Source organism: Clostridium sp. NSJ-145, from assembly GCF_021044725.1.
In the GTDB taxonomy this organism is placed as follows: domain Bacteria; phylum Bacillota; class Clostridia; order Clostridiales; family Clostridiaceae; genus Clostridium; species Clostridium disporicum_B.
Map to the genome: position 1 here is coordinate 57,672 of NZ_JAJNOS010000006.1, position 57,671 is coordinate 115,342.

The 57,671-nt window shown below is 28.7% G+C and carries 51 protein-coding genes, 8 tRNA genes and 2 riboswitches (1 of these 61 only partly in view); of the genes, 50 read left to right on the plus strand and 9 right to left on the minus strand.

Annotated elements, in window-relative coordinates:
• Positions 1-64: 64 nt before the first annotated feature.
• The 6 genes from LQE93_RS06840 (at position 65) to LQE93_RS06865 (ending at position 5,579) form a co-directional block, all read left to right on the plus strand.
• Positions 65-700 (plus strand): hypothetical protein, encoded by a 636-nt coding sequence (locus LQE93_RS06840; RefSeq protein ID WP_231072762.1) that lies wholly within the window; start codon positions 65-67, stop codon positions 698-700.
• A gap of 20 nt (positions 701-720) precedes the next feature.
• The gene (gene murA, locus LQE93_RS06845) at positions 721-1,983 is read left to right on the plus strand and encodes a UDP-N-acetylglucosamine 1-carboxyvinyltransferase (RefSeq protein ID WP_055265621.1); all 1,263 of its coding nucleotides are present in this window, start codon (positions 721-723) and stop codon (positions 1,981-1,983) included.
• A 136-nt stretch (positions 1,984-2,119) separates the two neighbouring features.
• Positions 2,120-3,190: a stage II sporulation protein D gene (gene spoIID / locus LQE93_RS06850; protein ID WP_231072764.1), complete on the plus strand. Its 1,071-nt coding sequence runs from the start codon at positions 2,120-2,122 to the stop codon at positions 3,188-3,190.
• A gap of 137 nt (positions 3,191-3,327) precedes the next feature.
• A complete protein-coding gene (locus LQE93_RS06855; protein WP_055265617.1) occupies positions 3,328-4,110 on the plus strand; it encodes a M23 family metallopeptidase in 783 nt (260 codons plus the stop codon).
• 91 nt (positions 4,111-4,201) lie between these two features.
• Positions 4,202-4,453, plus strand: a complete 252-nt coding sequence (gene spoIIID / locus LQE93_RS06860) for a sporulation transcriptional regulator SpoIIID (RefSeq protein ID WP_055265615.1) — start codon at positions 4,202-4,204, stop codon at positions 4,451-4,453.
• 91 nt (positions 4,454-4,544) lie between these two features.
• Positions 4,545-5,579, plus strand: coding sequence for a rod shape-determining protein (locus tag LQE93_RS06865; RefSeq protein ID WP_231072766.1), 1,035 nt, complete (start codon positions 4,545-4,547; stop codon positions 5,577-5,579).
• Between the two features lie 46 nt (positions 5,580-5,625).
• On the opposite strand, the gene yyaC is transcribed toward LQE93_RS06865, so the two are convergent.
• Positions 5,626-6,156: a spore protease YyaC gene (yyaC, locus tag LQE93_RS06870; protein ID WP_055265611.1), complete on the minus strand. Its 531-nt coding sequence runs from the start codon at positions 6,154-6,156 to the stop codon at positions 5,626-5,628.
• 111 nt (positions 6,157-6,267) lie between these two features.
• Between yyaC and LQE93_RS06875 the strand changes: the two genes are divergently transcribed.
• The 8 genes from LQE93_RS06875 (at position 6,268) to metK (ending at position 8,988) form a co-directional block, all read left to right on the plus strand.
• Entirely contained in the window at positions 6,268-6,699 is a 432-nt protein-coding gene (locus tag LQE93_RS06875) for a hypothetical protein (RefSeq protein WP_055265609.1), read from the plus strand.
• A gap of 187 nt (positions 6,700-6,886) precedes the next feature.
• A tRNA-Tyr gene (locus tag LQE93_RS06880) sits at positions 6,887-6,971 on the plus strand.
• A gap of 20 nt (positions 6,972-6,991) precedes the next feature.
• Positions 6,992-7,066 (plus strand) — tRNA-Thr (locus tag LQE93_RS06885).
• A gap of 5 nt (positions 7,067-7,071) precedes the next feature.
• Positions 7,072-7,156: transfer RNA gene (locus tag LQE93_RS06890), tRNA-Tyr, on the plus strand.
• A gap of 27 nt (positions 7,157-7,183) precedes the next feature.
• A tRNA-Val gene (locus LQE93_RS06895) sits at positions 7,184-7,259 on the plus strand.
• A 5-nt stretch (positions 7,260-7,264) separates the two neighbouring features.
• Positions 7,265-7,339 (plus strand) — tRNA-Thr (locus tag LQE93_RS06900).
• A 5-nt stretch (positions 7,340-7,344) separates the two neighbouring features.
• Positions 7,345-7,429 (plus strand) — tRNA-Tyr (locus LQE93_RS06905).
• Positions 7,430-7,551: 122 nt separating this feature from the next.
• Positions 7,552-7,716: riboswitch (SAM riboswitch) on the plus strand.
• Between the two features lie 96 nt (positions 7,717-7,812).
• Entirely contained in the window at positions 7,813-8,988 is a 1,176-nt protein-coding gene (metK, locus tag LQE93_RS06910) for a methionine adenosyltransferase (RefSeq protein ID WP_231072774.1), read from the plus strand.
• Positions 8,989-9,396: 408 nt separating this feature from the next.
• On the opposite strand, the gene nagA is transcribed toward metK, so the two are convergent.
• The gene (nagA, locus tag LQE93_RS06915) at positions 9,397-10,539 is read right to left on the minus strand and encodes an N-acetylglucosamine-6-phosphate deacetylase (protein WP_231072775.1); all 1,143 of its coding nucleotides are present in this window, start codon (positions 10,537-10,539) and stop codon (positions 9,397-9,399) included.
• Between the two features lie 109 nt (positions 10,540-10,648).
• Between nagA and recD2 the strand changes: the two genes are divergently transcribed.
• From recD2 to prfB, 6 genes are all read left to right on the plus strand, one after another.
• On the plus strand, positions 10,649-12,880 hold the full coding sequence (gene recD2 / locus LQE93_RS06920) for an SF1B family DNA helicase RecD2 (RefSeq protein WP_055265603.1): 2,232 nt from the start codon (positions 10,649-10,651) through the stop codon (positions 12,878-12,880).
• 21 nt (positions 12,881-12,901) lie between these two features.
• Positions 12,902-13,894, plus strand: a complete 993-nt coding sequence (locus LQE93_RS06925) for a hypothetical protein (RefSeq protein ID WP_231072778.1) — start codon at positions 12,902-12,904, stop codon at positions 13,892-13,894.
• The gene (locus tag LQE93_RS06930) at positions 13,867-14,511 is read left to right on the plus strand and encodes a ComF family protein (RefSeq protein WP_055265599.1); all 645 of its coding nucleotides are present in this window, start codon (positions 13,867-13,869) and stop codon (positions 14,509-14,511) included. Before LQE93_RS06925 ends, LQE93_RS06930 begins: the two co-directional genes overlap by 28 nt.
• A 438-nt stretch (positions 14,512-14,949) precedes the next feature.
• Entirely contained in the window at positions 14,950-15,480 is a 531-nt protein-coding gene (gene hpf / locus LQE93_RS06935) for a ribosome hibernation-promoting factor, HPF/YfiA family (RefSeq protein WP_055265597.1), read from the plus strand.
• A 144-nt stretch (positions 15,481-15,624) separates the two neighbouring features.
• Complete coding sequence (secA, locus tag LQE93_RS06940; RefSeq protein ID WP_055265595.1) at positions 15,625-18,138, plus strand: preprotein translocase subunit SecA; 2,514 nt, start codon at positions 15,625-15,627, stop codon at positions 18,136-18,138.
• A gap of 187 nt (positions 18,139-18,325) precedes the next feature.
• Positions 18,326-19,427, plus strand: a protein-coding gene (gene prfB / locus LQE93_RS06945; protein WP_187361737.1) for a peptide chain release factor 2 whose coding sequence is annotated in 2 segments (ribosomal slippage) — positions 18,326-18,403 and positions 18,405-19,427 — 1,101 coding nt in all. Because the reading frame shifts where the segments join, the coding sequence is not laid out codon by codon here.
• 117 nt (positions 19,428-19,544) lie between these two features.
• Here prfB and LQE93_RS06950 read toward each other — a convergent pair.
• On the minus strand, positions 19,545-20,888 hold the full coding sequence (locus LQE93_RS06950) for a M28 family metallopeptidase (RefSeq protein WP_231072779.1): 1,344 nt from the start codon (positions 20,886-20,888) through the stop codon (positions 19,545-19,547).
• A gap of 75 nt (positions 20,889-20,963) precedes the next feature.
• Positions 20,964-21,296, minus strand: a complete 333-nt coding sequence (locus tag LQE93_RS06955; protein WP_186839403.1) for a hypothetical protein — start codon at positions 21,294-21,296, stop codon at positions 20,964-20,966.
• Between the two features lie 162 nt (positions 21,297-21,458).
• On the opposite strand from LQE93_RS06955, the gene LQE93_RS06960 reads away from it, so the two are divergent.
• Both LQE93_RS06960 and LQE93_RS06965 read left to right on the plus strand, forming a co-directional pair.
• On the plus strand, positions 21,459-23,624 hold the full coding sequence (locus LQE93_RS06960) for a Tex family protein (protein WP_231072781.1): 2,166 nt from the start codon (positions 21,459-21,461) through the stop codon (positions 23,622-23,624).
• Between the two features lie 72 nt (positions 23,625-23,696).
• Positions 23,697-23,813, plus strand: a riboswitch (FMN riboswitch).
• Between the two features lie 181 nt (positions 23,814-23,994).
• Positions 23,995-24,582: an ECF transporter S component gene (locus LQE93_RS06965; RefSeq protein ID WP_055265585.1), complete on the plus strand. Its 588-nt coding sequence runs from the start codon at positions 23,995-23,997 to the stop codon at positions 24,580-24,582.
• Between the two features lie 95 nt (positions 24,583-24,677).
• Here LQE93_RS06965 and rimI read toward each other — a convergent pair whose 3' ends face one another.
• From rimI to tsaE, 3 genes are read right to left on the minus strand one after another with little or no spacing between them, the layout of a single operon-like run.
• Positions 24,678-25,127, minus strand: coding sequence for a ribosomal protein S18-alanine N-acetyltransferase (gene rimI, locus LQE93_RS06970; protein ID WP_055265583.1), 450 nt, complete (start codon positions 25,125-25,127; stop codon positions 24,678-24,680).
• Positions 25,111-25,827, minus strand: coding sequence for a tRNA (adenosine(37)-N6)-threonylcarbamoyltransferase complex dimerization subunit type 1 TsaB (tsaB, locus tag LQE93_RS06975; protein ID WP_055265581.1), 717 nt, complete (start codon positions 25,825-25,827; stop codon positions 25,111-25,113). The genes rimI and tsaB overlap by 17 nt, the downstream gene beginning before the upstream one ends.
• Positions 25,824-26,285, minus strand: coding sequence for a tRNA (adenosine(37)-N6)-threonylcarbamoyltransferase complex ATPase subunit type 1 TsaE (tsaE, locus tag LQE93_RS06980; RefSeq protein ID WP_055265579.1), 462 nt, complete (start codon positions 26,283-26,285; stop codon positions 25,824-25,826). The genes tsaB and tsaE overlap by 4 nt, the downstream gene beginning before the upstream one ends.
• Before the next feature lie 200 nt (positions 26,286-26,485).
• Here tsaE and LQE93_RS06985 point away from each other — a divergent pair.
• From LQE93_RS06985 to licT, 11 genes are all read left to right on the plus strand, one after another.
• Positions 26,486-26,560 (plus strand) — tRNA-Trp (locus LQE93_RS06985).
• Between the two features lie 196 nt (positions 26,561-26,756).
• Positions 26,757-28,913, plus strand: a complete 2,157-nt coding sequence (gene recQ, locus LQE93_RS06990) for a DNA helicase RecQ (RefSeq protein WP_055265577.1) — start codon at positions 26,757-26,759, stop codon at positions 28,911-28,913.
• A gap of 201 nt (positions 28,914-29,114) precedes the next feature.
• Positions 29,115-29,351 carry a hypothetical protein gene (locus LQE93_RS06995; RefSeq protein WP_055265575.1) on the plus strand — a complete coding sequence of 79 codons (237 nt, stop codon included), beginning with the start codon at positions 29,115-29,117 and terminating at the stop codon, positions 29,349-29,351.
• Between the two features lie 91 nt (positions 29,352-29,442).
• Positions 29,443-30,849: a GH1 family beta-glucosidase gene (locus LQE93_RS07000; protein WP_055265573.1), complete on the plus strand. Its 1,407-nt coding sequence runs from the start codon at positions 29,443-29,445 to the stop codon at positions 30,847-30,849.
• A 200-nt stretch (positions 30,850-31,049) separates the two neighbouring features.
• Complete coding sequence (locus LQE93_RS07005; RefSeq protein ID WP_186837844.1) at positions 31,050-31,790, plus strand: MurR/RpiR family transcriptional regulator; 741 nt, start codon at positions 31,050-31,052, stop codon at positions 31,788-31,790.
• 265 nt (positions 31,791-32,055) lie between these two features.
• The gene (locus LQE93_RS07010) at positions 32,056-33,492 is read left to right on the plus strand and encodes a glycoside hydrolase family 1 protein (RefSeq protein ID WP_186837845.1); all 1,437 of its coding nucleotides are present in this window, start codon (positions 32,056-32,058) and stop codon (positions 33,490-33,492) included.
• A 68-nt stretch (positions 33,493-33,560) separates the two neighbouring features.
• The gene (locus LQE93_RS07015; RefSeq protein ID WP_055265564.1) at positions 33,561-33,866 is read left to right on the plus strand and encodes a PTS sugar transporter subunit IIB; all 306 of its coding nucleotides are present in this window, start codon (positions 33,561-33,563) and stop codon (positions 33,864-33,866) included.
• A gap of 43 nt (positions 33,867-33,909) precedes the next feature.
• Positions 33,910-35,241, plus strand: a complete 1,332-nt coding sequence (locus tag LQE93_RS07020; RefSeq protein WP_055265562.1) for a PTS sugar transporter subunit IIC — start codon at positions 33,910-33,912, stop codon at positions 35,239-35,241.
• A gap of 94 nt (positions 35,242-35,335) precedes the next feature.
• On the plus strand, positions 35,336-35,650 hold the full coding sequence (locus LQE93_RS07025) for a PTS lactose/cellobiose transporter subunit IIA (RefSeq protein ID WP_032117287.1): 315 nt from the start codon (positions 35,336-35,338) through the stop codon (positions 35,648-35,650).
• 173 nt (positions 35,651-35,823) lie between these two features.
• Positions 35,824-35,898: transfer RNA gene (locus LQE93_RS07030), tRNA-Trp, on the plus strand.
• A 246-nt stretch (positions 35,899-36,144) separates the two neighbouring features.
• The gene (licT, locus tag LQE93_RS07035) at positions 36,145-36,993 is read left to right on the plus strand and encodes a BglG family transcription antiterminator LicT (RefSeq protein ID WP_186837846.1); all 849 of its coding nucleotides are present in this window, start codon (positions 36,145-36,147) and stop codon (positions 36,991-36,993) included.
• Positions 36,994-37,019: 26 nt separating this feature from the next.
• Here licT and LQE93_RS07040 read toward each other — a convergent pair whose 3' ends face one another.
• Positions 37,020-37,886, minus strand: coding sequence for a phosphatase domain-containing putative toxin (locus LQE93_RS07040; protein ID WP_231072782.1), 867 nt, complete (start codon positions 37,884-37,886; stop codon positions 37,020-37,022).
• Positions 37,887-38,035: 149 nt separating this feature from the next.
• Here LQE93_RS07040 and LQE93_RS07045 point away from each other — a divergent pair, with 149 nt between their 5' ends.
• The 9 genes from LQE93_RS07045 to rpsA all read left to right on the plus strand — a co-directional run bounded on the left by LQE93_RS07045 (position 38,036) and on the right by rpsA (position 47,545).
• On the plus strand, positions 38,036-38,281 hold the full coding sequence (locus LQE93_RS07045) for a hypothetical protein (RefSeq protein ID WP_055265556.1): 246 nt from the start codon (positions 38,036-38,038) through the stop codon (positions 38,279-38,281).
• 138 nt (positions 38,282-38,419) lie between these two features.
• Positions 38,420-38,602, plus strand: coding sequence for an alpha/beta-type small acid-soluble spore protein (locus tag LQE93_RS07050; protein WP_032117290.1), 183 nt, complete (start codon positions 38,420-38,422; stop codon positions 38,600-38,602).
• Between the two features lie 191 nt (positions 38,603-38,793).
• A complete protein-coding gene (locus LQE93_RS07055; RefSeq protein ID WP_231072784.1) occupies positions 38,794-39,924 on the plus strand; it encodes a metallophosphoesterase family protein in 1,131 nt (376 codons plus the stop codon).
• Positions 39,914-42,619: an AAA family ATPase gene (locus tag LQE93_RS07060; protein ID WP_231072785.1), complete on the plus strand. Its 2,706-nt coding sequence runs from the start codon at positions 39,914-39,916 to the stop codon at positions 42,617-42,619. Before LQE93_RS07055 ends, LQE93_RS07060 begins: the two co-directional genes overlap by 11 nt.
• Positions 42,620-42,664: 45 nt before the next feature.
• A complete protein-coding gene (locus LQE93_RS07065; protein ID WP_156334261.1) occupies positions 42,665-42,814 on the plus strand; it encodes a hypothetical protein in 150 nt (49 codons plus the stop codon).
• 53 nt (positions 42,815-42,867) lie between these two features.
• Complete coding sequence (locus LQE93_RS07070) at positions 42,868-44,664, plus strand: MutS family DNA mismatch repair protein (protein ID WP_055265550.1); 1,797 nt, start codon at positions 42,868-42,870, stop codon at positions 44,662-44,664.
• 12 nt (positions 44,665-44,676) lie between these two features.
• Entirely contained in the window at positions 44,677-45,576 is a 900-nt protein-coding gene (locus LQE93_RS07075) for a 3'-5' exonuclease (protein WP_055265548.1), read from the plus strand.
• Positions 45,577-45,680: 104 nt separating this feature from the next.
• Entirely contained in the window at positions 45,681-46,100 is a 420-nt protein-coding gene (locus LQE93_RS07080; RefSeq protein ID WP_055265546.1) for a CBS domain-containing protein, read from the plus strand.
• 296 nt (positions 46,101-46,396) lie between these two features.
• On the plus strand, positions 46,397-47,545 hold the full coding sequence (rpsA, locus tag LQE93_RS07085) for a 30S ribosomal protein S1 (RefSeq protein ID WP_186837852.1): 1,149 nt from the start codon (positions 46,397-46,399) through the stop codon (positions 47,543-47,545).
• Positions 47,546-47,580: 35 nt separating this feature from the next.
• On the opposite strand, the gene pyk is transcribed toward rpsA, so the two are convergent.
• Positions 47,581-48,999: a pyruvate kinase gene (pyk, locus tag LQE93_RS07090; protein ID WP_231072787.1), complete on the minus strand. Its 1,419-nt coding sequence runs from the start codon at positions 48,997-48,999 to the stop codon at positions 47,581-47,583.
• A 126-nt stretch (positions 49,000-49,125) separates the two neighbouring features.
• On the opposite strand from pyk, the gene LQE93_RS07095 reads away from it, so the two are divergent.
• The 8 genes from LQE93_RS07095 to LQE93_RS07130 all read left to right on the plus strand — a co-directional run.
• Positions 49,126-50,577, plus strand: a complete 1,452-nt coding sequence (locus tag LQE93_RS07095; RefSeq protein ID WP_231072789.1) for an aminoacyl-histidine dipeptidase — start codon at positions 49,126-49,128, stop codon at positions 50,575-50,577.
• Positions 50,578-50,879: 302 nt separating this feature from the next.
• The gene (locus LQE93_RS07100; RefSeq protein ID WP_231072791.1) at positions 50,880-51,620 is read left to right on the plus strand and encodes an SPOR domain-containing protein; all 741 of its coding nucleotides are present in this window, start codon (positions 50,880-50,882) and stop codon (positions 51,618-51,620) included.
• A gap of 223 nt (positions 51,621-51,843) precedes the next feature.
• Positions 51,844-52,410: a Maf-like protein gene (locus tag LQE93_RS07105; RefSeq protein WP_055265536.1), complete on the plus strand. Its 567-nt coding sequence runs from the start codon at positions 51,844-51,846 to the stop codon at positions 52,408-52,410.
• Between the two features lie 36 nt (positions 52,411-52,446).
• Positions 52,447-53,136: a RadC family protein gene (gene radC / locus LQE93_RS07110; RefSeq protein WP_231072793.1), complete on the plus strand. Its 690-nt coding sequence runs from the start codon at positions 52,447-52,449 to the stop codon at positions 53,134-53,136.
• Positions 53,137-53,154: 18 nt separating this feature from the next.
• Positions 53,155-54,174: a rod shape-determining protein gene (locus LQE93_RS07115; protein WP_055265532.1), complete on the plus strand. Its 1,020-nt coding sequence runs from the start codon at positions 53,155-53,157 to the stop codon at positions 54,172-54,174.
• A complete protein-coding gene (gene mreC / locus LQE93_RS07120) occupies positions 54,174-55,019 on the plus strand; it encodes a rod shape-determining protein MreC (RefSeq protein WP_055265530.1) in 846 nt (281 codons plus the stop codon). Before LQE93_RS07115 ends, mreC begins: the two co-directional genes overlap by 1 nt.
• 10 nt (positions 55,020-55,029) lie before the next feature.
• The gene (gene mreD, locus LQE93_RS07125) at positions 55,030-55,521 is read left to right on the plus strand and encodes a rod shape-determining protein MreD (RefSeq protein WP_055265528.1); all 492 of its coding nucleotides are present in this window, start codon (positions 55,030-55,032) and stop codon (positions 55,519-55,521) included.
• On the plus strand, positions 55,518-57,671 hold the 5' portion of the coding sequence (locus LQE93_RS07130) for a penicillin-binding transpeptidase domain-containing protein (protein WP_186837856.1). 798 nt of this gene lie beyond the right edge of the window; only the first 2,154 of its 2,952 coding nucleotides appear in the window; it begins with the start codon at positions 55,518-55,520; its stop codon lies off the right edge, out of view. Before mreD ends, LQE93_RS07130 begins: the two co-directional genes overlap by 4 nt.

Consider the following 57,671-nt stretch of genomic DNA (forward strand, 5'->3'; position numbering starts at 1 on the left):
ATATCGAATAGTATAAAAACTTAATAAATGGACAATAATTTTAGAGGAAAGGCGGGATAATAATATGAAGAAGATAGGACTAATATTTATTATACTCTTTTCTCTATTAATTATTAATGGAGTAGAATATGAATGTTATGAAAGTGAAAAATACTATAGAGATATGGAAAAATTTTTAATAGAAAACTATGATTTTGTTCAGAATGGAGTTAAGTTAGAATACATTACTAATACAAGCATTATTGAAGAGAAGAATAGAATTATAGAAATTTTAACAAATGAATTAATAAGTGATATAGATATATTTAACAATAGAATAGTTTGTATAGATGAAATGCTAACTTACAATATTAATTTAATCGATGGAGAGAAAACAAAGATCGAAATAGTAATAATGAATACTTCGAGTAATTTTAATAGCTCTGATTTAAGACAAGCTGTAGAAAATTTAAAAAATAGTAAGTGTATAGATGAGAGAATTTATTACTTTTCAAAGGTTAGAATAGATGAAGAAAAAAATATATTACCATTTATATTAGATGGAATAAATGAAGATACTATAGAGGAAGCGGAAATAAGTAACGGAAAAGTATCAAAGGCAGAATTTATTGATGGAAGTAAGATTAACATGGGACAAATTAATTATGATACTGGAAAGTATATAATTATAGGAACACCAATAATTTTTGTAACATACTAACAATTAATATGGAGGGTAATATGGAAAAAATTATAGTTAAAGGCGGGAATAAACTTCAAGGAGAAGTTGATATAAGTATAGCTAAAAATTCAGTTTTGCCTATAATTGTAGCAACTATCTTAAATCCAAGAAAAATAACAATAAAAAAAGTGCCTTTACTTGAAGATGTTCTAGTGTTAGTAAATGTGTTAAGAGAGTTAGAATGTTCTGTTGAGTTTTCTGATATAACAGGAGATTTAATAATAGATACTTCAAATTTAAAGGAGATTGAGCCAAGTAATGACTTGATAAAGCGTATGAGAGCATCGTTTTTGATTGTTGGACCTATGCTTGCTAGGTTTGGCAGATGCAAAATATCATTGCCAGGAGGATGTAATATAGGAAGTAGACCAGTTGATCTTCACCTAAAGGGATTAAAAAAACTAGGTGTAGATATTGAAAATGGTCATGGTTATATTAATACAAAAACTGAAGGATTAAAAGGAAATAGAATATACTTAGACTTTCCTTCTGTTGGAGCAACAGAAAATTTAATGATGGCTGCTGTTTTGGCTGAAGGTGTTACTATAATAGAAAATGCAGCTGAAGAACCAGAAATATGGGATTTAGCGAGATTTCTTAATAGTATGGGAGCTAATGTAGAAGGGGCAGGTTATGGAAGAATAACTATAACTGGAGTTAAGGAATTAAAAGAAACAAAACCATTTACACCTATATATGATAGAATTGAAGCTGGAACATTTATTGTGGCAGCTGCAATAACTAAGAGTAAAATAACTATAAATGGAGTGAATGAAGAACATCTAATGCCTACTATAGAAAAATTAACAGAGGTAGGAATAAAATTCGAAATCAACGGAGAAAAAATGTTAGTTGATGGAACTAAAGAGAGAGTACCGGTAGATATTAAGACATTACCATATCCAGGTTTTCCAACTGACATGCAACCACAAATGATGGCATTATTATCAGTTACTAAAGGGGTAAGTATTATAACAGAAACTGTATTTGAAAATAGATTTATGCATGTTGGTGAATTAGTTAGAATGGGAGCAAATATAAAGATTGATGGTAGAATTGCTATAGTTGAAGGCGTTAAACAATTGACTGGATGTGAAGTTAAAGCTACAGATTTAAGAGCAGGAGCCGCTATGATTTTATCAGGATTAGTTGCTAATGGAGAAACTATAATAAGTGAAATTCATCATATAGATAGAGGTTATACAAGAATTGAAGAGAAATTTAATAATCTAGGAGCTAATGTTCAGAGAATTAAAATATAAATATTAGATATTTAAAATAAAGACATGCTAATTTTGAGCATGTCTTATTTTTTTTTATTTTTAATAAATAAATAGAATTATTTTACAGATTAAAACATATATATAGCTTGTGGATAAATATAGTGGGAGGTTAGTTATGAATAGGAGATATAGATTAAACTTAAATGAAGGTATTAAATTTTTATTATTTACGACTATATGTATAGTAGTATTTATGATAATTATGCCTAGTATATTAATAAAATCAGAAGGCATTAATTTAGATGAATTGTCAGAAGTGACTAAAGAAATAGAGGCAGAGATAACTCAACCTACAACTATAGAAGTTAAAGATATAATTTTAAATGATAGTGAAATGGTAAGTGTATATATAACTTCTCAAAATAAAATTGTAGATGTTCCGTTAGAAGAGTATATATGTGGGGTAATATCAAATGAAATGCCTGCTACATTCGAATTGGAAGCATTAAAGGCACAAGCTGTAGCAGCTAGAACATATTTAGCTAGTAAAAAAATTAAAAATTGTGTGAAAGCAAATGGAGCAGATATATGTGATTCAGTACATTGTCAAGTTTATACATCCAAAGAAGTTAGACTAGAGCTTTGGCAAGAGAGTGATAGAGAAAAAAATTGGAATAAAATAGTTGAGGCAGTAGAATCGACTAAAGGACAAGTTATGAGCTATCAAAATGAGCTAGTGCTTTATCCACAGTTTTTTTCTACTAGTTCAGGAATGACAGAAAATTCTGTTGATTTATATTGGGCAGATATACCATATTTAAAATCAGTAGAGAGTACTGGAGAGGAAATAGCGCCGAAGTTTGAGAGCGAAGTATCTATGACTATTAATGAGTTTATTAATAAGTTCGAAGAGTCATATCCACAATCTTCTTTAAATGCGAGTAATATTGAAAGTAGTATAAATGTTATATCTAGAAGTGAGGCCGGTGGAGTAAAAGAGATTCAAGTAGCTGGAGAAACAATTAGAGGTCAAGATTTTAGGTTTTTATATGGTTTGAATTCTAGTAATTTTACTTATGAAATAAATGATGGCAATATAATATTTAAATGTAAAGGATATGGGCATGGAGTTGGAATGAGTCAATGGGGAGCTAATGTCATGGCTAAAGAAGGAAAGACTTATAATGAAATTATTAAACATTATTATACTGGAGTAGAAATTACAAATTTGAGATTTTCTGAATAAAATTATAATTTATTGAGACTTTTGTTGAAAAACAAAGGTCTTTTTGTTTTTTATTGAGGAAATTTGTAGTACGGAAATTGGTTATTAATTGAATTAAATTTGTATATAGGGCAAGACTACAGAAAGGAGGTGTTGATATGAATTCAAACAACAAAGATAAGGTAAAAGACTTTTTTAGAAAGGAGGGCTTTTACTTTGTTCTATTCATTTGCTTATGTATAGTCGCTGTTGTTGCAGCTTTTACAATTAAGAAAAATAACGAGTTAAAGCAAAGCAATAATCAGAATAATGAATTTACTTTAAATGTTGAGGAGTCAGTAAATGATTCTACAGAAGCCTCAAGAAACGAAATGCCAAATGCAGATAGAGTTGAAATTGGTGATAATGTGGCAGAGGAATCAGAGGAATTAGATGAAGTTGCTGATAACGAAGAAGTAGACAATTATACAGAGGTAGCAGATAACACAGAAGATGTTCCAGTTTCTACTACAGTAACAGAGGTAGTTTTCCAATTACCTTTAGAAGGTACTGTATCTAGAGAATATAAAGAGATGATTAGATTACAAGATAATGAAAATGGAACAGTAGATAGAACTAGAAGAGGTATTGATTTAAATGCTTCTGTAGGAACAGCTGTTACGGCTGCAGCAGAAGGTAAGGTTATTGAAGTATCAAAGAGCACAGAAGATGGAAACTTTATAGTTATAGAACATACAAACGGATTAAAAACTAAGTATGCAAATTTAGATGCAGAAGTTTCAGTTGCTGTTGGAGATATAGTTTCAGCAGGAGATGAAATTGGAACAGTTGGAAATAGTTCAATGATTTTTACTTCAGAAGTTTGTGGAGATGTATTAAATCTACAAGTTGAAGACTCTGAAGGTAATCAATTAAATCCATCTGATTACTTTAGTTTCTAAGAAATATTAATCAGCCATTTGGATTTCAAATGGCTGATTAACTAAAAAGAATTATATTTTAATTAAATCTATTTATAAGGAGGTTACATTTTTGAAAGACTACATTGAAGAGAGAGTACTAGAAGTTGCAAAATATATTATTGATTCAAAGGCTACTATAAGAAAAACTGCTAAAGTATTTGGAGTAAGTAAAAGTACAATTCATAAAGATATGACAGAAAGGTTGCCTAAGATTAATCCAAGCATTGCAGAGCAGACTCAAAATATACTTGAGTTAAATAAGGCAGAAAGACATATTAGAGGTGGAAAAGCTACTAAATTAAAATACAAAGCTATTGAATGATAATACCTTTACATATATAATATTTTTAAAGAATAATTTGTCTGAAAAAGAATTATTTTGAAATATTATATATCTGGTAGGAGTGAATAAGATGTGGTTTTGGAGAAGTGGGAACGACCTTGGAATAGATTTAGGGACTGCTACAGTACTTGTTTATGTAAAAGGTAAAGGGATATTATTAAAAGAACCTTCAGTAGTAGCCATCAATAAAAATAATAATAAGGTACTAGCAGTAGGTGAAGAAGCAAGAAAAATGATCGGGAGAACTCCAGGAAATATAGTTGCAGTACGTCCGCTAAGAGATGGAGTTATTTCTGATTATGATATTACTGAAAGAATGCTAAAAGAATTTATTAAAAAGGCTTGCGGAAAAGGAAGAATAGTAGCTCCAAGAGTAATGGTTTGTGTTCCATCTCAAGCTACTGAAGTAGAAAAAAGAGCCGTAATGGATGCTGCTAAAAATTCAGGGGCTAAAAAAGTTCATATAATCGAAGAACCACTAGCAGCTGCAATAGGTGCTGGATTAGATATAACCAAGCCTAATGGAGCAATGATAGTAGATATTGGTGGTGGAACTACCGATATAGCTGTAATATCATTAGGTGGAGTAGTTGTTAGAAAATCAATCAAAATTGCTGGAGACAAATTTGATGAATCAATAATAAAATATGTTAGAAATAAATATAAAATAATGATTGGTGAAAAAACTGCAGAAGATGTTAAGATAAAAATAGGATCTGCATTTAAGGATTCAAGAAAGTTAACTACTACTATGAAAGGTAGAAATTTAATAACAGGTTTACCAGATGAAGTTGAAATAAGTACTGAAGAGGTAAGAGAAGCTTTAGCAGAACCTGTATCAGTAATAGTTGAAGGAGTTAAGAGTATACTAGAAAAGACACCACCTGAATTAGCTGCCGATATAATAGAAAAAGGGATATTAATGACTGGTGGAGGATCTTTATTATATGGGCTTAATAAGCTTATAGAAGAAAATACTGGTGTTACAGTAGAAATAGCTCACAATTCTGTAGAAGCTGTTGCAGAAGGGACAGGTCAGGTTTTAAGCTACATAGATAAATTAGATTCAGATATTTTTGGAAGTGAAATAAATTTAATAGATTAATTATATATAAATAGGTAAATAGCACTATAAGGTAATTCTTATAGTGCTATTTATTATATGAAGAATTAAGATAATATGCATGATTTAGGCCATGACAAATAACTCGTGCCATTTCAAAAACTAGGCTAAGCCTAATACCTCTAGATGTAAAAAATTCAGCGTTATCACTAGAATCTACTATTCCTATTATTGAAGCAACACCAACTTCAGGTAATGATTTACCAACACCTTTACCAGGATGGATAGGGTAATCTCTTACGTGAATTTCACCTATAGAATTAGTATCACCTAAGCAAGCATCAATTCCTATAATTGTAGCCTGAGGATGAGTTTTTTTAATTTCATCAATTTTCTTGTCTATATTTAAAGCATGAATAGGAGATTGTAATGTTCCGTATACAGGAACAGGAAAAGAAGACTCTTCTAAAAAAGTACCTACTAAAGGACCTAAACAGTCACCTATACATTTATCTGTGCCAATGCAAACTATAACTGTTTCAGATGTTATATACTTTCTTATAAATTCTGCGATTTCATAATAAGATAAGTTGGATTTATAATTAACTTTCCTTTTCAATTTATACCCACCACCTCTCAACAATAATATATATGAAAAAAAAACTAATAATATAATAAGTATAAAAAAAGAAAAAATGGAAATTATTTTTAGATAAGGTGGTGATAATAAATGAAACTGAATATAATAATGAGAACTATGTCAATTTTAGTAGCTGTAAGTATTATATTTATAATAGTTTTGTATGAACCGAACGCTAAAAAGGAAAATGAATTTGATGAGATTAGTAGTAGCGTTATAGAGGAAACTATAGAGGAAAAATCCGTATCTAGTGATCAAGAGGTTATACAAGGATATACATCAGATATTTTAACTATAAGTTTAGATAATATAATTAATGAACTAACTTTAGATGAAAGAAGTGTTGTTAAAAGTATATTGGATAAACTTTCAGTAATTGATTGTGCAAAAGTTAATTCTATTTTAAATAGTGGTAGCATAGATTCAAAAGAAGAAGCTTTATCATATATAAAAAAACGATTGATAGAAGAAGACTATAATAGGCTTGAAGGAATCTTAAATCAGTATATAGAGTTAGTTTAATTAATAGACATATTAAATAATATATAAATAAGTAATATTAAGATAAATTAAGAAAAAGAGAGAAAAATAAAAATAAATTCTTAAAATGGCTAAATTTAAAGGTTGAAATATTATTGCTATGAATATATACTAGTCATTGTCAGTTCGGCAGTGATGCACGAAATGATGAAAGTTATTAATAAGACATGGGGGAGTTCCCGAGTGGCCAAAGGGGGCAGACTGTAAATCTGTTGCGATTCGCTTCGATGGTTCGAATCCGTCCTCCCCCACCATTAATAACTTAATTAAATATGCTGGTGTGGCTCAATGGCAGAGCAGCTGACTTGTAATCAGCAGGTTGTTGGTTCGACTCCGATCACCAGCTCCATTTATGGGGGAGTTCCCGAGTGGCCAAAGGGGGCAGACTGTAAATCTGTTGCGATTCGCTTCGATGGTTCGAATCCGTCCTCCCCCACCATTTAAATTTTAAAAATATATAAAACGTGGAAGCATAGCTCAGCTGGGAGAGCATCTGCCTTACAAGCAGAGGGTCACAGGTTCGATCCCTGTTGTTTCCACCAAATACGCTGGTGTGGCTCAATGGCAGAGCAGCTGACTTGTAATCAGCAGGTTGTTGGTTCGACTCCGATCACCAGCTCCATTTATGGGGGAGTTCCCGAGTGGCCAAAGGGGGCAGACTGTAAATCTGTTGCGATTCGCTTCGATGGTTCGAATCCGTCCTCCCCCACCATTTAAAGCATAGGTTATCTATGCTTTTTTTATTTTTTATATAAAAATATTACAATTTAAATTTATTGACATTAGTTATAATAGTTGTTAATATATATTACAGTAAATAAAATTTGATATTAGTTCTTATCAAGAGAGGTAGAGGGAGAGGGCCCTGTGAAACCCGGCAACCTGCTTCATTAATTAATAATTAAGAATTAAAAATGAATAAGTTATCATTTTTAATTATAATCTATTAATTGTATAAGCGTGGTGCCAATTCCTGCAATTAATTTTGCAAGATAAGAAAGACATGGTTGAATAGTAGGTCTCTTCTTTATCTTAAGAAGAGACTTTTTTTATCTTTAGAATTAATATCATCTTAATTAAGAGAGGAGATATATAATGAAAAGATTATTTACTTCAGAATCAGTAACAGAAGGACATCCAGATAAAATATGTGATCAAATATCAGATGGGATATTAGATAGTATACTAGCTAAAGATCCTATGGCAAGAGTAGCTTGTGAAACAGCTGTAACTACTGGAATGGTTATGGTAATGGGAGAAATATCAACATCATGTTATGTGGATATTCCAAAGGTAGTTAGAGAAACAATAAAAGAAATTGGTTATGATAGAGCTAAGTATGGATTCGACTGTGATACATGTGCAGTATTAACATCTATTGATGAACAATCATCAGATATAGCGATGGGTGTTGATGAAGCATTAGAATCAAAAACTGGTAATAAAGATGATGTTGAGGCTGTTGGTGCAGGAGACCAAGGAATGATGTTTGGTTTTGCAACAAATGAAACACTAGAATTTATGCCATTACCGATAGCTATGGCACATAGATTATCTAGAAGACTTAGTGAAGTTAGAAAAAATGGTACATTACCTTATTTAAGACCAGATGGAAAAACTCAAGTAACAGTGGAATATGATGATAATAAGGTTGTAAGAATAGATACAATAGTAATATCAACTCAACATGGACCAGAAGTTAGTCAAGAGCAAATAAGAGAAGATTTAATGGAACATGTAATTAAAGCGGTTGTTCCTGCAGAACTTTTAGATGATAATACTAAGTATTATATAAATCCAACTGGAAGATTTGTTGTTGGTGGACCACAAGGTGATAGTGGATTAACAGGAAGAAAGATAATAGTTGATACTTATGGTGGATATGGTAGACATGGAGGAGGAGCTTTCTCAGGAAAAGATCCAACAAAGGTTGATAGATCAGCAGCATATGCAGCAAGATGGGTAGCTAAAAACTTAGTAGCAGCAGGAATTGCAGATAAGTTAGAAATTCAATTAGCTTATGCTATTGGAGTTGCTAAACCTGTATCAATTGAAATTGAAACTTTTGGAACAGGAAAGATTTCAGAAGAAGAAATAGTAAAAGTTGTAGAAAATACTTTTGATTTAAGACCAGGAGCTATAATAAGAGATTTAGGATTAAGAAGCCCTATATACAAACAAACTGCAGCATATGGACACTTTGGTAGAAATGATTTAGATCTTCCATGGGAAAGATTAAATAAAGTTGAAGAAATAAAAAAATACTTATAATAAAAAAGGAACTCACAGAAATTGATGTGAGTTCCTTTTTAAATAAAGTGAGAAATAACTAATAGTAAGATTGATGATTAAATTTTTAGGAATTTGCACGATTTCACCAAAAATTTATATCGGTAGTTCAATTCATTAATCTTACTTTATGTAGTTCTTTAGTAATTTAAGAAGTGATTATGACATATGAGAAAATGATAAAATTAATAGTGTAAGAAACATAGAATGAGCTTTAGAACTTTAGCCAATATCGTTGTGAAAATGCGTTAAGAAATTTAAATGTTTGAGCGTGCGAGTTTTTAAATTTTAGCATTTTAACATAAGATAGTGGCTAAAAGTTCTTAGCGAGTGGGTTAGTTTCTGTAGCTGTTAATTTTATTATTTTCTACGTCATATTAATTCGCACTTCTATTCAAGTGTGCTATATACCACGTTTCCGTTAACAATAGTCATTTTTACATTTATATCTTCATCAAAAAGAACTAAGTCAGCATCATAGCCTTCTTTTATTAATCCTTTTCTGTCTTCTACTTTACAATGCTTAGCACCATTATATGAAGCCATTTTAACAACCTCATTAAGTGGGTAGCTAGAATTATTATAAACATTTTTAATTGCTTTATCTAAAGTAAGAACTGAACCAGCAAGTGAACCACTTAATAATCTAGCAGCTCCATCTTTAACTTCTACATCTTGGCCACCTAAAGAATACATACCATCTTGCATTCCGCATGCCATCATTGCATCAGTAACTAGAAGAACTTTGTCAGTTCCTTTTTGTTTATATGCAGTTCTTAATGATGGATAAGATATGTGAATACCATCAGATATAGTTTCAGTAGTTATTTCTGAATCAAATATTGCACCTACAACACCAGGTTCTCTATGTGTAAATGGAGTCATAGCGTTGAAAAGGTGTGTTGAGTGACAGAAGCCGCATTTTATACCATTCATAGCTTCATCATAAGTAGCCTTAGTATGTCCCATTGAACAAACTATACCTTTATCAGTTAAATAACTAGCTAATTCTTTAGCTCCATCTACTTCAGGAGCCATTGTTATTGAAACTACTGCATCTTCATCTTCGCCAACCATTTCATTAAAATTTTCTATAGTTGGTTCTATTAAAAAGTTTGGATTTTGAGCTCCAATTGCTTTAGGACTTATAAATGGACCTTCTAAGTGAGCTCCTAAAACATTAGCACCATCTGTTCCTTTGATTTTTGCTTCTTTAATTGCAGATATAGCTTTTCTTATGTCTTTCTTAGCGACAGTCATAGTAGTTGGAGTAAAAGAAGTAGTACCATGTTTAGCAATAGTTTTTGCTATTGTGTTTATAACATCGTACGTTCCATCCATAGTATCAACACCACCAGCGCCATGTATATGAACATCTATAAAACCAGGACTTAAATATAATCCTTTACCATCTATAACGTTATCACAATTTTCAAAGCTAGGATTTATTTCTTTGATTTTACCATCTTCGATTAAAACAGAACCTTCTTCTATTTTGTCTAGGTAAATTAATTTACAATTTTTAATTAGCATAAAATATACCTCCTAGATAACCCAAATTTAAAGCGGTATGAGTTAAATTTATATAATATGATATAATTATATAATATAGAAGATAAGATTTAAAGGTGTGAAAATTAAAATGGAAGTACTAGAAGGATTAGTTGAAGGGATTATATTTAAAAGTGAAGATACGGGATATATAGTTAGTAAAGTTACAGCTAACAAGGAGTTAATTACAGTTGTTGGAATAATGCCATTGCTTAAAGAGGGACAGCAAATAAATTTTAAAGGGTCCTGGATTAATCATAAGCAATTTGGGCGACAATTTAATGTAGAGGAGTATCATGAATTATTACCTTCATCAGCGAAAGAGATTGAAAAATATTTATCTACTGGAATAATTCATGGTATAGGGCCGGTAACTGCAAAAAAAATAGTAAATAAATTTGGAGATAAGACTTTAGAAATTCTAGATAATAATATTGAAAGACTTAAAGAAGTTGATGGTATAGGTGAAAAAAAGTTTAACATAATATATGATTCTTATTTAGAGAGTAAAGATTTAAAAGATATAATAATGTTTTTTCAGAAACATGGAATGACTATAAATCAATGCTTGAAGATATATAAAAAGTTTGGTCCAGATTCAATAGATATAGTTTCTAAAAATCCATATGTACTAAATGATGAAATATCAGGAATAGGTTTCTTAACTGCAGATAGAATTGCTAGAAGTTTAGGAATTGAAATAGTATCGCCATTTAGAATACAGAGTGGGATTAGATATGTTCTTAATAATTTCTCTGGATTAGGAAATACATATATGCCACAGAATATGCTGATAGATGAATGTAAGAAGGTTCTTATGGTTGATGAAGAGCTTGTGGTAGAAAATATATATAATAGCGTCTTAGAAGGAAAATTAAAGGTAGAAAAAATTAATGGAATAGATGCAGTATATACTTTGCCATATTATTACTGTGAGCTAGGAGTAACTAATAAGATAATTACTTTAAGTATAGAAAACTTCCAAACAATTAATACTGATGTTTTATTTGAAATAGAATCTTTCGAAAAAAGATATAATATAAAATTTGCACCTGCTCAAAAAGAAGCTATTATTGGTGCATTTAACAATGGAATAGAGATAATAACAGGCGGTCCAGGTACAGGTAAAACGACAATTATAAAATGTATAATTGAGATATATGAAAATAGTGGTATGAAAGTGCTTTTAGCAGCACCAACAGGTAGAGCAGCTAAAAGAATGAGTGAGTCTACAGGGAGAGAGGCTAAAACTATACATAGACTTTTAGAGATGGGCGTAAGTGATGATGAAAACTCATTCTTTGGGAAAGGAGAAGGTGAGCCTTTAGAAGGGGATGTAATTATTATAGATGAGGCATCTATGATAGATATTATGCTTATGAATAGTCTTTTAAAGGCTATTAGATTAGGAACTAGGGTAATAATAGTTGGAGATGTTGATCAGTTGCCTTCTGTAGGGCCTGGAAATGTTCTGAGAGATTTAATAAATAGTAACTTTATAAATGTTGTAAGATTAAATGAAATCTTTAGACAGGGTAAAGAAAGTATGATTATAGTTAATGCTCATAAAATTAATAATGGTGAGCTACCATATCTAAATAAAAAAGATGGTGATTTTTTCTTTGACTCAAGGGAAAATATAGATGATATTTTAAAGACTATAATTGATTTGATAAATAGAAGATTACCTAATTTTAATTCAAAATGGAATAAGGTAAAAGATATACAAATTTTATCACCAACGAGAAAAGGGGTATTAGGAGTAGAAAATTTAAATAATGAGCTTCAAAAAATACTTAACCCTCCATCAAATCACAAAAAAGAAAAGAATGTTAGGGAAATGGTTTTTAGAGAAGGAGATAAAGTTATGCAAATAAAAAATAACTACTCTCTTAAATGGACTAGGATTAATGGCATTGGTGATGAAGAAGGAGTTGGAGTATTTAATGGTGATATGGGCTTTATTGAGTCTATAAATGAGGATAAGAGTACTTTAACAGTAATATTTGATGATGAACGAAGAGTTGTATATGAATTTGCTTTTTTAGATGAATTGGAACTTGCATATGCAATAACTGTACATAAAAGCCAGGGAAGTGAATTTAAAGTTGTAATAACTCCAGTCTTTATGGGGTCAGCATTTTTAATGAATAGGAATATACTATATACTGGGATAACAAGAGCTAAAGAATTAGTAGTTGTTGTTGGAAGTCAGAAAGCTCTTAAATATATGGTTACTAATACTAATAATGTAGAGAGATATTCTTCGTTAAAGGAAAGAATTATAGATATTACAGCAGATGAGAAGATAGTTAGGGATTAGAATTTAGAGAGGTTATGAAAGATGAATTATAAAGAGCTTAACAGTGCATTCAAAAAAATAAATAACTGGTATGAAAAGAAGAGTAAGGTACTTACTGTTAAAACTAGACCTTTTAATACATCTATTGTTTTTTCGAATTTAATAAATAAAGTTTTATATGACAATGGTAAGATACTGTATGTATGGTGTTGTAATGATAAAGAACAAGTGAAAAAGAGAAAAAGAGAATATTATAATATTTTAATAGGTGAACAAGAGAAGAACCACATAGGGGATAACATACACTTTATAACTATTGATTCGTTATCTGAAGTATATGATGAATTTGATCTTGTTGTATTCGATGATATAACGGTTTTTTCAACAGTATTAAAGGATGAGCTTAGAGATGCTGTAGAAGAAATATATTGGAGATCTGGAAAGATAATTATTTATTCTTCTGAGTATGTTTTTCCTATAGGAAACAAAATGGAATTGGCTTATTTATTAGATAATATTCCTATTGTAGAGCCAAGATTTATTCTAACTAGAATAAAGTTAGAAAATGATATACCATTAGCGCTATATGAATATTTTAAATGGTTTAAGAAAAACAAAAAGAGAGCTTTGATTATTGTTCCATCAGAATATATGTTAAATAAGATTTATAATAATTATTATAATACCTTAAAAAATGATGATATAAGAGTGGTTAAATACGTAAAAGAACAAAGTTTTGGATTTGTTGAAGATATATTGGATGGATATAATGATTCCGTTTTTATAGTTACTAACAGTATAGGGAATTATATAAATCATATAAATGACTTAAATATAGTAATGTTGTTTTCAGATGATGAATTATATACTTATAAGGATATAATTTATTTATGTGGATCTCTCAAGGTAAGTAATGAATTTTTGCCAGAAATACTGCTAGTGTCTAAAGAAATATCAGAAGATATGGATAAATCTAAAAATATAACAAGAGAATTTAATCAAAGGTTATGGGAAAGAAAAGTATTAAAGAAATAAGAGCAGTAATTTCAGCAATACTTGATTTGATTTATCCACCATTAAACAAATGTATAGTGTGTAGTAGTGAAGGTTTCATAGGGATATGTCCACTTTGTGAAAGTAAAATAAAGAGAGTAGAAAAACAAGACCATATATTATCTTATGGATATTATGGAGGAATTTTAAAAGAGTTAATACTAGCGTTTAAATATGAGAAAAATTTTACAGCAGCAAAGATTATTTCAGAATTATTGTTAGATTTAATATATGAAAGAAAAATAGAATGTGATGTGATTTGCTATGTGCCAATGAGTAAAAACTCTATTAAAAAGAGAGGTTTTAATCAATGTGAAGTAATCGCCAAACATTTAAGCGAAGAATTAAATATTCCAGTAAGTAAATCTCTTATTAAAATTAAAGATACTAAAGAACAAAAAAGTTTATCAAAAGAAGAAAGATATAAAAATATTAAAGATGCATTTGAAATAAGAGATAAAAAGATTTTAAATAAGAGAATTCTACTTATTGATGATGTAGTTACTACAGGGGCAACGTTGTTAGAATGTGAAAAAATATTTAAAAAATATAATGTAGAAGAAATTACTGTATTGACAATTGCAAAAAGCCATATATAATAGTAATGTAAAGTTAGGTCTGTGGATGAAAGTCGATGCCAGTCGCAGGCGAAACGATCCACGTAAGTTAAACAAAGTTTTAATGAGCATGGTGCGGTATAGAAGTAAGTCCTACCAGCAGCAATGCTGAGAGTGTTAGTAGTGAGAGGTTAATTCCGGGTAGCAAAAGCTCCAGTAGGCGAGTGTGGGGTCAAAATCCAGGTCAGCTAACTTTTACAAAAAAGCCACTAATTTTTTTGGAAATTAGTGGCTTTTTTGCGTAAATCTATAATAATAAAAGAAAAGTTAAGTAAAGTTTAAAGAGAAAGAGAATATTCAGAAAATTCAAACTCAACGAATCTTGCTTCATAAAAATCTAAAGAGTAGAATATATATATATAAAAGAATTTGAAATCTTAAAAGACACACAACAACAACGAATAGAGAGGGGTTGACCTTATGAGAGTAACAGTAATAGGTAAAAATATTAACGTGACACCAGCACTAAAGGAAATGATTGAGAAAAAGATTTCAAAACTAGATAGGTATTTTACTCCTGGAGTAGAAGCTAGAGCTACATTAAGTGTACAAAAGAATAGACAAATATTTGAAGTGACAATACCATTTAATGGCGTTGTACTAAGATGTGAAGAAGCAACAGATGATATGTATAAATCAATAGATTTAGTTGAAAACAAATTAGAAAGACAAATAAGAAAACAAAGAACTAAGTTATCAAGAAGAAACAACAATTCTTTAAAATTTGTTAACATAGAAGAAGTGGCATTAGAAGATGAAGGAACAACTGGAGAAATAGTAAAAACTAAAAAATTTAATATAAAACCAATGTCTGCAGAAGAAGCTATTTTACAAATGGAATTAGTACAACATGATTTCTTTGTATTTAAAGATGCAGATACAAATAATATTAATGTAATATATAAGAGAAAAGATGGAAACTATGGTGTATTAGAACCTGATTATGCGTAAATTATAAAGGAGCTCCTGATTTATGGAGCTCCTTTTAGATTTTGTGTAAACTTTATTTTTGTTGAATTATTAACATAATAAATGGTATAATTTATAAAAGGTACTTTAAGATAGAATAATGGTTTAAATTGAAAGGAAATACTTATGGGATTTTTAGAAAAACTATTTGGAACATATAGTGAAAGAGAAGTAAAAAAACTTCAAAGTATAGCTGATAAAATAGAAGCTTTAGAGCCATCTATGCAAGCTTTAACTGATGAAGAATTACAAAATAAAACAGTTGAATTTAAAGAAAGAATAGCTAAAGGAGAGTCTTTAGATAGTATATTACCAGAAGCTTTTGCTGTTTGTAGAGAAGCTTCTTGGAGAGTATTAGGAATGAAGCATTTCAGAGTTCAATTACTTGGTGGGATGGTACTTCATCAAGGAAGAATAGCTGAAATGAAAACAGGGGAAGGAAAAACACTTGTAGCTACATTGCCAGCATATCTTAATGGATTAACAGGCAAAGGTGTTCACGTTGTAACAGTTAATGACTATCTTGCAAAAACTCAAATGGAAGAGATGGGACATTTATATAATTTCTTAGGTTTAACAACTGGAGTTATAGTACACGGAATAACTAATGAAGAAAGAAGAGCTGCATATAACTGTGATATCACATACGGTACAAATAATGAATATGGATTTGATTATTTAAGAGATAATATGGTTATATATAAAGAAGAAATGGTTCAAAGAGAACTAAACTTTGCAATAGTGGATGAGGTTGACTCTATATTAATAGATGAAGCTAGAACTCCTCTTATAATTTCAGGAATGGGTGATAAATCAACTCAATTTTATAGTGTAGCTGATTATTTTGTTAAGACATTAATAAAGGATGTAGATTTTACTGTTGATGAAAAGGCAAATGCAGTTTTATTAACTGATGAAGGTATAGTTAAAGCAGAAAAATATTTTAGAATACCTAACTATGCTGATGCAGAGCATTTAAGTTTACAACACTATGTAACTCAAGCGCTTAAAGCTAACTATACGATGAAAATAGATAAAGACTATATGGTGAAAGATGATCAAATAGTTATAATAGATGAGTTTACAGGAAGACTTATGGAAGGTAGAAGATACTCAGATGGTCTTCACCAAGCTATAGAAGCTAAGGAAGGTGTTAAGATTCAAAGAGAATCTAAAACTTTAGCAACAATAACATTCCAAAATTACTTCAGAATGTATGATAAATTATCAGGTATGACAGGTACAGCTTTAACTGAGGAAAATGAATTTAGAGAAATCTATAACTTAGACGTTATTGTTATACCAACAAATAAGCCAGTTGCAAGAATAGATAGTTCAGATGTTGTTTACAAAAATGAAGCTGGTAAGTATAAGGCTATAATAAATGAAATAGTTGCTTCACACGAAAAGGGTCAACCAGTTTTAGTTGGTACTGCTAGTGTTGATAAATCTGAATATATTTCATCTTTATTAAAGAAGAGAGGAATAAAACATCAAGTACTTAATGCTAAATACCATGCTCAAGAAGCTGAAATAATATCTCATGCTGGTGAATATGGAGCTGTTACAATAGCTACTAATATGGCTGGTAGAGGTACAGATATTAAGCTTGGCGAAGGTGTTAGAGAAGCTGGTGGATTAAAGGTAATTGGTACTGAAAGACACGAATCAAGAAGAATAGATAACCAATTAAGAGGTAGATCTGGACGTCAAGGTGACCCAGGAGCATCATTATTCTTCATATCATTAGAAGATGATTTAATGAGAATTTTCGGATCAGAAAAGATTCAAGGTGTTATAGATAAGCTAGGACTTGAAGAAGATGAAGCAATAGAAAGTAAAATGGTTACTAAAGCTATAGAAAATGCTCAAAAGAAGGTTGAAGGTAACAACTTTGATATAAGAAAGAACTTACTTGGATATGATGACGTAATGAATCTTCAAAGAGAAGTTATTTATAGACAAAGAAGAGAAGTTTTAGAAGGTAAAAACTTAAAAGATCAAATAGAATCTATGATAGAAGAAGTAGTTACAGATGCTGTAAATTCTCACTTAATGGGTGAAGTTGAAAACTTAGAAGAGGAATTAGGAAAGTTACTACAATACTTAGGAGATATATGTTTACCTAATGGAGTTGTAACTGTAGAAGAATTAGCAAATCTTTCTAATGATGAAATAAAAGATAAATTATTATCAGTAATATTAGAAGCATACAGAGGTAAAGAGTTAGAATTTGGTGAAGAACAAATGAGAGAAATTGAAAGAGTAGTTCTTTTAAGAGTTGTTGACCAAAAATGGATGGCTCATATAGATAACATGGATCACTTAAAACAAGGAATGGGATTGAGAGCATATAAACAACAAGACCCAATTCAAGCATACCAAATGGAAGGTAGTGCAATGTTTGAGGAAATGATCGAAGGCATTAAGAATGAAACAGTTAAGTACTTATTCCACGTAAGAGTTGAAAGACCAGTGGAAAGAGAAAAGGTTGCAGAAGAAACTTCAGCTAGTCATGGAGCTGATGATAAAAGCTTAAAGAAAGAACCTGCAAGAAATGATAACAAAGTTGGAAGAAATGATGTTTGTCCTTGTGGAAGTGGAAAAAAATATAAAAACTGCTGCGGTAGAGGATTATAAAAAGGTGCCCTAATGGGCACTTTTTTAATTAATAATTTAAAATTTATAAAAAACTCATATAGAGTTTCAGTGTTAAAAATATATTATTATTTGAAATAGATAACTAAGATGATAAAATATAATAAATGAAATTAATAATAATTAATTGTTATATATTAATTATTAATTAACTAAAGGGGTTGATATAGTGTTAATTAAATTAGAGCAAGAACTTGCTAAACTTAATAGTTTAAAGGTTACATTAGATGAAATGAGGGCTTCTCTTTGACAAGGATAGTCTAGAAAAGAGATTTCAAGAACTTGAGCTTCAAATGCAAGAAAAAGGTTTTTGGGATGATATAAAAAGAGCTGAAGAAGTTACAAAGGAAAGCAAGAGTATCAAGGATAAAATAGATAGATTTGAAAGTTTAGTTAATAGAATAGATGATGTTGAAGTATTAGCAGAAATTGTAGAAGATGATGAAGAAACTGTAAATGAAATTATCTATGAAATTAGAGATATAGAAAAGCTGATTGAAGAGTATAGAATAGAGTTACTTTTATCTGGAGAATATGATAAAAATGATGCTATATTAAATCTTCATGCCGGTGTTGGCGGATCTGATGCTAATGATTGGACTGATATGTTACTTAGAATGTACACTAGATGGTGTGAAAAGAAAGGATATAAAGTTCAAGTAGTAGATTTATTAGAAGGTGATGAAGCGGGAATAAAGAGTGTTACTTTAAAAGTTAAAGGTGAATTTGCTTATGGATATTTAAAGGCTGAAAAAGGAATTCATAGATTAGTAAGAATATCACCTTTTAATGCTAATGGTAAAAGACAAACATCCTTTGCATCAGTAGAAGTATTGCCTGAGCTTACTAAAGATCAAGATATTGATATTAGACCAGAAGATTTAAAGATAGACACTTATAGAGCTAGTGGAGCAGGTGGGCAACACGTAAATAAAACTGAATCAGCTATAAGAATAACACATATACCTACTGGGATAGTTGTACAATGTCAGAATGAGAGAAGTCAATTTGCCAATAAGGATACAGCTATGGCTATGCTTAAATCAAAGCTTATTGAACTTAAGGATAGAGCTCATAAGGAAAAGATTGAAGACCTAACTGGAGAACTTAAGGATATGGGATGGGGAAGCCAAATAAGGTCATATGTATTCCATCCATATAATATGGTTAAAGATCATAGAACGAATGAGGAAACATCAAACTTAAGTGCTGTTATGGATGGTGGAATAGATCAATTTATAACTGCTTACTTAAAGCAAAACAATAAGTAAAATCTTTGAATATTAGATAAATTAAGAAAAGTAATATTTTTAAGACAGAAAAATATGCCTTCGTCAGATATAACATTTATGACGAAGGCATTTATTTATATTTGCGTAGTGGACAATTTACTGCTTTTTCTTAAGAAGAGGATATCCAATTAAAATACCTAAAATTATTGATAAAATAAGAATTAACAACTTATTGTAAAGAAATAAAGTAAACTTACTATAACAACTATCCATTATTTTTTGATTAACTATTTCATAAACAGAATCTATAGCATCCAAATTTATATAGGTTAAACTATCATATGGAGTATGAATTTTACTTAAATCACTATGGCAAAAGCTAACAGCATCTATACCTAATTTATTGAAGCTAGCATGGTCACTGGAGTCTTGATATAGTACCTCATAAGAAGTATTATTTTTTTTACATATATCCTCTAATGAGTTTAGCAATTCTGAATCTTTATCTTTGAAATCAACACCTTGCATAAATGTTATTGGAAAGCCAGTAATTCCAACCATATCAAAATTCATAACTTCTGAATTCTTTATATTAAATATATTTTCTTCAGCAAATTGTTTTGAGCCTAATAATCCAAATTCCTCTGCATTAAGTGCAACAAAAATTATATCACGATTAGGCTTTGCAAATGTGGAAAGGCTTCTTTGTAGTTCAAGGATAAAGCTTGTTCCAGATGCATTATCTAATGCACCACCATAGATATTACCTAAGCCATCTTGTCCAAGATGGTCAAAGTGTGCTGTAATAACTAAAGGAGCGGCTTCTTTATCAGTTCCTTCAATAACACCAACAACATTAGATATTGTTTTTGTTTCACTTTCAAAAGGAATATGAATAGAAATTTCTTTTCCTTCATTTAAGCTAGTAATTATCTTGTTTTTTGTATTTTCTGTTATCATAATAACTGCATCGTAAGGAAAATCACTCATAAATGAGCTTCTAAAATAAAGTTCTTCTTCTTTAGGAACAAAAAATAAAAATTTATTTTCGGAAGTAGTTACTTCAATTGAAAGAAAGAATGAAGAAATTTTATCTTTATTAGAGAAGGTAAAAGTATTTCCTCTAAAGTTAATCATATCTTCTTTAAAGTCAACTCCATATTGAAGTTCTTCTTCTACCTCACCGTTAGATAGTATTTTAAGATAAGGTGTTGTGTTTGTATAAACTGGACAGATAGTATCGAAATCTTTCTTATAACTATCATCACCATATGGTTTTAAATTGCTTTCTCTAAATTTATTTTCTATAAAATCTGCCACCATCGCATTTTCAGTAGAACCAGCTAAACGTCCATTATAAGTTTCAGAAGAAAGGAGACTTATAGTTTCTTTTACGTTGCTAGAATCAAAATCTGAATATGAATAGTTAAGCAAAATTAGGAAAAATAATAAAATAAATGTTATGGATAAGCTTAAAAGATATATAAGTTTTTTTCGCATAAAAATACCTCGAAATTATAATATATATCTAATACTATTATCTTAATGTTTGTAATATGATTAAAATAAATAAAATTATGTTTTTGAATAAGTTAAAACTATTACTCCGTTAATTAATGAGAAGATTAAACATATATAAATAAAAGTATTAAGTTGACCTTTAACGATAGAGAAAATACCACCAACTATAGTACAAAGTAAAGTCATTACGTTTAGAAATTTAATAAAACCGTTAGTACCTGATAGAATTTCCTTCATCGACGTTAATAAAATTAATATCAATGTTAAGAATATAAATATATTCTTAAGATTTGTAGAGAAATCAATAACGTAAAACTCATTTAATACGAGAAATGTTATAAATAGTATTAGCAGAATATACATAAATTTATTGATAAATTGAGGCATAATATCACCACCTAATTGTAAATATTTTACAATTATTATACAAGTTAATTTACTTAATATCAAGAGAGTAATGTTAACAAAGAAAAATATTAAAAAATAATTGGGAAATATTATATAATGGTATTGTAAGAAAAAATAATTGACATAAGTTTAGGAGGAGCTATGGTAAATATAGAGGAAAGATTAGTAAAGGAATTGGGAATACAACTAAAGCATGTTCAAAATGTTATTAGTTTATTAGATGAAGGTAATACAGTTCCTTTCATAGCTAGATATAGAAAAGAGCAAACAGGAGCAATGACCGATGAGGTTTTAAGAAAGTTTTTTGAAAGATTGACTTACCTTAGAAATTTAAAAGAAAGAAAAGAGGCAGTTTTAAAATCTATAGATGAGCAAGGAAAACTAACTGATGAAATAGTTAAAGCTTTAGAAGTAAGTGAAACTTTAACTGAGGTTGAAGATATATATAGACCATTTAAGCAAAAGAAAAGAACTAGAGCTACAATTGCATTAGAAAAAGGACTAAAGCCATTAGCTGAATTAATACTTGAAGGTAACTTTAAAGGGAATATAGAAGATGAAGCATCAAAGTATATAGATGAAGAAAAGAAAGTTTTATCTTCAGAAGATGCTATAAATGGAGCTCTTGATATAATTGCTGAAATTATATCTGATGAAGCAAGTTATAGAAAGTGGATAAGAGAACTTACTATAAGAGAAGGAAAAATTGAAACAAAAGGTAGTAGCGAAGAATCTACTCCGTATGAGATGTACTATGAATACAGTGAAGATGTGTCTAAGATTCCTCCACATAGAATATTAGCTATAAATAGAGGAGAAAAAGAAAAAATCCTTTCAGTAAAAATAAATGTAAATGAAGAAAAGATATTATCATATCTAGAAAATAAAATTTTAAAGAAAAATGATGTAACTGATAAATACTTATCTTTAGCAATTAAAGATTCATATAAGAGATTAATATTTCCTTCAATAGAAAGAGAAGTAAGAAGTGAACTTACAGATAAAGGTGAAGAGGGTGCAATATTAATATTTAAAGAGAATTTAAAGTCATTACTTATGCAGCCACCTATAAAAGGAAAAGTTGTCATGGGATTTGACCCAGGATTTAGAACAGGATGTAAGGTAGCTGTATTAGATTCTACTGGTAAATTTTTAGAGAAGGCCACTGTATATCCTACATTACCTAAGAATGATGTAAGTGGAACTAAAAAGATTTTAAAAGAGCTTATAAATAAATATGATGTAGAAGTAATATCTCTTGGTAATGGAACAGCATCAAGAGAATCAGAGGAAGTTATTTCAGAGATGATATCTGAAATTAAACAAGAAACAGGCAAGGAATTGGTTTATGTTATAGTTTCCGAATCAGGAGCATCAGTATATTCAGCATCAGAGCTTGCAACTAAGGAGTATCCAGATTTAGACGTTACTATAAGAGGAGCAATTTCGATTGGTAGAAGACTTCAAGATCCAATGGCTGAGCTTGTAAAAATAGAGCCAAAAGCTTTAGGAGTAGGCCAATATCAACATGATGTTGCCCCTAAAAGATTAGATGAATCGTTAACTGGGGTTGTTGAGGATTCTGTTAATAAAGTTGGAGTAGATTTAAATACTGCTACACCATCATTACTAACTTATGTTGCTGGTATAAATTCAGCAATAGCTAATAATATTGTAGCGTATAGAGATGAAGTTGGTGGATTTACTTCTAGAAAGGAATTATTAAAGGTTAAAAGATTAGGTCAAAAGGCATTTGAACAATGTGCTGGTTTCTTAAGAGTTATGGAAAGTAAAGAACCTTTAGATAATACTTCAGTTCATCCAGAATCATATGGAGTAGCAACTAAACTTATTGAAATGTTAGGATATACTAAAGAAGATTTAAAGAATAGAAAATTAGATGATATAAACGAAAGAGTTTCTGAAAAAGGATTAAATAATATAATAAAGGAATTAGAAGTTGGAGAAATTACTTTAAAAGATATTATAAAAGAATTACAAAAGCCAGGTAGAGATCCAAGAGAAGATATGCCAAAACCAATATTAAAAACTGGTGTTGTAGATATAAAAGATTTAACGCCAGGAATGATTCTTATGGGTACAGTAAGAAATGTATCTGACTTTGGTGCGTTTGTAGATATTGGAGTGCATCAAGATGGTCTTGTTCATAAAAGTCAAATGGCAAATAGATTTGTAAAGCATCCATTAGATATAGTTAAAGTAGGCGATGTTATTAAAGTTAAAATAATGGAAGTTGATGAAAAAAGAAAGAGAATTTCATTAACAATGAAAGATATAGATAAATAGAAAAAAATTGAAAAAACTATTGAAAATAGTAATATGAGAGAATATAATATAAGTGAAATAATAATTTAATAAAATTATCTTCAGGGCAGGGTGTAATTCCCTACCGGCGGTATAGCCCGCGAGCTCGAAAGAGTATGATTCGGTGAAACTCCGAAGCCGACAGTAAAGTCTGGATGAAAGAAGGTAGTAAGTTAGAAAAATTGATGCTATTTTTGCATTTAATCTAATTAGCTTGTTTTTTTATGCCCTGGTGAATTTTCATCAGGGTTTTTATGTATTAAAAATTTTAATTTAAGCAAAATATAGATAAGACAAGCAATTTGAATTCTAACAAATTACCCCAGAGGATAACTTTTGGGAGGAGAGTAAAATGAATAATTCAAACAAAAATGTAAACAAAATGATTAAAATTTCTTTGCTGGTGGCTATTGCTGTTGTATTAATGTATTTCGATTTTCCAATAATACCATTATTCCCATGGTTAAAAATTGATTTAAGTGAAGTTCCAGCTTTAATGGGTGGATTTGCTTATGGTCCAGTAGCTGGTGGAGCTATAGTTATCTTAAAGGTATTATTGAGATTCCTAGTTAAGGGAACACAAACAGGGTTTATTGGAGAATTAGCAAATATTATTGTTGGGTTAGCTTTAGTTGTTCCGGCAGCGTGGATTTATAATAGAAACAAGAGTAAGAAAACAGCTATTATCGGTATGATAGTTGGTGGGCTTGTTATGGAAGTACTAGGAATTGTAGCAAATGTATATTTATTATTACCTGCATATGGAATGCAAATGAATCCAGCGGAATTAAGTAAATATATTACGGTAGGGCTATTACCTTTCAATGGAGTAAAAGCTCTAATAGTATCAGTAATAACATATCTTTTATATAAAAAGGTATCTGTTGCAATATTCAAAGTTGATAGTAACTTTGGAAAAAGCAAAAAACAAATAGCTTAGTAAATGATAAAGTAAAAATGGCAAATGGCAAATTATTTTTGAAACCTCGTAGAAGTTTCTACTTTAATTTGTCATTTGCCATTCGTTATTTGTGGTTAATTATCTCTTTTCCACATTATAATAGCATCTTCTCCGTTATCAGAATAATACTTTTTTCTTATACCTTCTTCTTTAAAATTAAACTTTTTATAAAGATTTTGAGCAGCTATATTAGATGTTCTCACTTCTAATGTTATATCTGTACAATTATGTTCTTTACAAACTTCCAAAAGCTTTATTAAGAGATTAGAAGCTATTCCTTTTTTTCTATAAGATGGATTAACAGCTATATTAGTAATATCACCTTCGCCAGCAACTATCCACACACCTGCATAACCAATTACTTCCTTTGTGGATAAATCTTCGGCAATTACATATTTTGCTAATGGGTTTTCTATTTCATAAGTTATAGAATCTAAGCTCCAAGGAACGTTAAAACATATTTTGCTTAATTCAAAAACACCATTAATATGAGAACTATCCATGAGTTTATAATCTATTTTCATTTTTCATAGCCAACCTTTGTTCTAATTCTCTTACTGCTTGAGGTTTCTTTAAGTAAAGAGGAGCTGAATTCTTATCATCAAAGTTTCCATTCTTTAATTCAATCATTCCAAGTTCTCCAAGTGAAGAAGCTTTTATAATATTTAAGTGATTTGGTGCAAATATAGCATTAGGAATATTTTCTTTTAAATAATCTTTGTGTTTATAAACACCATCACCAGTAAATATAACTTTTTCTCCTTTAGAGTTTATTTCAGTAGCTAACTCTTCTAAAGAAAGAGCAGAATAATCTATAACTTTAGTTAATTTGCCATCGACATTTTTGTAAATGCAAGTAAATACACTATCTCTCAATGCATCCATGATTGGACATATAAGTCCATCGAAGTTTATAAGAGAATATGCTAAAGCATCTAAACTAGAAATGCTAACATAAGGTTTATTACTTCCCATGCTTAACCCTTTTACAGTAGCCATGCCAATTCTTAATCCTGTAAATGAACCAGGACCTTTTGATACTACAAACCCATCAACATCATTTATATCAACTTCGCAATCCTTAAGAAGTTCTTCTACTTTTTCCATTAAAATAACAGAATGTTCTCTTTTAAAATTAATAGTAAATTCACCTAGTACATGTTCATCTCTAAGAAGAGCAACAGTTGTTACCAAGGATGAAGAATCCATACTTAAAACTATCATATTTTTAACTCCTTTATGTAATCATATCTTTCGCCATATGGCTTTAATGTAATATTTCTAAAGTTTTCACCTTTATCTAAGTCTTTTTCTATATGAATATGTAGATATTCATTAGGTAAAATATCTTCTATATAATTAGCCCATTCGATTACTGAAACACCATCTGAAAATATATAATCATCAAAACCTATAGCATATATCTCGTCAGGATCAGATACTCTATAAACGTCAAAGTGATAAAATTTTAATCTTCCAGAATCATATTCATTTACTATAGTAAATGTAGGACTAGTAATATGGTCATCAATTCCTAAACCTTTAGCTATACCTTTAGTTATGTGAGTTTTACCAGTTCCTAAATCACCGGTTAAACATACTATATCACCTGATTTTAAAATCTTACCTAACTCTAATCCAATAGCAGTAGTTTGATCAACGCTATTAACAGAAAAAATCATAAAAAATCCTCCAGTATATAGTTAATAGTAAGAGAGCAATAAACTTAACTATAATAAATTTTTAACTCTTAACTTTTAACTCTTAATTATTAACTATCTTTTATTTTATCCAAAAAGGTGAAAAAAGAAAAGAATTATAAAAAAATACTATAAAAAATGTTGATTTTAATAAAAATATATTATATAATAACTTATGTCTTAGGGGTATGGCTCAACGGTAGAGTAGTGGTCTCCAAAACCATTGGTTGTGGGTTCAAATCCTACTGCCCCTGCCAAATAGAAACTAGTAAGCGAAGCTTGCTAGTTTTTTTGCGTAAAGCTCTAAATTTAAATTTAGCTAGATGAATGTGACTGACAATAAAAATGTTAATTTTGTTATTGTAAATTACACTATAAAAATATAATATAAGTGTTTTAAAATAAAAATTATGTATAGAATTAAGAGGTAAAGATTATAGATTGGAGATAGCTATGGAGAAAGCTTTAGAGATATTAAAAAAGTATTATGGATATAACTCCTTTAGAGGAAAGCAAGAAGAAATTATTAGTGAAATACTAAAAGGTAATGATGTATTGACAATAATGCCAACTGGTGGAGGTAAATCTATATGCTATCAGGTACCAGCTATGCTTTTAGATGGTATAACATTAGTAATATCACCTCTTATTTCATTAATGAAAGACCAAGTAGATAGTATAAATAACATAGGGATACAGTCTGCGTATATAAATTCATCATTAAGTAATTTAGAAATAAATGATATATTAGGAAAAGTTAAAAATGGAGAAATAAAGATATTATATGTAGCGCCAGAAAGATTAGAGTCTAATGAATTTTTAACTTTGATAACTCAGATAGAAATATCTCAAATTGCAATAGATGAAGCTCATTGCGTATCACAATGGGGACATGATTTTAGAGTTAGCTATAGGAGAATTAGTAGATTTATTTCATTACTAACTAAAAGGCCTATAGTAACAGCATTTACAGCTACTGCTACAGAAGAAGTAAGAAGAGATATAATAGAAAAATTAACTCTTAAAAATCCAAAGATTTTTATATCAGGCTTTGATAGAGAAAATTTAAAGATAGTAGTTGAAAAGGGTGTAATTAGAAAAAATTATTTATTAGATTATATAGAAAAAAATAAAGATGAATCAGGTATTATATATTGTGCGACTAGAAAAGAGGTTGATAACCTTCATAGCTTCCTAATTCAAAAGGGTATAGATGTTGAAAAGTATCATGCTGGATTAGGAGATGAAGAAAGAAAAAGAGCACAAGAAGATTTTATATATGATAAATCAAAGATTATAATAGCTACTAATGCCTTCGGAATGGGAATAGATAAACCTAATATAAGATATGTAATTCACTATAATATGCCTAAAAATATTGAAGGCTATTATCAAGAGATAGGTAGAGCTGGAAGAGACGGAGAAAACAGTGAGTGTATAATGTTATTTTCTCCATCAGATGTTCAGACTCAAAGATATATTATAGATGCTGGAACTGTGGATCCTGTAAGAAAAGAGAATGAGCTTTCAAAATTACAAACGATGATTAATTTTGTATATAGCCAAGAATGTTATAGAAAATTTATCTTAAAATATTTTGGAGAAGAAGTTGAGGAAGATTGTAATAATTGCAGCAATTGTGAAGCTCAAGGTGAGTTAGTTGATAAAACAGAAGATGCTCAAAAAGTTATTTCATGTGCTTATAGAATGGGACAAAAATATGGAATAGGTATGATTGTGGATGTTCTTAGAGGTTCTACAAATAAGAAGGTTATTGAATTAGGATTAGATAAATTATCTACTTATAATATAATGAAAAATTACACTAAAGATAAATTATCTGAATTTATAAATATATTAATATCTCATGGATATCTTAATTATAGGGGAGAGTACCCTGTAGTTACTTTAAACAATAAGTCTGTAGAAATAGTTAAAGGTCAAAGACAAGTATTTGTAAGACAAATTAATGTTAAGAAAACAGTATCTAAAAATAATGAATTGTTTAATATATTGAGAATTATAAGAATGGAGATAGCGTCAGAAGAGAAAATACCTCCATATATTATATTTGGTGATAATACATTAAAAGAGTTTAGTACAAGAATGCCAATAACAGAAGAACAATTTTTAGATATTAGTGGAGTTGGTAAAGCTAAGCTTGAAAAGTATGGCGAAATATTTATGGAAGCTATAAGAAAATATATAAATGAAAATAATATTAACGTAAACTTTGTATTTAATACTACAACTAAAGAAGTAAGAGAGACAAAGAGTAAAGGTGATATAAAAGAAAAATCTTATGTTACAACTGTTAATATGTTAAGAAAAAATATAAGTTTTGAGGATGTAGCTAAGGAAAGAGGTATTACTATTCAAACTATATTTAATCATATAGAACAATACTTAGCTGATAATAATGACTTGGGGTTTGATATAAACTTTAGTGATTTTTTTACAGATGAAGAAGAAGCTATTATTGATAAAGCTATAGAAGAAGTAGGGGCAAATACTTTAAAGCCAATAAAAGAAAGAGTCCCTGAAAACATAACTTATAATGCAATAAAGGCCGTAATTTTAAAGAAATTCATTATGAATAACAATATATAACTTAGAAAAATAAGCTGATACATATTAGCTTATTTTTTTTATTTACTAGAGATGTATGAAACAATATGTTACAAATAAGAAACAAATTTTAAATAGTAGGTATTTGTTTTATTATCTTTGAAAACTATTACAATTTTATGCGTTTAGTTGTACAATGTAATCAAATAAAAGAAATAAAATAGAAAAAAGGTGTGATTATTTATGACGTATACAATAGAAATGAATGGAGCTCAAATGAAGTTCATAAGAGAGTTTTTTGATAACTATGAAGATGATAAAGTTAAATTAACTTTAAAAGACGGTTCTAATAGAATAAAGGTTGTTTATACTGCAGAGTCAGATTTAGAAAAATCAGAACTTGAAGGTCATTTAAAGACATCATTTAAGACTAAATCAAAATATGCAAGTGCACTTTATTACACAATACATGTAAAATAGTTAATATCCTAATTTAGGACAAGTATATATAGTAAGAATTAAAGCAATAAAATGAAGTAGTAAAAAAATAAGAAACAAGGGAGAGAGTAAAATGAAATTTCCAAAGGACTTTTTATTTGGAGCAGCATCAGCATCATATCAGGTTGAAGGAGCATGGAATGAAGACGGAAAAGGCCTTTCTAACTGGGATGTTTTCTCTAAGATACCAGGAAAAACTTTTGAAGGAACAAATGGTGATGTAGCAGTAGATCACTATCATAGATATAAAGAAGACATAAAGCTTATGGCAGAAATGGGATTAGAATCTTATAGATTTTCAATTTCTTGGCCAAGAATAATTCCAAATGGAGTTGGAGAAGTAAATGAAAAAGGATTAGAATTCTATAATAATGTAATTAATGAATGTTTAAAATATGGAATAGTTCCTTTTGTAACATTATATCATTGGGATTTACCACAAGTTTTAGAAGAAAAAGGTGGATGGACAAATAAAGAAACAGTAGATGCATTTGTTAAATATGCAGAAGTATGTTTCAAGGCTTTTGGAGATAGAGTTAAACATTGGATTACATTTAATGAAACTGTAGTATTCTGTGGATTAGGATACTTAGCAGGAGCTCATCCACCAGCAATAGTTGGAGATGTCAAGAAATACTTCCAAGCTACACATAATGTATTTACAGCTCATGCTAGATCAATTGAATTATATAAGAGCTTAAAACAATATGGAGAAATAGGTATAACTCATGTATTCTCACCAGCATTTAGTATTGATGAAAATCCAGAAAATATAAAAGCTACTATGCATGCTAGAGAAGTAGACATGCACTGGTACTATGATCCAATATTAAAGGGTGAATATCCTGAATATGTTGTAAAGTATATTGAAAAGTTAGGCTTTACTCCAGATTGGACAGAAGAAGAATTAGCAGTAATTAAGAGCTCTGCTGATAAGAACGATTTTATAGGATTAAACTACTATCAACCTCAAAGAATTATGAAAAATGATGTAGAAGAAGATGTAGAGAGAACAAGAGAAAATTCAACAGGAGCTCCAGGAAATCCTTCATTTGATGGCGTTTATAAAACTGTTATGATGGAAGATAAAAAGTATACTAAATGGGGATGGGAAATATCACCAGAAGGTTTCTTAGATGGATTAAGACTTCTTAAAGAAAGATATGGTGATGTTAAGATGTACATCACTGAAAATGGATTAGGGGATGAAGATCCAATAATTGAAGATGAAATAGTAGATATTCCAAGAATAAAATATATTGAAGAGCATTTAAGAGCTGTTAAGATGGCTATTCAAGAAGGAATAAATATGAAGGGATATTATGCTTGGTCAGTTATAGATTTATTAAGCTGGTTAAATGGATATAAGAAACAATATGGATTTATATATGTAGACCATAAAAATAACCTTGAAAGAAAGAAAAAAGCATCTTTCCACTGGTATAAGGAAATAATTGAGACTAGAGGCGAAGAACTATAAAATATAAAAAAGATATGACAAGTAATTAGGAAGAATTTCCTAGTACTTGTCATTTTTTCTTAAAAATTATAATATTAATATACACATAAATATTGGGTAATATATAAATAAGATTTTTTATTATAAGTATTTTCCAAAAAAACAAAATTATATTACAATAATATAAAAAGTACGCTAAAGAAAAAAGGGGAAGTAGAAGTATGTTTAGTCACGATAAGATTCAAAGTTTAAATGAATTAGAATTATCTCTATATAGCTATATAATAAAAAATAGTGAAAAAGTTATTTATATGAGAATTAGAGAATTAGCAAATGAAGCCCATGTTTCTACTACTACAATTTTAAGATTTTGTAAAAAGTTAAATTGCGATGGATTTTCAGAATTTAAGGTTAAGCTAAAGCTATACATAGAAAACGGAAAAAGTAATCAATTAACTGATAATACAGCTATGCTAATTGACTTTTTAAAGAAAACAGAGACAGAAGATTTTAAGAATAAAATAAAACAAATTTGTGAAATTGTTAGTGGGGCTGAGAGCGTAGTATTTGTTGGAATAGGGGGTTCAGGAATATTAGCTAAGTACGCAGCAAGATATTTATCATCAGTAGGTAAATTTGCTATTTATTTAGATGATCCTTTTTATCCGACAAAGTGTAAACATTATGAAAATAGTGTAGCAATTGTATTTTCTGTATCAGGTGAAACACCGACGGTTATAGATCATGTTAATAAGTTGAAAAAAGAAAAAAGTTCAATTGTTAGTATAACTAATAATGAAAATTGTACTTTGGCTAAGATGTCAGATATAAATTTAAGTTATTATATTCAACGAGCAAAAGTTGAAGACTATGATATAAGTACTCAAGTTCCGGTTTTGTATATAATTGAATTAATAGGAAAAAGATTATATAATTACTATTTACAATATCCTAATAAATAAATATGATTTTTTAGAAAATACACAAAACAATGTGTATTTTCTTTTTTTATATACAATTTTTTAAATGTATATACAATTATTGAAAGAGCTTTAAATAAAAGGTTCCAGTGAGGTTAATGCAAAAATGTCAAAAAAACAAAGTGTTACAAAAAAGTAACAAATTTTAAAGTAACTGTACTTGTTTTTTACGACTTGAAAATGATTACAAATTTTAAATTTATGTAGTATACTATAGTCACAGGGAAGGAAAAGAGGTGAAGCGATAGTGATTCATTCAGAATTAGATAAATTTAAAGATGGATTTCTATGGGGGAGTGCCTCGGCAGCATATCAAGTTGAAGGTGCCTTTAACAAGGATGGAAAAGGCTTAAGCATATGGGATACATTTAGTAAGCTAGATGGAACAACATATAAATCAACAAATGGTGATATTGCAGTTGATCATTATAACAGATATAAAGAAGATGTTGCTTTAATGAAAGAAATGGGATTAAAAGCATACAGATTTTCAATATCATGGAGTCGTATCTTTCCAGATGGAAGAGGACAAGTTAATGAAGATGGTTTAAAGTTTTATGATAACTTAATAAATGAGTTAATAAAAAATGATATTAAACCAATAATTACAATATATCATTGGGATTTGCCACAAAAACTTCAAGACTTATATGGTGGTTGGGAATCAAGAGAGATTATTGATGACTTCAATAATTATTGCATAACTCTTTATAAGAGATATGGAGACAGGGTAAAGTATTGGATAACATTAAATGAACAAAATGTATTTATATTATTAGGATATAAATTAGCACTTCATCCACCAATGGTAAAGGATGATAAGAGAATGCTAAATGCAAATCACATTGCAAGTTTAGCAAATGCAAAAGCGATTGAATCGTTTAGAAAATATGTACCTAATGGAATGATTGGGCCAAGCTTTGCTTTTACACCTAATTATGCATATACTTGCAAAACAGATGATGTTCTAGCAAGAGAGAATGCTGAAGATATGAATTGTCACTGGTGGTTAGATATATATTGTTGGGGAACATATCCAACATTTACTTTAAGCAGATATGAGAGACAAGGTGTAGCACCAGAAATTGAAGATGGTGACATTGAACTTTTAGAAAGAGGAAAACCTGATTTTATAGGAATCAACTATTATAGAAGTGAAACTGTTGAAGCAAACGAAATAGATGGAATAAGTAATTTTGAGGAAATAAATACTTCAGGTAAGAAGGGAACATCAAAAAATTATGGAGTTCCTGGTGTTTTCAAAACAGTAAAAAATCCTCATCTAGATTCAACAAATTGGGATTGGGAGATAGATCCTACAGGATTAAGAATAGGTATTAGAAGAATAAATAGCAGATATAGGCTACCTATACTTATCACTGAAAACGGTTTGGGAGAGTTTGATAGATTAGAAGATGGACAAGTTAATGATGATTATAGAATAGATTACATAAGAAATCATATAAAAGCTTGTCAAGAAGCTATTACAGATGGAGCTGAACTATTAGGATACTGTACTTGGTCTTTTACAGATTTATTAAGTTGGTTAAATGGTTACCAAAAACGTTATGGATTTGTATATGTAGATAGAGACGAGTCGAATGTAAAGGATTTAAGGCGATTTAAAAAGAAAAGTTTCTATTGGTACAAAAAGGTAATAGAAACAAATGGTCAAGTTTTATGAGTTTATAATTAAAAATTAATATATCAAATTAAAAATAAAAAAATGTTTAAATTTAAGGAGGAATTATCATGAAAAATATTTTATTAGTATGTGCAGCTGGAATGTCAACAAGCCTTTTAGTAAACAAAATGAAGGCGGCAGCAAAAGACAGGGGATTAGAAATAGAAATAAATGCTTTACCAGTATCTGAATGCTCATCAGTAATAGACAAGGTAGACATAGTATTATTAGGACCACAAGTTAGATTCCAAAAACCACAAGTAGATGCTTTAGTAAACGGAAGAATCCCAGTAGATGTAATTGATATGAGATTATACGGAACAATGAACGGAAAAGCTATATTAGAACAAGTTATAGCAAAAATTGGAGAATAATAAATAATATTTATTATAATTAAAAATTAAGGGGGACTTAAAGATGAATTTTATGGACAAATTTAATAGTGTTATTGAAAGAGCACTAGTGCCTGTAGCGGCAAAACTAAATGCACAAAGACATATATGTGCAGTAAGAGACGCATTTATATTAACATTCCCATTAACGATGGCTGGTTCGTTAATGATTTTATTAAACTTCGTTTTATTATCACCAGATGGATTCATAGCTAATCTATTAAATTTAGGTGAATTAATACCTAACTTAGCTGATTATCAAGCAATATTCTCACCAGTATTAAAAGGTTCAACTGATATTTTAGCAGTTTTAGTTGTTTTCTTAATAGCTAGAAACCTTGCAAAATCACTTGGTGGAGATGATTTATTAACAGGATTAACTGCACTTTCAGTATTCTTTATAATTTATCCATCAGCAGTAGATGGTGGTTTACAAACAACTTATATGGGACCACAAGGTTTATTCGTTGCAATTATAGTAGGATTATTAGTAGGTGAAATATTAACAAGACTTACAAAGACTTCAAAGTTAGAAATTAAAATGCCAGAGCAAGTGCCTCCAGCAGTTGCAAGAACATTTAAAGTATTACTTCCAATTATTATAGTTACAATTGGATTCTCAGTATTAAATTATATTATATTACAAGTTACAGATGGTGGCGGAATCCATACATTAGTATATAACGTATTACAAGCACCGTTAACTAAATTAGGTGATAGTATATGGTCAGTAGTTGCATTTGGTATTATATCAAATATACTATGGGTTATGGGTATTCATGGACCTAATACAGTACAAGCAGTTAGAGACGTAGTATTTGCAGAAGCTAATGCAGCAAACTTAAAGTTCGTTTCTGAAATGGGAACAGCTTGGGGAGCTCCTTATCCAAACACTTGGGCTTTATATGATGCATTTGGTAACTACGGTGGATCAGGAATGACTTTAGGATTAATTATAGCAATATTTATCTTTAGTAGACAAAGAGATCAAAAGGATATCGCAAAATTATCACTAGCTCCAGGTTTATTCAATATCAATGAATCAGTAATATTTGGTTTACCAATAGTATTAAACCCAATGTTCTTAATACCATTCGTATTAGTACCAGTAGCAAATGTATTCATAGGATATTTTGCAATTAAATTTGAGTTAATACCTCCAGTAGCATATTCAGTACCTTGGACAACACCAGGACCATTAATACCTTTCTTAGGTACAGGTGGTAATTTCATGGCTCTAGTAATTGGATTTGTTTGTTTAGGTGTGAGCGTATTACTTTATGCACCATTCGTAATTGCTTCTAACAAAGCAGCAGAGAAAATGAATGAAACAAACGACTATGCAGAAATAGTTTAGTATATAAAAATATAGAATAATAAGTAAGAATATAGTATACTAATTCTAGTTACATTAAGTAACTAGAATTAGTGTATATTAAAGGAGAAGAACTATGAACGAATTAGAATTAGTAGCATTTGAAATCATAAGCAATGTAGGAATGGGTAAATCTTTAGCTATGGAAGCAATAAGAGAAGGTAGACAAGGTAATTATGAATTAGCAGAACAAAAATTAGAAGAAGCTAAACAATTCTTATTACAAGGACACCACGCTCATGCTGGATTAATTCAAAAAGAAGCAGCAGGCGAAAAGCTAGAATTCTCTTTAATAATAATGCATGCTGAAGACCAATTAATAAGCGCAGAAACTATAAAAGATTTAGCATTTGAAATGATCGAAATGCACAAGAGCTTAAATAGAGCTTAATATTTAATTAGAAATTAAAGATACATATAGTGTAAAGATGTAAGTTCTTTATTGTACAAGCAATAAAAACGTTTTTACACTATATAAGTATCTATTATATTTATTAATATCATTTAATTAATTATTTATAAGTTGACAAAGAAATATATTTTTGATAAAATAATTTATGTTAAAGGGGTATGGCTCAACGGTAGAGTAGTGGTCTCCAAAACCATTGGTTGTGGGTTCAAATCCTACTGCCCCTGCCAAAGACTTAGTTTATCTAAGTCTTTTTTTGTTTTTCTTATGAATTTACATTTAATTGTTTATAATATTATAGAAGAGAAATAAGAAAAAATTTTATTTTAAGAATAAAAAATAAATGAATTATATGGTATATTTAAATATAAGGTTATAGATATATAGGATATTAGTAATAATATGGTGTAAAATTTTTAGTGATTTATACTGAGATTTTAAAGTCTTAAAAAGGGGAATTAATAGGAGTATTATTTATGATAATAGAAAAAGTATTAAATAATAATGTTGTTGTATCAATAGATCCTAAAACAAAAAAAGAAATAATCCTTTTAGGAAGTGGAATTGCTTTTAATAAAAAAATAGGTCAAGAAGTGGATGAAAGTAAAATTGAAAAAACATTTGTTTTAGATGATAAAACATTAGGAAATAAATTTAAAAAGTTAATAAATCAAATACCAGATGGAGTTTTTCAGTTATCTCATGAAATAATATCTCATGCTAGTAAAGAATTAAATGCAAAATTTGATAAGCAAATATATATATCTTTATCAGATCATATAGCGTTTGCAATAAAAAGATATAAGAAGAATATGATGATAAAAAATGAATTACTAAATGAAATTAGAAGAGTTCATAAGAAAGAATATAAAGTAGCATTATGGGCATTAGAATTTTTAAATAGGAAATTAAAAATTGAATTGCCAGAGGATGAAGCTGGATTTATAGCATTACATTTTATTAATGCAAGCTTAAACCAATCAACAAGTAACTCTATAGAATCTACTAAAATAGTTAAAGATATATTAAATATAATAAGATATTATTTTTCATTAGAATTTAAAGAAGATGATTTAAATTATGATAGATTGCTTACGCATTTAAAATATTTTTCCAAAAGAATAATTGAAAATAATCAGGATAATGCTTCGGAAGACGAATTTATTAATATGGTAATTAAAAGCTATCCTGAAGCTTATAATTGTACACTGAAGATAAAAGAATATATAGTAAATAACTATAAGTATGACGTTAATAGTAATGAAATAGTATATCTAACACTACATATTCAAAGAATTGTATCAGTGTCTAGATATGATAATTAAAAAAGAGACGGTTTTCCGTCTCTTTTTTAGCATTTAACATCTTTGACTATCCATTGAGAGTATGGAGTGGCGTAATTAGAATCTTTATTTTCTTGTATATATTCATAAAATGAATCAAGAAAACCTAACCTATAACCATCATTTGTTAATACAACTCCTCCAATATTATACTGATAAGAAAGAATTTGATCTAATGTTAGGTTATTTTGATTATTCATTATTTGGTAGAGTACCATAAAAGTAGTAGTTCGTCCTTCACCTGCATGACAATGAAAATGTAAGTGGAGATCATCTGGCTTATTTTTTATGAAATCTACGAATTCATCAACAGTATCAGGTGTAGGAACTCCTCCATCTCTAACTGCAAAACGTTTATATTGCATACCACAATCTGTTACAGCCTTTTCTTCAGTGCAAACAGATTCTGCTTCTAAGCATTTATATAATTTACCATTTTCGTGAAATATATTAACTTGAGAATTAGTTTTTATTTTATTAAGTTCTGAATTTTCTTTTTCTATAGTTTCTACTGAATCAAAACCATTATTAATTAGTTTATAGAAGTTATGATAGCTTATAGCTAAATCATTTAATAGTCCATGAGATTCTTGCCTTAAATCTACAATGCATATATTTTCTTTATTTATAGCCTTTTTCAATGGTTCTACTTGATCCTTAGTAAATTGAGCACTTCCTGAAATATTAAGAAGTGTGACATCTCTAAATCTATTAGGCAAAGGTGTTTTTAAGTCGCTATCTAATATAATAACATCCTTATTTTTCTTAAAAATATACGAATTACTGTCTGCTTTAGGAAAAGCACCTATTAAAGCCGAAGATGATATAAGGATTGTAGATAGTATGGATAATTTCTTTAAAAATTTACTGTTCATATATACCTCCATTTATAGAATTTATAATATTTTTTGTTATTTAAACTTTTATTATTCAAGCAATATTTTATAGCTTTATTAAAGCAATGAAATATGTTTAAAATTTAGAAAAAGTGGACAGTATTTGAGAAAAAAGGGTAGGTGTTTTTATGGATTTTATGTATATTCAATTAGTAATTTTTTTAACTATAATATTAAGTGCTGTCATAGCTGGTAAGAAGGGTGCATTAATATCATTTTTAGTATGGGCAGTTGAAACTTATATAATATTTAAAGTAGATAGTTTTAGTTATCTGCAACTTATAACATTAGGGTTATCATTCCAAATAGCAATAATTATAGCTATAATAAGAGATTTAGTTGCAAAGCAATTTAAAAAGAAGGTAAATAATTAATTATATATTCCAGTATTTTCTTGTAATATAAAAGTCATCTCAGGGCAATATAATAGTGTAGACAGGAAACAAAATAAAATATAACAATATTCTATTAGTTACTGTTTATAATTCATGAAACCAAGGGAGGAATCAGACATGTCAAAAGCATTAGTTCCAGAAGCAAAAAATGGGTTAAGCGCATTTAAGAACGAAGTAGCGAATGAGTTAGGAGTACCATTTACAGATTATAATGGTAACTTAACATCTAGACAATGTGGTTCCGTTGGTGGTGAAATGGTTAAAAGAATGGTAGAACAATACGAAAGTGGATTAAAGTAAAGCACCACTAAGGAAACACACTAAAAGATGGTCAATATCTTGAGAGGGTGATATCTTATGGAGAATTTACCGCCAGAAAAGTATTGAAAATCTATTATTCGCTAAAGGGAAAGAGATGCAGAGTTTGCATCTCTTTTTCTTTTACACAAAATATGGTAAAATAAGAACAAAGGTTCGTTAAGGGGGATAATATGAGAAAGGTTAAAATTTTACATTGTTCAGATATACATTTTGATACTCCTTTTAAAGAGTTGAGTAAAGAAATTGCAAACAATTGTAGAGAAGAATTATTAGAGACATTTAAAAGAATAATAGATTTAACTATAGAAGAAAATGTACAAGTATTATTTATTGCAGGAGATTTATTTGATAATTTTACAGTAAATAAAACAACGTTAATTTTTATTATTAATCAATTAAAAAGAATAAAAGATAAATATATATTTATAGCTCCAGGAAACCATGATCCTTATTATGAAAAATCTTTTTATAATATGATTAATTGGCCAAGCAATGTTCATATTTTTACAGGGAAGATGAGTAAAAAAGAAATAAATGAATTAGGATTAGTAGTGTATGGAGCTGGATTTACAAAAAAGTATGAGAGAGAAACTTTAATTAATATTGAAGAGTTAGATACTTCAAAAATAAATATGATGGTATTGCATGGAGATATATCTACTAAGGATGCTAAAAATGACTATAATCCAATTTCTTTAAAAGATATAAGGAATTCTTATATGGATTATATAGCATTAGGACACATTCATAAATTTTCAGGAATATTAAAAGAAGAAAATTCTTATTATGCTTATAGTGGCTGCCCTCAAGGTCGTGGATTTGATGAAGTAGAGAAAAAAGGAGTTATTTTAGGTGAGGTATATAAGGGAGGCGTAGATTTAAAATTTATTCCTATTAATAAAAGAGAATATATAGTTAAAGATATTGATATATCGGAATGTGATACATATGAAGATATTAAAGAAAAATTACTTAGTATTCTAGATGAAAAAGATAGGTTAAACAATCTATTTAAGATCACACTTACTGGTAATATAAAAAGTCACTTATATTTAGATATTAAAACGTTAGTAGAAAAATTAAAAAATGATTATTACTTTATAAAAGTTTTAAATAAAACAACTGTAGAAATGAGTTTAGATGAGTTAGCTAATGATTATTCTATAAGAGGTAAGTTTATAAAGGAAATGTTAGAAAAGCTTAAAGAAGCAAATGAAGATGAAAAAGAAATAATAAATAGAGCATTAAAAATTGGATTGCAGAGCCTTTCAGAGGAAGAGGTGAAATTAAATGATAATTAAAAAAGTTAATATTATTGCCTTTGGAGGGTTAAAAAACAAAGTTGTAGAGTTTGATAAGGGAATTAATATAATTTATGGCGAAAATGAAACTGGAAAGAGCACTATTCAATCTTTTATAAAGATATGGTTATATGGATTTAGTAGTAATAGAGGTAAAGATTTAAGGGTAAATGAAAGATTAAGGTATATGCCGTTATCTGGAGAGGTAATTAAGGGAGAGCTTTGGGTCGAATTTAAAGATAAAACTTATATTATAAAAAGGACTTTTGGCAAAACCAAGAAAGAAGATACTTCATTAATAATAAATGCTTTAACAGGAGATGAAGTTAAGGATATAAATTCAGAAGAACCAGGAAAGTATTTTTTAAATATTAATAGATCTACATTTATAAAAACGCTTTTTATAAGACAATTAGGAAGTGAAGTAAATAAAGATAAAGATGAAGAGATTTTAGATAAGATATTAAATTCTGTAGGAGTTTCAGAAGGAGATGTAACGGTAGATAAGGCTTTTATAATGTTAGACAATTATAAGAAGTATTTAAGTAATATTAGAAAGAGTGGATATTTAGATAAGCTAAGAGAAAGGTATAGTTTATTATTAGCTGAAAGACATGAAAGATATAATTTAGCAGAACAGAATTTAGATAATGAAAAAGAGCTACTAAATTTAAAAGAAGAAAGGGAAAATACAAAGAATGAACTTTCAAATTTAGACTGTTATAAAAAATATTTAAAAAAGATTAAATTGCAAGAAGAATATGAGGATATTATAAAGTATTCAAGAAAAAAAGAGGAGCTTCAAAAAAAAGAAAAAAATATTAGTAAGTTTCTAATTAATAATAATGATGAAGTATTATTAGAGACAGTTGATTTATTAAAAGAAGAATACTCTATATATTTAAGATTATTAGATTTAAGAGAAAAGGCTAAGGTTAAATTAGATTCTAAATTAGATGAATTAAAGAGGTCGGAAGAACCGCTAAAAGAATATAAATATATAGAAGAATTAGGTGAAGATATTTCTAAAGAGTTGATAAAATTAAAAATTGAACAGGATTCTTTAAGAGAAAAAATAGAGATTAATAGAAAAATAGATAAAGAAATTACTTTACTTAAAAATAAAGCAATATTAGCTAAAGAGCATATTGGAGATGCTTATAAGATAGAAGATATTAGAAAAGATGTAGAGAGTGAACTTGAAATATATGAAGAAAAGTTGAAGAGTTTAAAGTTTGCTATGGAAAATAAAAAAAATAATAGTATTTTAAATAATAAGTATATAAAGGTATCTATAGGATTATTAGCAGTAATATTTTTTGTTTTAGGATTAGTATCGAACAGTATTGGTATCAGAATAAGTTTATTTACAATGTCTGCATTGAGTATTTTATTATTATTTTTAGGCAACAGAATAATAGAGTTAAAAGAAAAATCTTATATAAATTCCTTAAAGAAAGATGTAGAGGAAATAGAGTTAAACCTAGAACAGTATAATAAAATAGTTGGAGTTATAGATTTTGGACAACTTATAAGATATTTAAAATTATATAATGAGTATTTAGGTATTAAAGAAAATATAGAAGTAAAAATTAGTGAAAAATACAATCAAAAAGAGCTGTTAAACTTAGATGATGCTAATGATAAATTCAATGCTAACAAAGAAAAAATTGATGATTATTTAAAAATATCTAAAGCAGACAATATAGATGTTTTAATAGATGATATATATAAGTTTGAGGAAATTAATAAAAATTGTAATTCTTTAAAGCATGATGCAAAAAGTGATGAAGAAGTATTATGTGATTTTGAGAAACAATTAGAAGCAAAAAAAGATATCATTTTTGAAAAATTAAAAGAGGTAGGATTAGAAGGTATTGATATTATCGAAGTAGGAGAAAAGTTAGATGAATTAAAGCGTAAAATAAATCAAAAAAGAGAAATTCATAGAAGCTTATTATCGGTAGAAGAAACTTATTTAGCCTTAATAAAAGATAAAGATATTGAAAAAATTAAGAATGAGATAAAAGAAATAATTGATGTGGATTTTAAGTTTAGTTTTAAAAATGAAGAGGAAATTGATTCAGAAATAAAAAGAAAATCCAATGAATTAATTCAAATTGAAAAAGATATAAAGGATTTAGAAAACAAAATAGAGAATTTATTTAAAGGCAGACGTAACATAGCTGAAATTGAAGATGAGATTACTAATATAGAATATAATATAAATGAAGAAGAAAAAAATTTAAAAGCTGTAGAATTAGCAAAAGAAGTATTAAATCAATCTTATGATGGATTAAGAAATGACTTTGGACCAATATTAAATAAAAAAGTAAACTCGTTATTTAAAGAGTTTAGTGATAACAAATATAGTAACGTTTTAGTTTCTGATAAATACGAAATGAAGTTAGTATATAATGATGAAGTTTTATCATCACAACTTTTAAGTAATGGAGCTAATGATCAATTGTATTTAGCATTGAGAGTTGCATTTATAGAGATGATATTTAATAGTAAAGATGTAACCTTATATTTAGATGATGCTTTTACTCAATATGATGATAACAGAATTAAAACTATATTAAGCTATTTAGCTTCTGAGAGTTTTATTCAGATATTAATATTTACTTGTCAAAATAGAGAAGAATCTTACTTTAAGGAAAAAGGTATAAACCATAATTATATTTTATTATAAGTTTGGAAATTATATAGATAATATAGTAAAAATGGAAGGGATTTTATGAAAAAGATATTGTTAATTATTATAGTAGCTATATTATTATTTATTACAATTATTAATTTTCAAGATGATAATAATTTTAAGGATAAAAGCAATTTGTTTAGAGTAGAAAAAATAAAGTGGATTCCACTTTATTTTTTTGTGGATTAAAAAGGAAATTTAGTCTAAACTTATAATATAGAGAATTAGGAGAGGTAGTAAGAATGTCAAAACCATATGAATTTTATAAAGCAAAAATTGAAGAAAATAAAAATATTTTAAATAAACTAGAAAAAACATTAATAGTATATTCATCTATTAGATTAGCTATAGTTATTATCTGTATAGGGTTATTATATCTTCTATATAAAAGTAATAATATTATGGGAATGTTGCTTACGTTTTTAGTATCATTTGTTGTATTTTTAATTGTAGCATTTATGCATAATAATAAATTAAATGAAAAAAAGAAATTAAATATTCTTTTAGAATACAATAAAAATGGATTAAAGAGAATAAATGGAGAATGGAAGAACTTTGAGGATATAGGAGAAGAATATATCAATAAAGAGCATAGATTCTCAAAAGACTTAGATATATTTGGAAAGAATTCTTTGTTTCAGTGGATAAATACTACAAACACTTTATTTGGTAGAAAAGCTTTAGCTAAAAAACTTAATATGAATTATAGTTTAAATAGACTTACTATAGAAAATGAACAAAAAGCAATACAAGAGTTAAGTGAAAAAAGAGAGTTTGCAACTAATTTATTTGTAGATTCTTATGAATTAAAAAGAAACAAAAATAGTAATATTGATGAACTATTAAAGTGGGCAAAGGAAGAAAAATCAAGTAGATTAACAATAAAGTATATACCTTACTTTTTTATAGCAAGTACTACTATATTTATAATTTTAGCACTAACTAATAAGATGCCGGGTACGTATTTACTTTTAGTGTTTGCAATAAATTATTTAGTGGTAAAATTACTAACAAGAAATTTAAGCCATGTAATTAACTTGTTTATAAGTAATAAGTCTAAAGTAAATCAATATAGTAATTTATTATCTCTTATACAAGATGAACAATTTAAAAGCTATAGGCTTAGAGAACTAAAGAGACAATTGGCAAGTAATGATTTAGACTGTAAGAAAGAGATGAAAAAACTTAAAAATATTATAAGTTGGATGGGCGATAGTGTTAGTAACGCATATTATTTAATAATAAACGTTTTATTTCTTTCAGATATTTTTATATTAAATAATTTAGAAGAATGGAAAGAGAAAAACGGTAAGTATCTTGAAGAATGGCTGAATATAATGGGAGAGGTAGAAGCCTTAGTTAGTTTATCTAACTTAGCTTTTGAAAATCCAAATTGGTCATATCCTGCAATATCAGCTGATAAGATAATAGTAGCAAAATCAGTAGGGCATCCGATGCTAGGTAATAAGGCTGTGGTAAATGATTTTACTTTAAATAATGAGAAAAGAGTAGCATTAATAACAGGGTCTAATATGTCTGGTAAAAGTACATTTTTAAGAACTATCGGATTTAATATGATTCTAGCATATTTAGGATTACCTACATTTAGTGATTCTTTTAAGTGTGGAATTTATAATATATATACTTGTATGAGAACAGAAGATAATTTAGAGGAGAGTATATCATCATTTTATGCTGAAATATTAAGAGTTAAATTATTAATAGATGCAGGAAAAAGAGGAGAAGATGTATTTTTCTTATTAGATGAAATATTTAAAGGAACTAATTCTAGTGATAGGCATGATGGAGCTAAGATATTAATAGATCAATTAGTTAAGAGTGGAGCTATTGGATTAGTTTCTACTCATGATTTAGAACTGTGTGAGTTAGAAAATACAAGGAAATGGTTAATAAATTTTAATTTCCAAGAGTATTATGAAGATAATAAAATAAAGTTCGATTATAAATTGAGAAGTGGTATTAGTAAGACTCATAATGCAAAACATTTGATGAAGTTAGCGGGTATTGAGATAAGTTAGGGGGAGGAAGATTTGGCTTTTATCATAATAGATTTGGAATTTAATAATTTAAGTGGAATACATAAATGTTTTCCTAATATATACAATGAAATTCCAAATCTAAAGAAATTGGATTTAGTTAATGAAATTATAGAAATTGGGGCTATAAAAGTTGATAAATATATGAAGCCTATGGATAGTTTGAAAGTATATATAAAACCATCAGTTATACCAGTATTAAATCCTAATATTTTAGATATTACAGGAATAAAAGAAGAAAATTTAAAGGATGGGGTTTCTTTTATAGAAGGTATTGAAAAATTAAAGGAAATAGTAGATGAAGGGGATATAGTATGCTCTTGGGCAAAAGATGATATAGTAGAAATAATAAGAAATGCAAATCACTACAATTATAGAGATATATCATGGATAAACAAATATTTAGATTTGCAGGAGTATACTACGAACATTTTAGGATTTAAAAAATCATTAAGTTTAAGTAATGCATTAAAGCATTTAAAAATAAAGTTTGATGGAGAAAAACTACATGATGCTTTAAATGATGCTGTTTACGAATTTAATGTATTTAAACATTTATATAATACTAGAGCTATAGAAAAATATATAGTTAATAATATATATGAAATGCCAGCTTTAGATGTTGAGACTTTAAGTGATCATGAAATTGATTATGATAAGGTAAAGCAATTATGTCCAAGATGTAATAAAAAAATAGATTGTGAATATCCCTTTAAATTAATGGGATGGAGATTTGTAAGCATTGGTATATGTAATAGATGTAATAATAAACTATTAAGTGAATTAATAGTTAAACGTAGTCTAGGTGGAAAAATAATATATCAAGAGATTTTATCATTTATTGATGAAATAGAATATTCTAGATATGAAAATAGATTAAAAGACAAGCATTAATTAATAATTTATTAAATATATATAAAGAGTAACAAATAGGATAAGATATGTGATAAAATGAAAGTGTAATAAAATTTAACCTTTAAGGGGATGGAAGATTATATATGAATATTGCATTTCTTTTAACACCGAAGAATGAAGTAATATATGAATATTTAGATGCGACAATGAGACAAGTTATGGAGCGTATGGACCATCATGGATATACTGCAATACCTTTGATAGATAGAAACGGAAAATATGTTGGAACTTTAACAGAAGGTGATTTACTTAGAAAATTAAAAAGTACACCAGACTTAAATTTTAAAAACACAGGAACAATTAAAATAAATGAAATACCAAGAAGAAAGAAACATAAATCAGTATCAATAAATGCTGATGTTGAAAGTATAATAAATTTAGCAACAACACAAAATTTTGTTCCAGTAATTGATGATAATGGAATATTTATTGGGATAATTAAGCGTAGTGATATAATTAACTATTGCTATAATATTATACGTAAGGAAAAAAGCGTAGTTTAAAAGAATTAATAAATAAAACTTAAGAGTTAAAGTTTAAAAGTGCCAATAGGCACTTTTTTTATTTGAATAAATTAAATTGTAAATCTATTTATGAAAGAAAGGAAATACACTACTCATATACATTCATAGGTGTATACTTACAGCATAATTTCAAATTACTAAATTTAAGATTTAGATTTTCAATTAAGTTAGATTAACTAAATTGAAATTTAGGGCCTCACTATAAGTAAGTATTGTATAAAATACCATATTAGCTTAAAATAATTATTATAATGTAATTTAAAGGAGTGTAGAAGATGTCAGAAGAATTAAGAGAAGATTCAATGAAGGATTTATTAAAAGAATTTGACGTTAAAAGAATTAAATCAGGGGATATATTAAAAGGTCAGGTTATAGATGTAAACGATAAGGAAGTAGCGGTTAACATAAACTATGCTTTTGATGGAGTTATTTCAAGAGAAGAATTAACTAATGATGATAAATCACCTCTAGAAGTAGTTCAAAAGGGAGATAGCATTGATGTATATGTTATTTCTCCAAATGATGGTGAAGGATATGTTCAATTATCAAGAGTAAGAGCACTTCAAATAACTGAGAAAGAAGAGATAAAGAAAGCCTTTGAAAGTGGAGAAACTATAAAGGTTAGAGTTAAAGAAGAAGTGAAAGGCGGAGTTGTAGCTTATTATGGATCAATAAGAGTATTTATTCCAGGTTCACAACTTTCAAGAGAAAGAGTTGATTTTAAAAACTTCATCGGAAAAGAACTTGAAGTTAAATTAATAGAATTAGACATGAGAAATAGAAAAGTTGTTGCTTCTAGAAGAGTAATTGAAGAAGAGCAATATCAAGTTGAAAAGAAAGCTCTTTGGAACAATCTTAAAGAAGGTGAAAAAAGAGAAGGTACTGTTAAAAAGATATTAAAGGTAGGAGCTATCGTTGATATTGGAGGAATAACAGGATTAGTTCATATAAATGATTTATCATGGGAAAGAGTTAAAAGAGTTGAAGATATAGTTAATGTTGGAGATAAGGTAACTGTATTTGTTGGAAATATAGATGCTGAAAATGAAAGAGTTTCTTTAATATTAAAGGATGTTAACCAAGAACCATGGAAAGTTTATGGAGATAATATAAAAGTAGGTGAAGTTATAGAAGGAACTGTTGCTAAATTAGTTAGCTTTGGTGCTTTTGTAGAAATATATAGTGGTATTGAAGGATTAGTTCATATTAATGAGATTACAGATGAAAATATTGCTAAGGCTTCAGATGTATTAACTGTAGGACAAAAAGTTAAAGTTAAGGTTCTTGATGTAAATAAAAATGATAGAAAAATTTCATTAAGCATAAAAGATGCTATTGAAAGATCAAATGAATATTTACAATATAATGATTCAGATGAAGAAGTAACTTTAGGAGATTTATTTAAAGGTCTTTTCGATAATTAATTTTATAGATAAAAAACTGCCTTATGGCAGTTTTTTTATATTTTTTCTATTTTAAGCATATTAGTACCACCAGTGTGAGTTGTTGGGAATCCAGCAGCTATTAATATATTATCACCATCATTTGCACATGAAAGTTTTTTAGCAACTTTTTTAGATTCAGCGATTATTTCATCAGTAGTTTCAAATTGTTGACATAATAAAGGTATTATCCCAAAAGTTAAATTTAATCTTCTTAATACATACTCATTAGGGGTAATAGCTATTATAGGGCATTTTGGTCTGTATTTAGATATAAGTTTAGCTGTTGAACCAGAAGTTGTTGCAGCTACTATAGCTTTGGCATTTAATACATTTGATGTTCTACAAGCAGAATAACTTATCGCTTCAGCAAAATCACCCATAGCTGGTTCTCTTAATCGTTGGTTTAGGTATACATAATCTATGTGTTTTTCGGTTTCTTGAGCTATAGTTGCCATTGTTGTTGCAGCTTCTATTGGGAATGCTCCACTAGCACTTTCACCACTAAGCATTATTGCATCTGTTCCGTCAAAAATAGCATTACATATATCACAAGCTTCAGCTCTTGTAGGAAGAGAATTTCTAATCATAGAATCAAGCATTTGAGTAGCTGTAATTACTATTTTACCAGCTTCATTACATTTTCTTATTATATTTTTTTGAATTATAGGTACTCGTTCAATAGGAATTTCAACTCCCATATCTCCTCTAGCAACCATAATACCATCAGCTTGTTTTAAAATTTCATCGATATTATTTACACCTTCTTGGCTTTCTATTTTACCTATGATTTGAATATGCTCTCCACCATGTTCATTTAATATATTACGAACTTCAACAATGTCAGAAGCTTTTCTTACAAAAGAGGCTGCAACAAAGTCAACACCCATTTTACAACCAAAAATAAGATCTTCTTTATCTTTATCAGTTATAGAAGGCAGATTAATGTCTACATTAGGAACGTTAACACCTTTATGATTTTTTATTACTCCACCGACAATAACAGTACATATAATATGTGTTCCTTTAATCTCATCGATTCTAAATTTTAATAGACCATCATCTACTAAAATACTTCCTCCGATAGACACATCTTTGTAAAGAGCAGCATAAGATATGGAACATTTTTCATTGTCACCTAATATTTCATCATCACATATAAAAGTAAATGCTTGTCCATCAATAAGTTCAACTCCATCATTTATAAAGTTATGTGTTCTAATCTTTGGTCCTTTTATATCCAACATAATAGCAGTTGGAGAGTTTAGTTCTTTTCTAATTTTTTTTATTAGATCAATCTTTTGTTTGTGTGTTTCATGAGTCCCGTGTGAAAAATTAAGTCTAGCTACACTCATTCCGATTTGAATAAATTTTCTTAGAATTTCCTCGTTGTCACTTGCAGGTCCGATAGTGAATATCATCTTAGTCCTTTGCATAAAAACACCTCACATTTAGTAAAATAAGAAAATAAAGTATAAATATTTTAAGTATTATATATAGTATGATATACTTTTTCTTATACAATAATTCTAACATAATTTAGGATAAAAGGAGTAATAAATATGAAAGTTTTACAAAATTTAGAACCAAAATTAGTTTTTGATTTTTTTGAAAAAATATCTGACATACCAAGAGGATCAGGTAATGAGAAAGCTATAAGTGATTACTTATTGAATTTTGGAAAAGAGCTTGGACTTGAAACAATTCAAGATGAAGCATTAAATATAATAATAAAAAAGCCGGCATCAAAAGGATATGAAAATGCACCAACAGTAATTATTCAAGGTCACATGGATATGGTATGTGAAAAGAATAATGGAACAGATCATGATTTTGAAAAAGACCCTTTAAAGTTAAGAATAGTTGATGATTATATATATGCTACAGATACAACATTAGGAGCTGATAATGGAATAGCTGTTGCATATGGAATGGCTTTACTTGCAGATAATTCTATACCACATCCTGCTTTAGAAGTATTAATAACTACTGATGAAGAAACAGGAATGTCTGGAGCTATGGCTGTTTCTAAAGATAACCTTGATGGAAAATTATTAATAAACCTTGATAACGAAGAAGAAGGTGAATTATTAGTAAGCTGTGCAGGTGGAGTAAGAACTAACTCATCTATCAAAATAGAATGGCAAGACAGAGCAGATAAAGCTACTATGTCAATTAACATAAGTGGACTTAAAGGCGGACACTCAGGAATGGACATAATTAAGGAAAGAGGTAACTCTAATAAGATTTTAGGTAGAATACTTAAAGCTTTAAAAGATGAATTAGAATTTAACATAGTTAAAATAAATGGTGGATCTAAGAATAATGCTATACCAAGGGAAGCAGAAGTTATAATATCTTTAGATAATTCTAATGTAGATAAAGTTACTTCAATAGTTAATGAACTTGCAGACGTATTTGCTAATGAGCTTAAAGCACAAGATCCAGGTTTAAAGGTAGTAGTTAATAAGGTTTCTGTAGATGAGTCAAAAGAATTTAATAAAGATACAACAGATAAAGTTATTAATTTATTATACTTATATCCAAATGGAGTAAATACAAGAAGCACTGAAATTGATGGATTAGTAGAGAGTTCAACTAATTTAGGTGTATTAAGTACGAATGAGGACTATGTTGAATTTGATTCTGCTGTTAGAAGTTCAGTTCCATCATTAAAGAAAGAGATAGAATTAAGAATAAAAACTATAACAGAAATTATTGGAGCAGAATTTAGTAGTAAATCTGACTATCCAGGTTGGGAGTATGATCCAAATTCAAAGATGAGAGAGATATGTCAAAAGGTATATAAAGATATGACAGGAAAAGAAGCAAAAATAGTTGCTATACATGCTGGAGTTGAATGTGGATTATTTAATGAAAAGCTTGGAAACTTAGATATGATAAGTTTTGGACCAAATCTTTATGATGTTCATACTCCACAGGAACATATGAGCATAACTTCAGTTAAAAATACATGGGATTACTTATTAAAGATATTAGAAGAAATAAAGTAGTTTGGTATTTTTGATATTAAAGGTTACTACTATGATGTGAAATATAGGTTTTTTCAAAGAGAAAAGTCAGGTGAGATAAAAGGTATATTAATATTGTAGTAGATAGAAAATTTAATAATAATAAATAAGAAGTTACCTAAAGATAAAGCAAAATAACAAATGTCTTTAGGTACTTTTTTATTTTAGAAAGTAATTTTTTATTACATAATGTATATTAACTGGAATGAGAGAATATATATTAATATAGATTACTTAAGAAAAAAATATGGCTAGTTTCAGTAAGGAGGGTTAAAAGGAGGAGAATGAAGTATACAAAATATAATTATAAAAGAAGAAGAAACAATGGTGCTTGGAAGTTTATTGCATCATTGTTAGTTGGGATTATTGCATCGTGTATGATTGGATTAGGAGTAGCATGGATAGTGTGGAAGGTGCTCCCTATTAATGATTCTGCACAGGTTGGAGCTGAAATAACTGATGGAATAGAAGTATCAACAGAAGGAAATGGACAACAACAAGAAGGTGAAACGATTGTTTCAGAAGGTGAGAATACTAGTGAATATTATTTCTTACAATGTGGATATTTTTCTAAGAAAGATAATGCAGATCAGACTTATGCAAAAATAGCATCAGAAGGAAGAGCTTTTATAGCTGAAGAATCAGATAAGTATAGGGTACTTACTGGTATCTATACTAGTGAAAATGTTGATTCAGCAATTCAAGAGCTAGGATCAAAAGGAGTTGAAAGCGTAAAGATTACTTTTAGTTTAAATGAAAATGATCCTATAGAAGCTCAAGTATCTGCGATTTGTGATGGATATTTAAAAATATTAACAACTACTTTTGATGATGGGGTAGATCATGTTAATACAGAGGAGTTTAAGAGTTGGATAGATACATTAGATAATATATCTTCGGGAGAAAATATTGAAGTTTTACAAAGTTTAAAAGATTATATTAAAGGATTACCTGAAGAATTAACTAAGGAAAATGTATCATCTGAAATTGATTATTTATATGAAGTATTATTAAGTTTTAAGTAAATAAATTGCATGAGGAAAAATAATTAAAAAATTATAAAAATTTGTATAAAACGAGGAAAATGCTTGTTAGAACTCCTATTAAGTGATAAACTATATTAGAAAAATAGGGTTGTATATAGCATTTTTCTCTTTTCATTTTAAAAAATAGAAGTTTTTTAAAATAATGAGTAAGACAAGCCTAAAATTGGGAAGAATAAAAATAAACTCTGTAGGATGTGATAATATGCATTATATCTTAGCATCAGCCTCACCAAGAAGGCAGGAGTTGCTTACTAAGATAGTAGATAACTTTGATGTTATTGTAAGTAATTTTGATGAAGATAGTGTAAAGTTTAATGGGGATGTAGAAGATTACGTTAAAACTTTAGCAGAAGGTAAAGGAAAAGATGTAGCTTCACAAGCTAAAAAAGATTCAATTATAATTGCAGCAGATACTGTTGTTGTAATAGATGGTAAGATTTTAGGGAAACCAAAAAATGCAGATGATGCTTATAATATGCTAAAACTACTTAGTAATAAAATTCATAGAGTTTATTCGGGAATAGCTGTAATAAATACTACTAATAATATTATGAAAAGTGAGGCTGTATTCACAGAAGTAAAATTTAGTGAGTTAACTCATGAAGAAATAATTAATTACATAAATTCAAAAGAGCCTTTAGACAAGGCTGGAGCTTATGGAATACAAGGATTAGGAGCTCTTTTTGTTGAGAAGATTAATGGTTGTTATTACAATGTAGTTGGATTACCGTTAAATCGTCTTAATAAAATAATAAAAGAAGTTATATAATAGGGGTAGGGGTATTAATCATTAAAGGAGAATATTATGCAAAATAATATCAAGATAAGTGATATACCTAAAAACGAAAGACCTATGGAAAAACTTTTAAAATATGGTGCCGATGATTTAGCTAATGCTGAATTATTAGCAGTGTTATTAAGAAGTGGAACAAAAGGTGAGAATATAATTTCTCTTAGTACACGGTTATTGTCTGACGTTGGGGGCTTAGATGGTCTACTACATATTAATCTAGAAGAGATAAAAAAGATAAAGGGTATAAAAGAGGTCAAAGCTTGTCAAATATTAGCTATGATGGAACTGTTTAGACGGTTTAGAACTTTAAGGTCTCAAAATGATGATTTTAAGATATCTTCTCCAAAAGATATTTCCATGCTATTGATAAATGAGATGAACAACTTAAATCAAGAAGTATTAAAACTTATACTTCTAAACACAAAAAATAATGTTATTGGAGTTAAAGATGTATTTAAAGGAAGCTTAAATTCATCAATAGTACATCCAAGAGAGATATTTCGAGAAGCGGTTCAAAGAGGGAGTGCAAATATTATTATTTGTCACAATCATCCTTCAGGCGACCCTACTCCAAGTAAAGAAGACATAAATGTTACATTAAGAATAAAGCAGTGTGGTGATTTAATGGGAATTAAACTGTTAGATCACATTATTATTGGAAATAATAATTATATAAGCTTAAAAGAAAAAGGAATTATATAGATTGAAAGGGGAATTCACATGGGATTTTTCACTAGTAATAAAGACATGGGTATAGACTTAGGAACAGCTAATACTTTAGTTTTCGTAAAAGGAAAAGGTGTAGTATTAAGCGAACCTTCAGTTGTTGCAATAAATAGCGATACAAAAAGACCTTTAGCAGTAGGTGCTGAAGCGAAGTTAATGATAGGTAGAACACCAGGAAATATAGTAGCGATTAGACCTTTAAAAGATGGGGTTATAGCTGATTTTGAGGTTGCTCAAACAATGCTTAAGAAACTTATAGAAAAAGTTTCAAGTAAAAGTGCATTTACAAGCCCAAGAATAATAGTATGTTATCCATCAGGAGTAACAGAAGTTGAAAGAAGAGCTATCGAAGAAGCAGCTAAGTTTGCTGGAGCAAGAGATGTTGTTCTTATGGAAGAACCAATGGCAGCAGCTATTGGAGCAGGTCTTCCAGTTGGAGAACCTACAGGAAGTATGATAGTTGATATCGGTGGAGGAACTACTGAAGTAGCTATTATATCTTTAGGAGGAATTGTTGTAAGCAAATCTTTAAGAGTTGCTGGAGATGAATTAGATCAATCTATAATAGCATACGTTAAAAAAGAATTTAACTTAATGATAGGTGAAAGAACAGCAGAACAAATAAAGATGGAATTAGGTTCAGCATATAAGATTGATGAAGAAAATGCTACAATGGACATTAAGGGTAGAGATATGATAACAGGACTACCTAAGATTGTAACAATTTCTGAAGATCAAGTAAGAGAAGCTTTAAAAGAACCTGTATACTCAATAATTGAGTCTATAAAAACTACGTTAGAAAAAACACCACCTGAATTAGCAGCAGATATAATGGAAAAAGGAATTATGCTAGCTGGTGGAGGAGCCCTTTTAAAAGGCTTAGATGAATTAATAAACCACGAAACAAATATGCCTGTACACATTGCTGAATCACCACTTGATTGTGTTGTTTTAGGAGCAGGAAAAGCACTAGATAACTTCGATGAATTAAGCAAAACACAAAGAGGTCAATAATGAAACCTTTTAAGAACAAACTGGCAGTAACTATTATAGTACTGTCAGTTACATTTTTAGGCATAATTATTTTTTCTGTTAAAAACGGATCTGATAGTATATCTAGTGGCATAGGAGCAGTGGTTAGCCCTTTACAAAAAATTGTTTATAAAGCAAATGATAAATTAAAAAGTTCTGTAGAGTTTTTTGTGAATTTTTCTAAAGTTAAACAAGAAAATGAAGAACTTAAGATAAAAAATTCTGAATTAGAAAATCAAATGATTGAATATAAAGCTTTAAAAGATGAAAATGAAAGATTAAGAGAAGTATTAAATTTTAAAGAAAATAAGAATAATTATGATTATATAGGTGTTAATATAATTGGATATAGTGGGGGAACTGTATCTAATGGATATATAATTGATAAAGGAACTAACGATGGCGTTGAAAAGGATATGATAATAATAAATTATCAAGGACTTGTAGGAAAGGTTACGAAAGCGGAAAGTAATTACTCTATAGTTGAGACTATATTAAACGAAAATATGGCAGTTTCAGTAATGGTAGATAGTACACGTGAAACTACAGGGATTTTAAGAGGATATAAGGAAAATAAAAATGAAGACCTTGTTAAGGTTTATAATTTGCCTATAGATTCAGAAATTAAAGAAGGCGATGTTATTTTAACATCAGGATTGGGTATGATATATCCAAAAGAAATAAGGATTGGTGAAGTCGTTTCTGTAGAAACAGATAATGTAATGGTCATGAAAAATGCTTTAGTTAAACCTTATGTTGATTTTAATAAGTTAGAGGAATTATTTATAGTAGTTCCGAAAGATAAAGTAAATGTTAAATATGATTAAGAGGTAGCTTATGAAAAGAATAGTTATAGTAGCTATAGCATTATTTTTGTTAATATTAGAAAATACAATACTTCCAAGTTATAGTATAATGCAAGGATATCCAAGTATATTATTTGTATTTGCCATAGCTTTTTCTATAATAAATGGAAAAAAAGATGCCATGTTTATTGGAATAGTTAGTGGGGTATTACAAGACTTATTTTTTATTAATGGATTTGGGATAAATTTGTTGGTTAACTTTCTTTTATGTCTTTTAGCGGCAAAGATTGGAGAAGGAATATTAAAAAACAATAGATTAATTCCTGTTATATCGTGTTTCATTATATCAATATTAAAAATCATAATGATAGCTATATTATTTATAGCTTTCGATAAAAAGGTAGATTTTAATATGGCCATAGTAAGTGCAGTATTAAATACTATAGTAATGTTAATTGGGTATAAATTTGTTTTAACTACTTCTAAAAAGTTTTGGAAGAAAGATGAGTGGAGGTTTAGATGATAGTAAATAAACCGAATAAGAAGAAAAAAGGGTCAACATATACTGTATTTTATGTAATTATGGCCATTATTTTTAGTGTTATAATTGGCAAGCTTTTATATCTTCAAGTATATAAACATCAAGATTATAAGGAAAAAGCTGATACCGGGTCCACTAGATTTATTTCGGAAAAGGCTCCAAGAGGTATTATTTATGATAGCGATGGTAATGTACTAGCTACCAACAAGCAAAATTATGTATTAACATATATGCAAACAGACGAAGCGGATAAGGCTTTTTATTCTTCAATGAGCAAGATATTTAATATATTAAAAGAAAATAATGAAAAGTTTTTAGATGATTTATTATTAAAAATAAATTCTAGTGGAAAGTTCTATTATAATTTTAAAACTTCTGATACTGAAGCACAAAAATTAGTTGAATTAAGATTTAAAAAGGATAGAGGTCTTAATGATTTAGTACAAAATACTTTGTATAAAGATCATAAAGGAGATTTTACAGATGAACAGTTAAATGCTATAAATGATGCTCTTTTAAGTATTTCAATAGATGATACATTTTATTATTTAGTCGATAATTATAATCTATATGAAATGCTTCTACCAGAAGGATATACAAGTGCTGAAAAAAAAGCTTTAGCAAATAGTTTTGTAGATACTACAATAGATCAAACATCTAAAAATAGAGATTATGTGAAAGAATCTGTTGAGTATGGTAAAAGAGTAACTGAAGAACTATTAAAGGAGTATTCTTTAGAAGAAATAAGAAACTACATGGTTGTTAAAGATGCTATTAAAATGCAGAGTTATGAAGGATATAAGGCTGTTACTATAGCTAATAATATTAAACGTGATACTGCATTTATAATATATCAAAAGCTTAGTGATTTACCAGGAGTAGATGTTAGCTTAGAGCCGGTAAGATACTATCCTTTTGGAAATTTAGCTTCGCATATATTAGGATATGTTTCATCTATTACAGGGTCAGAGGAAACAGTATATGAACTTATGGGATATGATTCATCTACTGACTTAGTTGGGGCTTCGGGAATAGAGGCTGCTTTTGAAGATCAATTAAAAGGTAATAAAGGTGGAACAACTGTAAAAGTAAATTCACAGGGAAGAGAAACAGAAACATTATTTCAACTAGAATCTTATCCAGGTAATAATGTTCATCTAACTATAGATAAGGATGTACAATACGCAGCACAGGAAGCATTAAAAGATACTTTAGAAAGAATAAGACAAACACAGCCAAGTGCTACAAGAGGTGCTGTAATAGCAATTGAAGTAAAGACAGGAAGAGTTTTAGCTATGGCTAGTTATCCAGATTATGATCCAAATGATTTTGCGATAGCTGGAGAGCTTAGTGATGAAAAATATGAGCAGTACTTCAGTCCGGATTTGACTAAGTTTGGAACTGAGCATATTAAGAAAACCAATGCAACAAAATCTTTAGATGAGTTATTTCCTTTAAATGAAGATGGTTTAAGAGAAGATTTTTATGATATTTATCCTAGACCTATGTTTAATTACGCTACTTTGGGAAAAATACCTCCAGGATCTGTATTTAAGCCATTGACATCTATTGCAGGACTTATGGAGGGTGTAATTACTACTACAGAAAGTATGAATGATACTTCAGGTTGGTGGGAGAGAGATGGATTCGGAGCTGAAAACTTCCAACATAAAGCTAATGGGGCTACTGACCTTAGATTAGCTTTACAAAAGTCTTCAAACTACTTCTATTATGAGACTGGTTACAGATTGTGGGATAAAAATGGAAGAGATGTTGAGGCTCTAGATTCTTTAGCAAAGTATGTTTGGAAATTTGGATTAGGTGTTGATCCTAATTCACCACAAGCATCTAATCCTAGTACTGGAATAGAGATAGAAGAAGGTTTTGGGCAAACATACAACTTTACATCTTGGAAAAATAAAATAATTGATACACCTATGTACTCATTAGTAGAATCACTACAAAAAGGAGTTTCAAGTTCAGGACAATATATATTTATTCCGTTAGATATATCTAAAAATGAAGATGATTCTGAAGAACTTAAAAATGCAAAAGAAGCAATAAAAAATAAGATAAAAGAGATTCTTCAAAAAGTTGGAACTGATGAACAGATGAATGATTATACTGAAGTT

What these genes read in the sequence shown, in the direction of transcription:
- LQE93_RS06840 (WP_231072762.1), top strand. Translation starts at nt 65, where the DNA reads ATGAAGAAGATAGGACTAATATTTATTATACTCTTTTCTCTATTAATT.
- murA (WP_055265621.1), top strand. Translation starts at nt 721, where the DNA reads ATGGAAAAAATTATAGTTAAAGGCGGGAATAAACTTCAAGGAGAAGTT.
- spoIID (WP_231072764.1), top strand. Translation starts at nt 2,120, where the DNA reads ATGAATAGGAGATATAGATTAAACTTAAATGAAGGTATTAAATTTTTA.
- LQE93_RS06855 (WP_055265617.1), top strand. Translation starts at nt 3,328, where the DNA reads ATGAATTCAAACAACAAAGATAAGGTAAAAGACTTTTTTAGAAAGGAG.
- LQE93_RS06865 (WP_231072766.1), top strand. Translation starts at nt 4,545, where the DNA reads ATGTGGTTTTGGAGAAGTGGGAACGACCTTGGAATAGATTTAGGGACT.
- LQE93_RS06875 (WP_055265609.1), top strand. Translation starts at nt 6,268, where the DNA reads ATGAAACTGAATATAATAATGAGAACTATGTCAATTTTAGTAGCTGTA.
- metK (WP_231072774.1), top strand. Translation starts at nt 7,813, where the DNA reads ATGAAAAGATTATTTACTTCAGAATCAGTAACAGAAGGACATCCAGAT.
- nagA (WP_231072775.1), bottom strand. Translation starts at nt 10,539, where the DNA reads ATGCTAATTAAAAATTGTAAATTAATTTACCTAGACAAAATAGAAGAA.
- recD2 (WP_055265603.1), top strand. Translation starts at nt 10,649, where the DNA reads ATGGAAGTACTAGAAGGATTAGTTGAAGGGATTATATTTAAAAGTGAA.
- LQE93_RS06925 (WP_231072778.1), top strand. Translation starts at nt 12,902, where the DNA reads ATGAATTATAAAGAGCTTAACAGTGCATTCAAAAAAATAAATAACTGG.
- LQE93_RS06930 (WP_055265599.1), top strand. Translation starts at nt 13,867, where the DNA reads ATGGGAAAGAAAAGTATTAAAGAAATAAGAGCAGTAATTTCAGCAATA.
- hpf (WP_055265597.1), top strand. Translation starts at nt 14,950, where the DNA reads ATGAGAGTAACAGTAATAGGTAAAAATATTAACGTGACACCAGCACTA.
- secA (WP_055265595.1), top strand. Translation starts at nt 15,625, where the DNA reads ATGGGATTTTTAGAAAAACTATTTGGAACATATAGTGAAAGAGAAGTA.
- LQE93_RS06950 (WP_231072779.1), bottom strand. Translation starts at nt 20,888, where the DNA reads ATGCGAAAAAAACTTATATATCTTTTAAGCTTATCCATAACATTTATT.
- LQE93_RS06955 (WP_186839403.1), bottom strand. Translation starts at nt 21,296, where the DNA reads ATGCCTCAATTTATCAATAAATTTATGTATATTCTGCTAATACTATTT.
- LQE93_RS06960 (WP_231072781.1), top strand. Translation starts at nt 21,459, where the DNA reads ATGGTAAATATAGAGGAAAGATTAGTAAAGGAATTGGGAATACAACTA.
- LQE93_RS06965 (WP_055265585.1), top strand. Translation starts at nt 23,995, where the DNA reads ATGAATAATTCAAACAAAAATGTAAACAAAATGATTAAAATTTCTTTG.
- rimI (WP_055265583.1), bottom strand. Translation starts at nt 25,127, where the DNA reads ATGAAAATAGATTATAAACTCATGGATAGTTCTCATATTAATGGTGTT.
- tsaB (WP_055265581.1), bottom strand. Translation starts at nt 25,827, where the DNA reads ATGATAGTTTTAAGTATGGATTCTTCATCCTTGGTAACAACTGTTGCT.
- tsaE (WP_055265579.1), bottom strand. Translation starts at nt 26,285, where the DNA reads ATGATTTTTTCTGTTAATAGCGTTGATCAAACTACTGCTATTGGATTA.
- recQ (WP_055265577.1), top strand. Translation starts at nt 26,757, where the DNA reads ATGGAGAAAGCTTTAGAGATATTAAAAAAGTATTATGGATATAACTCC.
- LQE93_RS06995 (WP_055265575.1), top strand. Translation starts at nt 29,115, where the DNA reads ATGACGTATACAATAGAAATGAATGGAGCTCAAATGAAGTTCATAAGA.
- LQE93_RS07000 (WP_055265573.1), top strand. Translation starts at nt 29,443, where the DNA reads ATGAAATTTCCAAAGGACTTTTTATTTGGAGCAGCATCAGCATCATAT.
- LQE93_RS07005 (WP_186837844.1), top strand. Translation starts at nt 31,050, where the DNA reads ATGTTTAGTCACGATAAGATTCAAAGTTTAAATGAATTAGAATTATCT.
- LQE93_RS07015 (WP_055265564.1), top strand. Translation starts at nt 33,561, where the DNA reads ATGAAAAATATTTTATTAGTATGTGCAGCTGGAATGTCAACAAGCCTT.
- LQE93_RS07020 (WP_055265562.1), top strand. Translation starts at nt 33,910, where the DNA reads ATGAATTTTATGGACAAATTTAATAGTGTTATTGAAAGAGCACTAGTG.
- LQE93_RS07025 (WP_032117287.1), top strand. Translation starts at nt 35,336, where the DNA reads ATGAACGAATTAGAATTAGTAGCATTTGAAATCATAAGCAATGTAGGA.
- licT (WP_186837846.1), top strand. Translation starts at nt 36,145, where the DNA reads ATGATAATAGAAAAAGTATTAAATAATAATGTTGTTGTATCAATAGAT.
- LQE93_RS07040 (WP_231072782.1), bottom strand. Translation starts at nt 37,886, where the DNA reads ATGAACAGTAAATTTTTAAAGAAATTATCCATACTATCTACAATCCTT.
- LQE93_RS07045 (WP_055265556.1), top strand. Translation starts at nt 38,036, where the DNA reads ATGGATTTTATGTATATTCAATTAGTAATTTTTTTAACTATAATATTA.
- LQE93_RS07050 (WP_032117290.1), top strand. Translation starts at nt 38,420, where the DNA reads ATGTCAAAAGCATTAGTTCCAGAAGCAAAAAATGGGTTAAGCGCATTT.
- LQE93_RS07055 (WP_231072784.1), top strand. Translation starts at nt 38,794, where the DNA reads ATGAGAAAGGTTAAAATTTTACATTGTTCAGATATACATTTTGATACT.
- LQE93_RS07060 (WP_231072785.1), top strand. Translation starts at nt 39,914, where the DNA reads ATGATAATTAAAAAAGTTAATATTATTGCCTTTGGAGGGTTAAAAAAC.
- LQE93_RS07065 (WP_156334261.1), top strand. Translation starts at nt 42,665, where the DNA reads ATGAAAAAGATATTGTTAATTATTATAGTAGCTATATTATTATTTATT.
- LQE93_RS07070 (WP_055265550.1), top strand. Translation starts at nt 42,868, where the DNA reads ATGTCAAAACCATATGAATTTTATAAAGCAAAAATTGAAGAAAATAAA.
- LQE93_RS07080 (WP_055265546.1), top strand. Translation starts at nt 45,681, where the DNA reads ATGAATATTGCATTTCTTTTAACACCGAAGAATGAAGTAATATATGAA.
- rpsA (WP_186837852.1), top strand. Translation starts at nt 46,397, where the DNA reads ATGTCAGAAGAATTAAGAGAAGATTCAATGAAGGATTTATTAAAAGAA.
- pyk (WP_231072787.1), bottom strand. Translation starts at nt 48,999, where the DNA reads ATGCAAAGGACTAAGATGATATTCACTATCGGACCTGCAAGTGACAAC.
- LQE93_RS07095 (WP_231072789.1), top strand. Translation starts at nt 49,126, where the DNA reads ATGAAAGTTTTACAAAATTTAGAACCAAAATTAGTTTTTGATTTTTTT.
- LQE93_RS07100 (WP_231072791.1), top strand. Translation starts at nt 50,880, where the DNA reads ATGAAGTATACAAAATATAATTATAAAAGAAGAAGAAACAATGGTGCT.
- LQE93_RS07105 (WP_055265536.1), top strand. Translation starts at nt 51,844, where the DNA reads ATGCATTATATCTTAGCATCAGCCTCACCAAGAAGGCAGGAGTTGCTT.
- radC (WP_231072793.1), top strand. Translation starts at nt 52,447, where the DNA reads ATGCAAAATAATATCAAGATAAGTGATATACCTAAAAACGAAAGACCT.
- LQE93_RS07115 (WP_055265532.1), top strand. Translation starts at nt 53,155, where the DNA reads ATGGGATTTTTCACTAGTAATAAAGACATGGGTATAGACTTAGGAACA.
- mreC (WP_055265530.1), top strand. Translation starts at nt 54,174, where the DNA reads ATGAAACCTTTTAAGAACAAACTGGCAGTAACTATTATAGTACTGTCA.
- mreD (WP_055265528.1), top strand. Translation starts at nt 55,030, where the DNA reads ATGAAAAGAATAGTTATAGTAGCTATAGCATTATTTTTGTTAATATTA.